Annotated in this window: 48 protein-coding genes (2 of these 48 only partly in view); 21 read left to right on the forward strand and 27 right to left on the reverse strand. The window is 72.1% G+C overall.

Annotated features, from left to right (window positions below; all coding sequences use genetic code 11):
• On the reverse strand, positions 1-222 hold the 5' end (the start) of the coding sequence (locus LNW73_RS18425) for a response regulator transcription factor (protein ID WP_250990655.1). The gene continues 486 nt to the left of window position 1, outside the view; the window shows 222 of its 708 coding nt (coding positions 1-222); it begins with the start codon at positions 220-222; its stop codon lies off the left edge, out of view.
• A gap of 100 nt (positions 223-322) precedes the next feature.
• On the reverse strand, positions 323-2,401 hold the full coding sequence (locus tag LNW73_RS18430) for a HelD family protein (RefSeq protein ID WP_250990656.1): 2,079 nt from the start codon (positions 2,399-2,401) through the stop codon (positions 323-325).
• Between the two features lie 288 nt (positions 2,402-2,689).
• On the opposite strand from LNW73_RS18430, the gene LNW73_RS18435 reads away from it, so the two are divergent.
• Together LNW73_RS18435 and LNW73_RS18440 are read left to right on the forward strand one after the other, a co-directional pair.
• Entirely contained in the window at positions 2,690-2,860 is a 171-nt protein-coding gene (locus LNW73_RS18435) for a hypothetical protein (protein WP_187144921.1), read from the forward strand.
• 49 nt (positions 2,861-2,909) lie between these two features.
• Positions 2,910-4,148, forward strand: a complete 1,239-nt coding sequence (locus tag LNW73_RS18440; RefSeq protein WP_250990657.1) for a glycosyltransferase 87 family protein — start codon at positions 2,910-2,912, stop codon at positions 4,146-4,148.
• Here LNW73_RS18440 and LNW73_RS18445 read toward each other — a convergent pair.
• Complete coding sequence (locus tag LNW73_RS18445; protein ID WP_250976426.1) at positions 4,120-5,760, reverse strand: DNA repair helicase XPB; 1,641 nt, start codon at positions 5,758-5,760, stop codon at positions 4,120-4,122. The two genes, LNW73_RS18440 and LNW73_RS18445, sit on opposite strands and share 29 nt — an antisense overlap.
• Before the next feature lie 131 nt (positions 5,761-5,891).
• On the opposite strand from LNW73_RS18445, the gene LNW73_RS18450 reads away from it, so the two are divergent.
• Positions 5,892-6,638 (forward strand): VanZ family protein, encoded by a 747-nt coding sequence (locus LNW73_RS18450; RefSeq protein WP_250990658.1) that lies wholly within the window; start codon positions 5,892-5,894, stop codon positions 6,636-6,638.
• A 53-nt stretch (positions 6,639-6,691) separates the two neighbouring features.
• Here LNW73_RS18450 and LNW73_RS18455 read toward each other — a convergent pair whose 3' ends face one another.
• Positions 6,692-9,220 carry a helicase-associated domain-containing protein gene (locus LNW73_RS18455; RefSeq protein ID WP_250990659.1) on the reverse strand — a complete coding sequence of 843 codons (2,529 nt, stop codon included), beginning with the start codon at positions 9,218-9,220 and terminating at the stop codon, positions 6,692-6,694.
• Between the two features lie 537 nt (positions 9,221-9,757).
• Positions 9,758-10,660, reverse strand: a complete 903-nt coding sequence (locus LNW73_RS18460) for a hypothetical protein (protein WP_308407685.1) — start codon at positions 10,658-10,660, stop codon at positions 9,758-9,760.
• A gap of 187 nt (positions 10,661-10,847) precedes the next feature.
• On the opposite strand from LNW73_RS18460, the gene LNW73_RS18465 reads away from it, so the two are divergent.
• Positions 10,848-11,489, forward strand: a complete 642-nt coding sequence (locus LNW73_RS18465) for an HAD family hydrolase (RefSeq protein ID WP_250990660.1) — start codon at positions 10,848-10,850, stop codon at positions 11,487-11,489.
• Here LNW73_RS18465 and LNW73_RS18470 read toward each other — a convergent pair.
• On the reverse strand, positions 11,468-11,764 hold the full coding sequence (locus LNW73_RS18470) for a hypothetical protein (protein WP_250990661.1): 297 nt from the start codon (positions 11,762-11,764) through the stop codon (positions 11,468-11,470). The genes LNW73_RS18465 and LNW73_RS18470 overlap by 22 nt on opposite strands.
• 167 nt (positions 11,765-11,931) lie before the next feature.
• On the opposite strand from LNW73_RS18470, the gene LNW73_RS36020 reads away from it, so the two are divergent.
• Entirely contained in the window at positions 11,932-12,315 is a 384-nt protein-coding gene (locus LNW73_RS36020) for a cold-shock protein (RefSeq protein WP_138358916.1), read from the forward strand.
• A gap of 29 nt (positions 12,316-12,344) precedes the next feature.
• Here the strand turns inward: LNW73_RS36020 and LNW73_RS18480 are convergent, their stop codons facing one another.
• The 4 genes from LNW73_RS18480 to LNW73_RS18495 form a co-directional block, all read right to left on the reverse strand.
• Positions 12,345-13,181, reverse strand: a complete 837-nt coding sequence (locus LNW73_RS18480; RefSeq protein WP_250976422.1) for a 1,4-dihydroxy-6-naphthoate synthase — start codon at positions 13,179-13,181, stop codon at positions 12,345-12,347.
• A gap of 1 nt (position 13,182) precedes the next feature.
• A complete protein-coding gene (locus LNW73_RS18485) occupies positions 13,183-13,845 on the reverse strand; it encodes a futalosine hydrolase (protein ID WP_250990662.1) in 663 nt (220 codons plus the stop codon).
• Between the two features lie 13 nt (positions 13,846-13,858).
• On the reverse strand, positions 13,859-14,350 hold the full coding sequence (locus LNW73_RS18490; protein WP_250976421.1) for a hypothetical protein: 492 nt from the start codon (positions 14,348-14,350) through the stop codon (positions 13,859-13,861).
• Between the two features lie 102 nt (positions 14,351-14,452).
• A complete protein-coding gene (locus LNW73_RS18495; protein WP_250976420.1) occupies positions 14,453-15,883 on the reverse strand; it encodes an MFS transporter in 1,431 nt (476 codons plus the stop codon).
• A gap of 227 nt (positions 15,884-16,110) precedes the next feature.
• Here LNW73_RS18495 and LNW73_RS18500 point away from each other — a divergent pair, with 227 nt between their 5' ends.
• Positions 16,111-17,004 (forward strand): DUF3027 domain-containing protein, encoded by an 894-nt coding sequence (locus tag LNW73_RS18500; RefSeq protein WP_250976419.1) that lies wholly within the window; start codon positions 16,111-16,113, stop codon positions 17,002-17,004.
• Between the two features lie 724 nt (positions 17,005-17,728).
• On the forward strand, positions 17,729-20,905 hold the full coding sequence (locus LNW73_RS18505; RefSeq protein WP_250990663.1) for a sacsin N-terminal ATP-binding-like domain-containing protein: 3,177 nt from the start codon (positions 17,729-17,731) through the stop codon (positions 20,903-20,905).
• A gap of 4 nt (positions 20,906-20,909) precedes the next feature.
• Here the strand turns inward: LNW73_RS18505 and LNW73_RS18510 are convergent, their stop codons facing one another.
• Complete coding sequence (locus LNW73_RS18510) at positions 20,910-21,374, reverse strand: MarR family winged helix-turn-helix transcriptional regulator (protein WP_250976417.1); 465 nt, start codon at positions 21,372-21,374, stop codon at positions 20,910-20,912.
• A gap of 120 nt (positions 21,375-21,494) precedes the next feature.
• Between LNW73_RS18510 and LNW73_RS18515 the strand changes: the two genes are divergently transcribed.
• Positions 21,495-22,925, forward strand: a complete 1,431-nt coding sequence (locus LNW73_RS18515) for an MFS transporter (protein WP_250990664.1) — start codon at positions 21,495-21,497, stop codon at positions 22,923-22,925.
• Positions 22,926-23,008: 83 nt separating this feature from the next.
• Positions 23,009-23,848: an NAD(P)H-binding protein gene (locus LNW73_RS18520; RefSeq protein WP_250990665.1), complete on the forward strand. Its 840-nt coding sequence runs from the start codon at positions 23,009-23,011 to the stop codon at positions 23,846-23,848.
• Between the two features lie 57 nt (positions 23,849-23,905).
• Here LNW73_RS18520 and LNW73_RS18525 read toward each other — a convergent pair whose 3' ends face one another.
• On the reverse strand, positions 23,906-26,299 hold the full coding sequence (locus LNW73_RS18525; RefSeq protein WP_250990666.1) for an HAD-IC family P-type ATPase: 2,394 nt from the start codon (positions 26,297-26,299) through the stop codon (positions 23,906-23,908).
• Between the two features lie 86 nt (positions 26,300-26,385).
• Positions 26,386-26,670: a DUF2530 domain-containing protein gene (locus tag LNW73_RS18530; RefSeq protein ID WP_250990667.1), complete on the reverse strand. Its 285-nt coding sequence runs from the start codon at positions 26,668-26,670 to the stop codon at positions 26,386-26,388.
• Between the two features lie 163 nt (positions 26,671-26,833).
• On the opposite strand from LNW73_RS18530, the gene LNW73_RS18535 reads away from it, so the two are divergent.
• Positions 26,834-28,288 (forward strand): NCS2 family permease, encoded by a 1,455-nt coding sequence (locus LNW73_RS18535; RefSeq protein WP_250990668.1) that lies wholly within the window; start codon positions 26,834-26,836, stop codon positions 28,286-28,288.
• Between the two features lie 94 nt (positions 28,289-28,382).
• Here the strand turns inward: LNW73_RS18535 and LNW73_RS18540 are convergent, their stop codons facing one another.
• Positions 28,383-28,571 (reverse strand): ribbon-helix-helix protein, CopG family, encoded by a 189-nt coding sequence (locus tag LNW73_RS18540; RefSeq protein WP_250990669.1) that lies wholly within the window; start codon positions 28,569-28,571, stop codon positions 28,383-28,385.
• A gap of 101 nt (positions 28,572-28,672) precedes the next feature.
• Between LNW73_RS18540 and LNW73_RS18545 the strand changes: the two genes are divergently transcribed.
• The 3 genes from LNW73_RS18545 (at position 28,673) to thpR (ending at position 31,123) form a co-directional block, all read left to right on the forward strand.
• Positions 28,673-29,113, forward strand: a complete 441-nt coding sequence (locus LNW73_RS18545; protein WP_138353501.1) for a MarR family winged helix-turn-helix transcriptional regulator — start codon at positions 28,673-28,675, stop codon at positions 29,111-29,113.
• A 104-nt stretch (positions 29,114-29,217) separates the two neighbouring features.
• Complete coding sequence (locus LNW73_RS18550) at positions 29,218-30,567, forward strand: MFS transporter (protein ID WP_250976411.1); 1,350 nt, start codon at positions 29,218-29,220, stop codon at positions 30,565-30,567.
• A gap of 10 nt (positions 30,568-30,577) precedes the next feature.
• Positions 30,578-31,123 carry an RNA 2',3'-cyclic phosphodiesterase gene (gene thpR / locus LNW73_RS18555; RefSeq protein ID WP_250990670.1) on the forward strand — a complete coding sequence of 182 codons (546 nt, stop codon included), beginning with the start codon at positions 30,578-30,580 and terminating at the stop codon, positions 31,121-31,123.
• 188 nt (positions 31,124-31,311) lie between these two features.
• Here thpR and LNW73_RS18560 read toward each other — a convergent pair whose 3' ends face one another.
• Both LNW73_RS18560 and LNW73_RS18565 read right to left on the reverse strand, forming a co-directional pair.
• Positions 31,312-32,307: an aldo/keto reductase gene (locus LNW73_RS18560; protein WP_250976409.1), complete on the reverse strand. Its 996-nt coding sequence runs from the start codon at positions 32,305-32,307 to the stop codon at positions 31,312-31,314.
• Positions 32,308-32,402: 95 nt separating this feature from the next.
• Complete coding sequence (locus LNW73_RS18565; RefSeq protein WP_308407686.1) at positions 32,403-33,074, reverse strand: GDSL-type esterase/lipase family protein; 672 nt, start codon at positions 33,072-33,074, stop codon at positions 32,403-32,405.
• Between the two features lie 94 nt (positions 33,075-33,168).
• On the opposite strand from LNW73_RS18565, the gene LNW73_RS18570 reads away from it, so the two are divergent.
• A complete protein-coding gene (locus tag LNW73_RS18570; protein ID WP_250990672.1) occupies positions 33,169-34,197 on the forward strand; it encodes a hypothetical protein in 1,029 nt (342 codons plus the stop codon).
• Positions 34,198-34,254: 57 nt separating this feature from the next.
• Here the strand turns inward: LNW73_RS18570 and serC are convergent, their stop codons facing one another.
• Positions 34,255-35,373, reverse strand: a complete 1,119-nt coding sequence (gene serC / locus LNW73_RS18575) for a phosphoserine transaminase (protein WP_250990673.1) — start codon at positions 35,371-35,373, stop codon at positions 34,255-34,257.
• Between the two features lie 67 nt (positions 35,374-35,440).
• Here serC and LNW73_RS18580 point away from each other — a divergent pair, with 67 nt between their 5' ends.
• Positions 35,441-38,359, forward strand: coding sequence for an FAD-binding and (Fe-S)-binding domain-containing protein (locus tag LNW73_RS18580; protein ID WP_250990674.1), 2,919 nt, complete (start codon positions 35,441-35,443; stop codon positions 38,357-38,359).
• A gap of 111 nt (positions 38,360-38,470) precedes the next feature.
• Here LNW73_RS18580 and LNW73_RS18585 read toward each other — a convergent pair whose 3' ends face one another.
• Positions 38,471-39,571, reverse strand: coding sequence for a citrate synthase 2 (locus LNW73_RS18585; RefSeq protein WP_250976406.1), 1,101 nt, complete (start codon positions 39,569-39,571; stop codon positions 38,471-38,473).
• A gap of 446 nt (positions 39,572-40,017) precedes the next feature.
• Between LNW73_RS18585 and pdxH the strand changes: the two genes are divergently transcribed.
• Together pdxH and LNW73_RS18595 are read left to right on the forward strand one after the other, a co-directional pair.
• Positions 40,018-40,659: a pyridoxamine 5'-phosphate oxidase gene (gene pdxH / locus LNW73_RS18590; protein WP_250980210.1), complete on the forward strand. Its 642-nt coding sequence runs from the start codon at positions 40,018-40,020 to the stop codon at positions 40,657-40,659.
• A 334-nt stretch (positions 40,660-40,993) separates the two neighbouring features.
• Positions 40,994-42,337, forward strand: a complete 1,344-nt coding sequence (locus tag LNW73_RS18595) for a PAS domain-containing protein (protein WP_269288361.1) — start codon at positions 40,994-40,996, stop codon at positions 42,335-42,337.
• A gap of 80 nt (positions 42,338-42,417) precedes the next feature.
• Here the strand turns inward: LNW73_RS18595 and LNW73_RS18600 are convergent, their stop codons facing one another.
• Positions 42,418-43,179 (reverse strand): SIS domain-containing protein, encoded by a 762-nt coding sequence (locus tag LNW73_RS18600; RefSeq protein WP_250976405.1) that lies wholly within the window; start codon positions 43,177-43,179, stop codon positions 42,418-42,420.
• Between the two features lie 117 nt (positions 43,180-43,296).
• On the opposite strand from LNW73_RS18600, the gene LNW73_RS18605 reads away from it, so the two are divergent.
• A complete protein-coding gene (locus LNW73_RS18605) occupies positions 43,297-43,989 on the forward strand; it encodes a metal-dependent transcriptional regulator (protein WP_250976404.1) in 693 nt (230 codons plus the stop codon).
• Between the two features lie 313 nt (positions 43,990-44,302).
• On the forward strand, positions 44,303-45,178 hold the full coding sequence (locus LNW73_RS18610; protein ID WP_250976403.1) for an alpha/beta fold hydrolase: 876 nt from the start codon (positions 44,303-44,305) through the stop codon (positions 45,176-45,178).
• A gap of 19 nt (positions 45,179-45,197) precedes the next feature.
• On the opposite strand, the gene LNW73_RS18615 is transcribed toward LNW73_RS18610, so the two are convergent.
• From LNW73_RS18615 to LNW73_RS18630, 4 genes are read right to left on the reverse strand one after another with little or no spacing between them, the layout of a single operon-like run.
• Positions 45,198-45,869, reverse strand: a complete 672-nt coding sequence (locus LNW73_RS18615) for a hypothetical protein (RefSeq protein ID WP_250976402.1) — start codon at positions 45,867-45,869, stop codon at positions 45,198-45,200.
• Positions 45,870-45,882: 13 nt separating this feature from the next.
• On the reverse strand, positions 45,883-46,875 hold the full coding sequence (locus LNW73_RS18620; protein ID WP_308407687.1) for a hypothetical protein: 993 nt from the start codon (positions 46,873-46,875) through the stop codon (positions 45,883-45,885).
• A gap of 26 nt (positions 46,876-46,901) precedes the next feature.
• The gene (locus tag LNW73_RS18625) at positions 46,902-48,245 is read right to left on the reverse strand and encodes a putative T7SS-secreted protein (RefSeq protein ID WP_250990675.1); all 1,344 of its coding nucleotides are present in this window, start codon (positions 48,243-48,245) and stop codon (positions 46,902-46,904) included.
• The gene (locus tag LNW73_RS18630; protein ID WP_250976400.1) at positions 48,242-48,541 is read right to left on the reverse strand and encodes a hypothetical protein; all 300 of its coding nucleotides are present in this window, start codon (positions 48,539-48,541) and stop codon (positions 48,242-48,244) included. The genes LNW73_RS18625 and LNW73_RS18630 overlap by 4 nt, the downstream gene beginning before the upstream one ends.
• Before the next feature lie 435 nt (positions 48,542-48,976).
• On the opposite strand from LNW73_RS18630, the gene LNW73_RS18635 reads away from it, so the two are divergent.
• Entirely contained in the window at positions 48,977-51,166 is a 2,190-nt protein-coding gene (locus tag LNW73_RS18635; protein ID WP_441349484.1) for a serine/threonine-protein kinase, read from the forward strand.
• A gap of 80 nt (positions 51,167-51,246) precedes the next feature.
• Here LNW73_RS18635 and LNW73_RS18640 read toward each other — a convergent pair whose 3' ends face one another.
• The 3 genes from LNW73_RS18640 to LNW73_RS18650 form a co-directional block, all read right to left on the reverse strand.
• A complete protein-coding gene (locus LNW73_RS18640; protein ID WP_250990677.1) occupies positions 51,247-55,797 on the reverse strand; it encodes an FtsK/SpoIIIE domain-containing protein in 4,551 nt (1,516 codons plus the stop codon).
• A 198-nt stretch (positions 55,798-55,995) separates the two neighbouring features.
• Positions 55,996-56,178, reverse strand: a complete 183-nt coding sequence (locus LNW73_RS18645) for a hypothetical protein (protein ID WP_250990678.1) — start codon at positions 56,176-56,178, stop codon at positions 55,996-55,998.
• Positions 56,179-56,372: 194 nt separating this feature from the next.
• Positions 56,373-56,528: a hypothetical protein gene (locus LNW73_RS18650; protein ID WP_250990679.1), complete on the reverse strand. Its 156-nt coding sequence runs from the start codon at positions 56,526-56,528 to the stop codon at positions 56,373-56,375.
• Between the two features lie 57 nt (positions 56,529-56,585).
• On the opposite strand from LNW73_RS18650, the gene LNW73_RS18655 reads away from it, so the two are divergent.
• Positions 56,586-57,239 (forward strand): hypothetical protein, encoded by a 654-nt coding sequence (locus tag LNW73_RS18655; RefSeq protein ID WP_250990680.1) that lies wholly within the window; start codon positions 56,586-56,588, stop codon positions 57,237-57,239.
• A 79-nt stretch (positions 57,240-57,318) separates the two neighbouring features.
• Here the strand turns inward: LNW73_RS18655 and LNW73_RS18660 are convergent, their stop codons facing one another.
• Positions 57,319-57,671, reverse strand: partial view of a hypothetical protein gene (locus LNW73_RS18660; protein WP_250990681.1) — the 3' end only. The gene runs 649 nt beyond the window's last position; the window shows 353 of its 1,002 coding nt (coding positions 650-1,002); its start codon lies beyond the right edge, outside the window; its stop codon occupies positions 57,319-57,321.

Here is a 57,671-nt window from a genome sequence, read left to right on the forward strand (position 1 = left end):
CAGGTCGGACTCGGCCCGCAGGACGCGGGCCACGTCCAGCCCGTCGACCCTCGGCATCTGGATGTCGAGCACGAGCAGGTCCGGCTCCCGGCGGCGCGCCTCCTCGATGGCGGCGCGCCCGTCATGGACGACGGTGACCGTGTGGCCCTCCCGCAGCAGATAGCGGCGGACCAGTTCGGCCTGTTTCTCGTCGTCCTCGGCGACCAGCACGTGTGCGCACATGAGGGCGAGCGTAAGCGCACGGAGCGGCCCGAACACGATCGCGACCGCGACCTGACAACTTCTTCATATCTGCTGGTCAGGGTGGAGACCGGCCGGATGCCTAGCTCTGCCCGGCGGCCAGCTCCTCCGGCAGCGGCTTCGCGTGGAGCACCGCGAGGCCGGAGACGGCCCGGGTGAGGGCGACGTAGAGGCGGCGCAGCCCGGTGCGCTCGTCCGGCTCGCCCGTGACGATGGCGGCGGGCTCGTCGAGCACCACGTAGTCGTACTCCAGGCCCTTCGCGAGCGTCGCCGGGACCAGGGTGAGCCGGGCCTGTGCCGAGGTCTCCTCGCCGGGGGCGAGGTACGGCAGGCCGGCCGATTCCAGGGCGGCGGCGAGCGGTGCGATGCGGTCGTCGGCGGCGATGAGGCCGACGGAGCCCTCGTGGCCGAGGGCGTCGTGGCAGGCCGCGAGAACGGCCGCGTCCAGCTCCTCCGCGCTGGTCCGGCGGATCACGAGGTCCCCGGGCGACTCACGGACCGAGGTGGCGGGGGCCAGCCCCGGGGCGATGGTGGGCAGCAGCAGGGACGCGTAGGCGATCACGCCGCGCGGCACACGGAAGCCGCGGGTCAGCTCCTCGACCGGGGCGCCGGGCTTGCCCAGGTGCGTGAGGGCCTCCTCCCAGCTGGCGGTCGCCCACGGCGTGGTGCCCTGCGCGATGTCGCCGAGCACCGTCGCGGAACCGGTGGAGCAGCGCCGGCCGACCGCCCGGTACTGCATGGGGGACAGGTCCTGGGCCTCGTCGAGCACCACATGGCCCAGCGAGTGGGTGCGCTGGACGAGGTCGAGCGTCTCGTCGATCAGCACGGTGTCGGCGGGCGACCACTGTGCCGAGGCCAGGCTGCGCGGCGGCTTCTCCCAGAGCAGCGTCGCCTGTTCCTCCGGCGTCAGGATCCCCTCCGCGCACTCCGCGAGGAACTCGGCGTCGGACAGCAGCCGCAGCACCGTCTTCGCCGGGTCGGCCTTCGGCCAGACCCCCTTCACCGCGGCCTTGACGGCGGGATTGCGGGCCACCGCGTCCTGGACGCGGTCGTCCGGCGCCTCCCCGGACTCCTCCATGCGGACGAGGATGTTGTGCGCGATCCGCTGCGGCAGCGCCTCGTGGGCGGCGCCGTACCGGATGTCACGCTCCATCAGCTCCCGGACCAGCTCTTCGAGTTCGTACGCGGGGACCCGCCAGCGCCGCGATCCGCGCACCACGACGATCGGCTCCTTCGGCATCCGGATGCCGCTGCGCACCGCGCGCCGCAGCACCTCCGCCATCCGGGCGTCGCCCTTGATCCGGGCGCGCTCCGCCGGATCCGTGCCGCGCACCGTGACATGCGCGACCAGGTCGTCGACCGTCGCCTGCTTGACCTGCAGCTCTCCCAGGGCCGGCAGCACCTGCTCGATGTACTGCAGGAAGGACTTGTTCGGCCCGATGACGAGGGTGCCGGTGCGGGCGAGCCGCTCGCGGTGCGCGTACAGCAGATACGCGACACGGTGCAGACCCACGGCGGTCTTCCCGGTGCCGGGGGCGCCCTGCACACACACGGTGCCGCCGATGCCGGCGCGGACGATCTCGTCCTGCTCCGGCTGGATCGTGGCGACGATGTCCCGCATCGGGCCGACGCGCGGCCGCTCGATCTCGGTCTGCAGCAGCTTGCTGGAGGTGCCGGCCTCCGCCGGGTCGGTGAGGTGCTCGTCCTCGTACGCGGTCAGTTCGCCGCCGGTGTAGCCGAACCGCCGGCGCAGCCGGACGTCCATCGGCTCGGCGCGCGAGGCCCGGTAGAAGGGCTGCGAGACCGGCGCCCGCCAGTCGATGACCATCGGGTCGCCGTGGGCGTCGTGCACATGGCGGCGGCCGATGTAGAACTGCTCGCCCTCGGCGCCCTCGGCCTGCTCGGTACCCGGGGCGTGCAGATAGTCCAGCCGGCCGAAGAAGAGCGGGGTGTGCGAGAGGTCCGCGAGCGCCTTGATCCGGTTGTCGATCTCGGCGGCGAGGATCTTGGCGTTGACCCAGTTGCCGGTGACGTCGGAGATGTCCAGCGCCTCCACGTCGGCGCGCATCGCGGTCAGCGCGGAACGGGATTCGGCGAGGTGGGTCTGTTCGGCCCGGAGCGGGTTCGCGTCCTGGGCATGGTCGGGGTCGTGCAGGGGCACGGCGTTGCCTCCGGCTTGTGCGTACGCAGGGAAGAAGAGAGAAGCCGGCCGGTTTCCGTCCGGGCGGCGGCGCTCCCATCGGGAGGCGGCAAGACGGTGGATCTTACGCTCCCGCCCGCCGCACCGCGAATGCTTTTTCCCGCAACCGGGGCGGCACCTCGGGGGGCCTCAGGGTTCACCCCAGGTGCGCCCTAGGGGACGGACGTCAACCCAGAGGCGTACGTGACACGGGAGACTTCAGACTTCCGCCCGATGTACTGCAAACGGCGGATTTCCTACCGTAGGGATATGACCACAGAAACCTTCACCCCAGGCCCCTCCGCCGCCGGCAGCACCGCCCTCGGCACCCACCACGAGCACCCCCGCCACCTGCTGGGAAGCACCCTGCGCGCCGTCCGCGTCTTCGCGCAGACCGCCGTCGAGGTCGTCCTCCTCGGCAGCGAGGGCAAGCACCGCTGACCCAGGACGGAGCACGGCCCCCACCCGGCGGTCCACTAACGTCGCGGCGGTGACCGCTCTCAGCGAGGTGCACCCGGCGCCACCCTCCGTACGCGCTGCGTCCCGCCGCCTGCTGCTCGTCCTGGCAGCCCTGCTGGCCCTCGCGCTGGCCCTCGCCGGATACGCGCTCTTCTTCTCGAGGTATCCGGTCCCGATGGCGGACCTGCTCGTCTACCGGGCGGAAGGCGCCGCCGTCGCCGCAGGCCAGGACCTCTACGGCTTCCGCGTCACCCGGTGGAACCTCCCGGCGACCTACCCGCCCTTCGCGGCGCTGCTCTTCGTGCCCACCACCTGGCTGCCCCTCGGCGCTCTGCGCGGCGGCTTCGTGCTCGGCAACCTCGGGCTGCTCGCCGCCCTCACCCACCTGTCGCTGCGCTGCACGGGCCGCCCCCGCGCCGCCTGCCACCCGGCCGCCCTGATCGCGCTGCCCGCCGGCGCCCTGTGCCTGGAACCCGTCTTCCAGACGTTCGTCTACGGCCAGATCAATCTGGCGCTCGCCGTCCTCGTCCTGTGGGACCTGTCCCGGCCCGACGGCGCCCGCGGCAAGGGCTTCGCCGTCGGCATCGCCGCGGGCATCAAGCTCACCCCCGCGATCTTCGCCGTCTACCTCGCCCTGACCGGCCGCACCCGCGAGGCCATCACCGCGGCCTGCGCCTTCGCCGGCACCGTCCTGGTCGGCATCGCCGTCCTGCCCGGCGCCTCCGTCGACTTCTGGACCACGCGCCTCTACGAGACCGACCGCGTCGGCAAGGCCTGGATCGTCGACAACCAGTCCCTCCAGGGGCTGCTCGCCCGGCTCCTGCACACCGAGCACCCCGGTCTCGTCTGGGTGGCCGCGGCCGCGCTCACCGCCGCCGCGGGCCTCGCCGTCGCCACGTGCGCCGCCCGGCGCGGCCTCGAAGCGTGGGGGGTACTCTGCGCGGCCGTCACCGCGCTCCTGGTCTCCCCGATCAGCTGGTCGCACCACTGGGTCTGGTGCGTCCCGCTCCTGGCCCTCCTCGCCGCCCACACCCGTGGCGTCCCCTGGCGCCGCGCCGCGGTCCTCGCGACCGCCGTCGCCTTCGCCTGCCGCAGCATGTGGCTCACCCCCCACCAGGGCGACCTCGACCTCCACCTCCCCTGGTGGCAACAACCCCTCGCGTCCCCGTACCCGCTCCTGGGCCTGGCCTTCCTGGCCGGCACGGCGTTATGCCTGCGGCGGGCACGGGGGCGCGGCGGCGTTAGGTCAGCAGCTCGTCCGCGTCCATGATCCGGTAGGCGTACCCCTGCTCGGCCAGGAACCGCTGCCGGTGCGCCGCGAAGTCCTGGTCGATCGTGTCCCGCGCCACCACCGAGTAGAAGCGCGCCTCGTGCCCGTCCGCCTTCGGCCGCAGCACCCGGCCGAGCCGCTGTGCCTCCTCCTGGCGGGAGCCGAACGTGCCGGAGACCTGGATCGCGACCGTCGCCTCCGGCAGGTCGATCGAGAAGTTCGCCACCTTGGAGACCACGAGCACACTGATCTCGCCCTGCCGGAAGGCCTCGAAGAGCTTCTCGCGCTGGGCGTTCGACGTCTCGCCCTTGATCACCGGGGCGTCCAGATGCTCCCCCAGCTCGTCCAGCTGGTCGATGTACTGCCCGATCACCAGCGTCTGCTCGCCCGCGTGCTTCGCGACGAGCGCCTCCGTGACGCGCCGCTTCGACGCCGTCGTCGCGCAGTAGCGGTACTTCTCCTCGGGCTCGGCCGTCGCGTAGGCGAGCCGCTCCGTGTCGGTGAGGTTGACGCGGACCTCGACGCAGTCGGCCGGAGCGATGTAGCCCTGCGCCTCGATCTCCTTCCAGGGCGCGTCGAAGCGCTTCGGGCCGATGAGGGAGAAGACGTCGGACTCGCGGCCGTCCTCGCGGACGAGGGTGGCCGTCAGGCCCAGCCGGCGCCGCGCCTGGAGGTCGGCGGTGAACTTGAAGACCGGCGCGGGCAGCAGGTGCACCTCGTCGTAGACGATCAGGCCCCAGTCGCGCGAGTCGAAGAGCTCCAGGTGCGCGTAGACGCCCTTCCGCTTGGTCGTCAGCACCTGGTACGTGGCGATGGTGACCGGGCGGATCTCCTTGCGGGTACCGCTGTACTCGCCGATCTCCTCCTCGGTCAGCGTGGTCCGCTTGATCAGCTCGTGCTTCCACTGCCGGGCCGAGACGGTGTTGGTGACGAGGATCAGCGTCGTCGCCTTGGCGGTCGCCATGGCACCGGCCCCGACCAGCGTCTTTCCCGCTCCACAGGGCAGCACCACGACACCCGAGCCACCGTGCCAGAAGCCCTCGACGGCCTGCTGCTGGTACGGGCGCAGCGCCCAGCCGTCCTCCTTGAGCTCGATCGGGTGCGCCTCGCCGTCGACGTAGCCCGCGAGGTCCTCGGCGGGCCAGCCCAGCTTCAGCAGCGTCTGCTTGATCTGGCCGCGCTCCGACGGGTGCACCACGACGGTGTCCGGGTCGAGCCGGGCGCCGACCAGCGGCTGGACCTTCTTCGAGCGGAGGATCTCCTCCAGCACCGGCCGGTCGGTGCTGGTCAGGACCAGCCCGTGGACGGGGTGCTTGCTGAGGGTGAGACGGCCGTAACGGTCCATCGTCTCGGCGACGTCGACGAGCAGCGCGTGCGGGACGGGGTAACGGGAGAACGCGACGAGCGCGTCCACGACCTGCTCCGCGTCGTGCCCGGCGGCCCGGGCGTTCCACAGGCCGAGCGGGGTCAGCCGGTAGGTGTGGATGTGCTCGGGAGCACGCTCCAGCTCCGCGAACGGGGCGATGGCGCGGCGGCACGCGTCCGCGCGCTCGTGGTCGACCTCGAGGAGCAGCGTCTTGTCGCTCTGGACGATGAGAGGCCCGTTGTTCAAGTGCCACACCCTTCGGTTCGTGATGGAGGCAAGCCTCCAGTGTCGCGCATCCCGGTCATCGGCAGTGGCGGCCGCTGCGTACGACCGCGGGCAGGGGGTAGACGCCCCCTCGACCTGGATGGGGGGAACGCATGACCCGCACGGATCTGTTCCAGCCGGCCCGCGATCGTCTGAAGGCGAAACGCACGCCCAAGCCCCGGTCGAAGGCGGCCGGGGCCCGATGGAAGCCCACGTCGTGGAAGCCCGTGGGGAAGAGCACCCGGAAGCCGGCCGCGAAGCGGGTGCCGAAGCCGCGGACGAAGCCGGTGTCCCGGCCTGCCCGCGACCCCCGCGACGAGCCCCGCGAGCCCCGATCGTTCGCCGCCGGCCTGACGCGCGCGCTGGTGATGGTGCTGGCCTTCGTCTTCATGGTCGGTTTCGCCGTGGTGCTGGCGAAGCTGACGCTGCAGCCGTCGCCCGCGTCGGTCAAGCTCATCCACACGAATCTGCGGCCGGGCGACTCCATCCGCCAGTACATCGACCAGCCGGCGTTCCGCGACACGGTGAAGCAGATCGGCGGCAACCTGGTACTCGGCGTGCCGTTCGGGATCCTGCTGCCGGTGCTGTTCCCGAAGACCCGTGGTCTGCTGCGGGTGGTGCTGGTGACCGCGGTGGTGATGGTGCTGGTCGAGGCGGCGCAGGGGGCGATCGTGGAAGGCCGGGCCTTCGACATCGACGACGTCATCCTCAACACCACCGGCGCGCTGATCGGCTATCTGCTGCTCGGCCGGCGGCTGGGCCGGGCCCTGCATCCGCGGCGCCACCACTGGTGGCAGCGGCGGCAGCCGTCCGACGGTGAGGGTAGCGGGCGCCGCCTGAGCAGGCGGGAGACGACCTGACGCCGCATTGCCGGTCCGACACGCCATCGCCTGTCTGACACGGCATTGCTTCCTCAGGCCGGGTCGTCGGCCAGTTCGGAGACGCCGGTGATGCGGTGCAGGGCGAACGTGCGGACCTCGTCGGCGGTGTGGTCGTAGGCGGTGACGAAGCCGCCCTCGACACGCACCGGGCCGATGACGCGCTGGCTCGCCGCGCCGTCCGCGTTCACGTAGCCGATCCAGAGCGAGTCGCCGGTCAGTACGGCGGCCTGCATCGTGGCGAGGGTCTCCGCCGCGGCGGTACGCGGCAGCCCGCCGCTGGCCGCGGGTGCCGGGACACTCTCGCGGTGCACGGCCGTGGAGGCCCGGTCGCCGGCCCTGATCGCCTTGACCGCGGCGCCGAGCAGTGTGCCGTCGGGGACCGGCGGTCCGTCGGTGACGGGGGTGGGCGCGGCCCGTCGCGGGGTGCGGACGGCGTCGGCGCGGGTGATGACGACATCGCCTTCGGCGGATTCCGCGGCCGGCGCGAAGCCCATCGCGCGCAGCCGCTCCAGCAGTGTTTCCGGCGCGGACTGGGCGGCGAGCACGGTCGGCGCGAGGCGGCGCAGGCCGAGGCCGGAGGCCCTGCGGTCCGCGAGCAGCTCGCTGAGCAGCGCGTCGTCGTCGCACCGCAGGTACGCGGAGGCCGCGCCGACGCGCAGCCGGCCGTGCCGGCGGGCCACGTCGTCGATCAGATAGCTGAGCGGCTGCGGTACGGACGTCCGTGAGTGCTCGGCGAGGAAGGCGTGCAGGTCGGCGGCCGTACGCCCCGCGTCGAGCGCCCGTCGCACGGACTCCGGCGTGAACCGGTACACCGTCGCCCCGCCCTTGGACTCGATGTCGGCCAGCACGCCGATCATCTCCGCGAGCGGTGCCTCCAGCGGGCCGGGCGCCACGGCGGTGAGGTCCGCCTGCAGCAGCACGTGGTTGAGGGGTTCGGGGAGGAGCGGCGCGAGGCGGCTCGCGGCGGCAGCGGCCGCCGCCGCGGTTTCGGCGGGGGTGGTGGCCGCGTTCGTGGCTGCGTTCAGGGCCGCGTTCACGTTCACGATTGCGTTGACGTTCGCGTTCGCGGAGGTGCGGCGGCGCGGCACCGTCGGGGCCGGCTCGACCAGCGCGCGGGCGTGTCCGGCCAGCGCGCCGCGGCCGGTCAGACCGAGGAGCTCGGCCTCGGAGACGGTCCAGCGCAGCAGCTCAGCGCGCAGCGCGTCCGTCCCCGATCCGCCGCGCAGCGGCCGGTCCCAGCGCAGCCGGTCGAGCAGTTCCGCCGGGGCGGCGGAGGCTCCCTCGGGGAGTGCGGTGAGCAGTTCCAGAACGCGCCGCCGGACCTCGGGCGCGAGGGAGCGGTCCAGTTCGGGGCCGAGCGCGGACAGCGCGCGCCCCTTGGAGTCACGGCTGCCGACCAGGCCCGCGGTGCGGGTGGCGGACAGCCAGGCCGCGGCGAGCGCCGTCCAGCGCTCCTGCGCGGGCAGCCGGAGCCAGTCGTCCGACGCGGGCGTCGGCGCGTACGCCTCGTCCAGCTCGCCGTCCGAGGCCAGCAGGCCCGCCGCGTACGCCAGTTCCAGCCAGAACGCGGCCATCGTCTCGGACACGTCCAGCGTCGTCGCCACCCGCTTCAGGTCGCGGACGCTGACGCCGCCGGCCCGCATCACGGGCGGGCCGCCGGTCTCCCACGCCTTGAGCAGTTCCTCGACGGTGCGGACGGCGTTGAACGCCTGGCCGGCGGCGGTGCCGTCCACAGCCTGTGGAGAGTGTTCGACGGGCGTGACGGCCGGCGGCGCCGGCTCGACGGTGCGGTGCGCGCGGCCCGCCCGCAGGTGCAGGGCCGCTTCGCGGGGGAGCACGACGTTGTGCTGCCCGGCGGGCAGCAGCAGACCGCGGGCCAGCAGCCACTGCACGGGCGTGGTCGCGGTGGCGGCCCGCACCGGCGCGATGGCGTCGCCGACCTCGCCGTACGGCGGGCCCCACGCCAGCTTGCCGAGCGCGCCGGTGGCGCCGTCCGGCGCCGTGGCCAGCAGTTTCTTCATCCGCTTGCGGTCGCTGAACAGGTCGGCCAGGGCCGCCACCGCGCTCATCGGGTCGTGGGTCGCGGGCAGCCCCGCGTCGGCGAGGATCTCCTGCAGCCGGGCCGGCGACATGCCGGACGTCGCTTCCGCGACGGACGGGCCCAGGCCGGTGGGCGACGGCACGGACGCCGACGGCGCGAGCAGGTCTCGGGCGGTACGCACCAGCCGCAGCCGGTCCTCGCCGCCCCACACCAGCCCCTGGGCGCGCAGGCTCTCCACGGCGTGCGGGAGGGCCGCGGCGGTCGCCTTGTCGGCGGCGTCGCCCGTCATCAGGGCGCGGAGTACGGAGTAGGCGCCGCCGTCGGGCATGACGGCGAGGGCTTCGGCGGTCTGCAGCGTGAAGCGGTCGAGCCGCTCCAGGGCGCGGACGACGGAGGCGCGGGTGGCCGCGCGTGTCGCGAGCTGCGTCAGGTCGTTCGGAACCGGACTGAGCAGGTCCGGGCGGGCGCGGAGGAGCGTGGCCAGCGCTTCGTCGCCGCGGGCCCGCAGATCTTCTGCCAACGTGCGGGGTGCGCCGCCGGTCACGGTCGGCTGCCGGGCTTGCCGGGCTGCTGCTCAGTGGTCATCCGTCCCACATTACCGGTCCCCTGGGGCGGGTGGTTGGGGGTGCGGGGGACGGGTCCTCCGGGGCGGGGCTTCGAAATCGACTATTTACGGGCGTGGCCGCCCACAAATAGCTCGGCAGCATTTCGAAACCCCACCCCTGCGGCCCCGTCCCCCTCACGTCACAGCCCACCTGTTGGCGCGGCCCGGTGTCTGTGAGGTGCATTCGCGACGGCAGTGGTGGGGGCACCCCCGGCCGAAGGTTGGGGGAGGGTGGGGAAAAGCCCGCCGCAGGCGGGACGGGGGTGCGGGCACCGACGTACCGCACCCCCGCCGGACGCGACGGCCCGCGCGGGCCGTCGCACGACGTACCCCCTGCCGGAAGGCACAAGGGCGGGTGGGCGGGCAAAAGCCCGCCGCAGGCGGGAGGGGGTGCGGGAGCTGACGTACCTGTCGCTCGCCGCAGGCGGGGTCGTGGAGGGAGCCGGCCGCAGGTCAGATGCGGCGGCTGCGCCAGAAAACGTAGAGCGCCGAACCGACGGCCGCCACCCTGACCACCACCGGAAGCCCGTCCTGGAGCGCCTGGCCCATCGTGCCCTGGGGCACGGGCTCGCCCCACTTGCCCGCGGTCCGGCCCCACAGCCAGACGAGCAGGCCGGCCGCCGCCATGCCGGGGATGCCGAACACCGCGAACTTCGCCTGATTGCGCGACAGGCGGCGTGAGAAGTACGCGACGAGCCAGCCCAGACCCAGCGGGATCCACGAGCCGAGCACCGCGCCCGCCACCAGCAGGGCGCCGGCGAGCAGCAGCATCGGGTTGGCTCGGCCCAGCGGTTCCCGTACCTCCCGGATCCGGCGGCGCCGCAGCAACCGCCGGCGTGGCGCGGCCTCCTCGGTCTCCTCCTCCAGCACTTCCTCTTCGAGCGCCTCGGCTTCCTCCTCCTCTTCGTCCTCCTCGTCGAGGTCGAAGTCGAAGTGCGCCCCGCCCGTCATGCCGGGCAGTCCCGTCAGCTCGTCCCCCGGCCGGCCGGCCGGTGCTCCGACGCTCCACCAGTCGGGCTCGCCCGGCGCGTCGTCCCGCTGCTGGGGGACCTTCCGGAAGGACGCAGGCCGCTCCGACGGTCCCTGCGGCCGGCCGGCCGCGGCCTCCACCACCTCGTCCGGTGAACCCAGCCGCCCCAGGATCCGCCGCACCGCCGCCGGAGTGTCCGCGGCGCCGGGACCCGAGGTGCTGACCCGTTCCCGGTCGATGTCACGGCGCAACTGCGCCACGAGCCGCATCCGTTGGGCAGCGGGCAGCGTCGTCTGTGCCAGGTCACCGACCCGGCTCAAGTAGTCGAACACGAGCTGGTCGCTCTCGACACCCATCCGCCCCACCGCCCCGACCGCTTGCTCCACCGCTCGGTCGAAGGTACCGCGACGCCTCCCGTCGGCGGGAGACGATCGCCTCCGGCGGGGGCGCGGGTACGACGGTTCGCGCGGGCCGCTCGCGCCACGCGCCGGTTCTCCGAGCAGGTCGTTGTGCGGTACATCGATAGGCGGGGGTTCGCTCAGTGTGCGGGGGGTGCCGGGTGAGAATGGCGGTATGACTTCCGTTGCGCATGTTCCCGGTGCTCCCACGATCACGGTCGGCTTCGATCTCGACATGACCCTCATCGACTCCCGGCCCGGCATCAAGGCCGCGTTCGACCGGTTGTCCGCGGAGACCGGAGTCTTCATCGACTCGGAGCTGGTCGTCACCCGGCTCGGGCCGCCGCTCGACCAGGAGCTCGCCCACTGGTTCCCGGCCGACGCCATCGCGGAGACCGCCGACCGCTTCCGCGCGTTGTACCCGGACTACGCCATCGCGCCGACGCCCGCGCTGCCCGGAGCCCGTGCCTCCGTCGACGCCGTGCGCGCGGCCGGCGGCCGCGCGGTCGTCGTCACGGCCAAGTACGAGCCCAACGCCAAGCTGCACCTGGACCACCTGGGCATCGAGGCCGAGGTGCGCGGCTGGCTGTGGGCCGAGGCCAAGGCGGAGGCGCTGCTCGAATACGGCGCCTCGATCTACGTGGGCGACCACACGGGCGATGTGCGCGGCGCCCGTGTCGCGGGCGCGCTCTCCGTCGCCGTGACCACCGGGCCGTGCGACGCGGCGGAGCTGCGGGCCGCAGGCGCGGATGTGGTGCTGGACAGCCTGACCGAATTCCCCGCCTGGTTCGCCGGCTACGCGCCCGCGGCCGCCTGACCCTCGCGGGCTTCCTGAACCCGGCGCTTCTGCGCGAGAGCGGAGCGCAGCAGCCCGCCGAGCGCCAGCGCCAGACCGGCGCCCATCAGCATCGACACGAAGTACGCGGGCGTCGGCAGCGGGTCGGAGCCGAGGAACAGCGGAACCATGGTGGCCAGCGTGCTCACGGCGCCCACGAAGAAGACGATCGCGCCGACGCGCACCAGGACGTCGCCCGCCCCGCGGGTTTCGGACGTTGCGGGGGTCGTCCCCCGGGAGTGAGGTGTGTTGGTCACCCGACCAGGGTAGATCGGGTCCAGAGAGATGGGGGACCACGGCGTCTTGTCACGGGCCATCGGGCCAATAGGCTGGTAGCACGAGCAGGTCCGGTCAGGACGGGCCTGCCGCACTGCTATCCAGGGCCCTTTCGGGGGCTTTACGAGCGATGAGGACGAGGTCGGACGTGCCTACCGGCAAGGTCAAGTGGTTCAACAGCGAGAAGGGCTTCGGCTTCCTCTCCCGCGATGACGGCGGCGACGTCTTCGTGCACTCGTCGGTGCTGCCCGACGGGGTGGCCGCGCTCAAGCCCGGCCAGCGTGTGGAGTTCGGAGTCGTGAACGGCCAGCGCGGCGAACAGGCGCTCTCCGTCACCCTCCTCGAACCCGCACCGTCCGTCGCGGCCGCCCAGCGCCGCAAGCCGGACGAACTGCTGCCCATCGTCCAGGACCTCACCACGCTCCTGGAGGAGGTGGCGCGCTCGCTGCAGCGCGGCCGCTACCCGGAGAAGACCCACGGCCACAAGATCGCGGGCGTGCTGCGCGCGGTGGCGGACCAGTTGGACGTCTAGGGATCGGTCGCAGCGGGGGTTCCGCAGCTTCAGAACGTCAGCGCGTCGGGGCCGAGGGGCGGTACCAGTCCCTCGGCAGCCGCGCGGGTGAGCAGCCCGCGGACGGCCGCGTAGCCGTCCTCACCGAGGTCGGCCGTGAACTCGTTCACATAGAGCCCGATGTGCTGGTCGGCGACCGCCGGATCCATCTCCTGCGAGTGCGCCAGCACGTAGTCGCGCGAGGGCGCCGGATCGTCCCACGCCATCCGCACCGACGTCCGGATCGCGTCCGCCAGGGCGTTCAGCTTCTCGGCCCCCAGCGACCGCTTGGCGATGATCGCGCCGAGCGGGATCGGCAGGCCGGTGGTGTCCTCCCAGTGCTCGCCCATGTCGGCGAGCTTGTGCAGCCCGTACTGCTGGTAGGTGAAGCGCGCCTCGTGGATGACCAGGCCCGCGTCGACCCGGCCGTCCCGCACCGCGGGCATGATCTCGTGGAACGGCATGACGACGACCTTGCCGATACCCTCCGGCACTTCGGCCGCCGCCCACAGCCGGAACAGCAGATACGCCGTCGAGCGCTCGCTCGGCACCGCGACGGTCTTCCCGGCCAGGCTCATGGGCTCGCGGGTCAGCACCAGCGGGCCGCAGCCGCGGCCCAGGGCGCCGCCGCACGGCAGCAGCGCGAACTCGTCCAGCACCCACGGCAGCACGGCGTACGACACCTTCAGCACGTCGTACGCGCACTCCGCGCCCTGTTCGGCCAGGGTGTTGGTGATGTCGATGTCCGCGAACGTCACGTCCAGGGCGGGCGCGCCCGGCACCAGGCCGTGCGCCCACGCGTGGAACACGAAGGTGTCGTTCGGGCAGGGCGAATACGCGATCTTCATGTCAGGTCCCCAGGTCCTCACCGTCGAGCGCCGCCGGGAGTTTCCCGAAAGCCCCGGTCAGCGCGGCGAGCGCCGCCCCGATCCGCCAGGCGGCGCGGTCCCGCGGGCCCACCGGGTTCGACACCGTACGGATCTCCAGCACGGGTACGCGGTGCGCCGCCGCGGCCTCCGCGACGCCGAACCCCTCCATCGCCTCGACGACGGCACCGGGATGGCGGTCCGCCAACTCGGCGGCCCGCTCGGCGCTTCCGGTCACCGTGGACACCGTCAGGACCGGTCCGTGGACCGCGCCCAGCGCCCGTGCCACGGCCGCGCTCAGCACGGCGGGCGGGCGGTGCTCGCTCACTCCGAAGCCCAGTTCCGCGACGGGCAGGAAACCGTCGGACGTCTGCGCGCCCAGGTCCGCCGCCACGATGGTCTCCGCGACGGCCACCGCCCCCAGGGGGGCGGCGGGCTGGAAGCCGCCGCCGATCCCGGCGGAGACCACCAGGTCGTACGGGGACTCCGCCCGGGCCAGCGCCGTGGCCGTGCCGGCCGCCGCGGCGGCCGGGCCGACCCCGGCGGCGATCACGTCGCAGTGCACCGCGGGGTGCGCGGCCGCGCGCAGTCCCGCGGTCACGGCATCCCGTTCCGCCGCCACCGCGGTCACCACCAGCAGACGCATCTCCGCGGACCCGCTATGCGGCCTTCTCCAGCTTGAACTGCCAGACACCGAAGACGTTGTCTGCGGTGGCGTCGGAGCTGCCGACGATGTTCAGCGTGGCGTTCTTCAGCGGCATCGAGCTGCCGGTCTGCGGGTCGCTGACCGTGAAGATCCCGGCGGACTCGGTGAGCGTCCAGTACGTCTCGTCCTTCAGGACGTCCGTCTTCTGGTTCACGCCCGAGGCGATCAGCCAGCCCTTCTCACCGATCGACGGGTCGACGCCGACCCGGATCTTCTCACCCGGCTTGACCTTGATCGTGTGCTTGGGGGCGGCGCTCAGGCACGCGATGAAGATCGCGCTCGGCAGTTTCTTGCCCTTGGCGTAGCACTTGGCAGTGGCCTCGGTGGTCACGGTCTTGGTGCCCACGGTCACGGTTGCCAGCGGGGTCGGCTTCTCACAAGCGGTGAGGAGGACCAGCCCGAGGGACACGGCACCGAGGGCGGCGGCAGCGCGGCGAATGCTCATGGAGGTGAGGCTACCGGGCGGTCGGCTTCCCGCCGCGCGGGGGTACGGCGTGGCGTCACGCCGCGGGAGGTCACGGGGCGGGGACGTCCGGCGGTCGGTGCGTCACGCCACGCGCGGGCGGGCCGTTCCGCGCCGGGCCGCGCCCATCAGGCCGCGGACCGACAGGACGAAGCCCACCAGCACCAGGCCGGCCGCCACCGCCATCCCCAGCGGACCGATCAGCGGCAGCAGTATCCCGAGCCCGCCGCCGACCACCCACGACAGCTGCAGGGCGGTCTCCGAACGGGCGAACGCCGACGTCCTGACCTCTTCCGGGACGTCGCGCTGGATGAGCGCGTCCAGCGACAGCTTGCTCAGCGCCTGGGCGATACCGGCCACCGCCGCGACCGCCGCGACCGTCACCGTGCCGTACATCAGCGCCGCGACCGTCGTCGCCGCGAGCGCGCCGATCAGCGCCATCGCGATGATGACCTCCGGGCCGCGGGACTTCAGCCACGCCCCGAGCGCGGTCCCCAGCGCGTTGCCCGCACCCGCCGCGACCGCCACCATGCCCAGCGAGAACGCCGGGGTCAGACCGCTGAACGGGTGCTCGCGCAGCAGGAACGCCAGGAACATCGTCAGGAAGCCGGACAGCGCGCGCAGCCCGGAATTGGCCTGCAGCGCGTGCAGCACGGACGATCCGACGCCCAGCAGCCCCGGCTTGCGTCCCGGCCCGCGCAGCCCGTCGCCCGGCAGTCCGGCGCCGGGCGTGTCGATGCCGTCGCCCGCACCGCCCGCGTCGGCGGCCCGCAGTTCGGCGAACCGCGCCTTCGCCTCGCCCTTCGCGGAGTCCACCTTGTGCGGCAGCGACATCGACAGCAGCGCCCCGCCCGCGAACACCACGAACGCCCCGTACAGCGGCCACTGCGGCCCGATCATGTGCAGGCCGGCACCGATCGGCGCCGCGATCGCCGTCGCCAGCAGTCCGGCCAGCGTGACCCGCGAATTCGCCTTCACCAGCGTGGTCTGTCCTGGCAGAAGTCTCGGCACGACGGCGCTGCGCACCACGCCGTACGCCTTCGACGCCACGAGCACGCCCAGCGCCGCCGGATACAGGCCGAGGCCCGCCGTCGTCACCACCGACGCCATCGTCCAGGCGAGCACCGCCCGCGCCAGCATCGCCATCGCCATGGCGGCCCGGCGGCCGTGCGTCATCCGGTCCAGCAGCGGGCCGATCACCGGCGCGAGCAACGCGAATGGCGCCATCGTGACCAGAAGATAGAGCGCCACCCGGCCGCGCGCCTCGCCGGTCGGTACCGAAAAGAACACAGTGCTGGCGAGAGCGATCGTGATCAACATGTCGCCCGCAGAATTCACCGCGTGCAGTTCGATCAGTTTCGCGAGTCCGGACTCGCCCGCCCCGTGGGCGTGCGTGGACCGCCGAATGCGGCGGCGCACGGCCCCACCGGACCGTTGCGCCGCGTTCACCAGGGCGCGTCCCGCCCTGCGAAGGGGCCCCGGGCCGGACTTCACTGCGCTTGCCACGAAGGCCATCCTGCCCCAAATGAGCTGCCTGTCACCCCCTCCTTTGCGCACGCGGTGCGCACGGGTAGCGTGCGATCGCGCAGAATGGGTGCCAACAGGTGCGCCCGAGGTCGTTCGGGTAGGGAAAGAAGCGTCGACGCGGTCCGCAGGTCCGCTCCGTTTTGGCCCCCGCCCGCCTCCGGCGGCGCACACGTGAGACGGCGTAACGGAGAGAATCGATTCTTGTGAGTGCTGCGATGCGAAGCCGTACCCCAGACCGCCTGTGCGCCGAGGCGGTCGATGTCGCGCTGGCTGTGACCGAGGAGGCCGCCGGGCCGCAATCGGTCGGCGAGCATCTTGGCGTCGTCGCCGAGGGCGACCGCGTCGTCACTCACTATTTCGCCTGCAAGGAACCCGCGTACCGCGGGTGGCGCTGGGCCACCACGCTCACCCGGGCCTCGCGCGCCAAGAACATCACGATCGACGAGACCGTGCTGCTGCCCGGCGACGACTCGATCCTGGCCCCCGAGTGGGTGCCGTGGAGCGAGCGGCTCCGCCCGGGTGACATGGGGCCCGGCGACCTGCTGCCGACCGAGTCCGACGATCTCCGGCTCGAACCCGGCTGGAGCGGCGAGGACGCGCCGCTGCCGAACTCCGTCGTCTCGGAGGAGCTCGCCGACGTCGTCGAGGCCGAGGACGCCGAGCTGTCCGGCCCTGCGGCCGCGCTTCCCGCGATCGGCAGCATCGGCGCGATCGCCGGGGAAATCGGGATGGGCCGGCGGCGTGTCCTCTCGCGGTACGGCCTGCACGGTGCGGCCGACCGCTGGGAGGAAGAGTTCGGCCCCAAGACGCCGATGGCCCAGGCGGCCCCGGCCAACTGCCTCAGCTGCGGCTTCTTCGTCCCGATCGCGGGCTCGCTGCGGCAGGCGTTCGGCATCTGCGCGAACGAGTTCTCGCCGGCGGACGGGCGTGTCGTGTCGCTGGGGTACGGGTGCGGGGGTCACTCGGAGGCGGCGGTGATGCCGAAGCCGCCGGTGCCGGCGCCGATGACTCTTGATGAGATCAACGAGGTGGATCCGCTGGTGCTGCATCCGGATCGGCAGGGGTCGGTGGAGGAGTCGACGCCGGCGGAGGAGCTGGGTCACTCGTAGGCCGTTGAGGGCTCCGGCGCCCGGGTCCTCTGGGCCGGTTGGTGGTTCCGGCGCCCTGGTCCTCTGGGCCGGTTGGTGGTTCCGGCGCCCGGGTCCTCCGGGGGAGGGGTCCGAAATCGACTATTTACGGGCCCTGGGGGCCCACAAATAGCTCGGCAGCATTTCGGACCCCTCCCCCTGCGGCCCCGGTCACCTGGCGTCACAGCCGGCCGGCGGGAGCACGGGTCGGCGGGGATCGACCGGCCGGGGTCGAGCCGGGTGCCGACGCACGTGCATCCGTGCCGGCAAAGGGCGGGCGGGTGGGGAAAGCCCGCTGCAGGCGTGACGGCGTCGCGGGGCCCGCGTACCCGCACCCCACGCTGCCGCAGGCGCAGGGGGCCGCGGGCACTCGCTGCCCGTCTGGACCCGGCCGGCAGGCCAAAGGGCGGGGGGGTGGGGAACAGCCCGCCGCAGGCGTGATGGCGCTGCGGGTGTCCGTGTACTCGCACCCCCCCGCCGCCCGTCTGGACCCGGCCGGCAGGCCAAAGGGCGGGTGGGTGGGGGAGAGCCCGCCGCAGGCGCAACGGTGCTGCGGGCGCCCGCGTACCCGCACTACCTGCCGGCAGGCGCTGATGCCCCGTACCCCCCATCGGCTGGCGCTGACGTACCCGCCCGGCCCGCCGGAGGCGCATGTAGCGATACCTTCCCCAGGCAGGGGATTACGCGAGGCGAGGGAGACACCGACGTGAGCGGCGCAGCGGCGGTACGGGAATCCGGTGGGGCAGCGGCGGCGGATGGTTTCGGGACGGGGCGGCTGCGCCGCGGTGTGCTGGACGCGTGGGCGGCGTCGGCGGCGCGGTTCAGGGAGGACGCCAACGCCGAGGAGGACCTGGCGCTCGGCGGCTACCGGGACCGGCTCGTCGTCGAGCTGGCGCAGAACGCGGCGGACGCCGCGGTGCGGGCCGGGGTGCGGGGCTGCCTGCGGCTGACGCTGCACGCGGCGGAGGGCGACAGCCCCGCCGTGCTGGCGGCGGCGAACACCGGGGCGCCGCTGGACGCCGCGGGTGTGGAGTCGTTGTCGACGCTGCGGGCGTCGGCGAAGCGGGAGGACGCGGAGGCCACCGTCGGCCGGTTCGGCGTGGGGTTCGCGTCGGTGCTGGCGGTGAGTGACGAGCCGGCGGTGGTCGGGCGCTCCGGGGGTGTGCGGTGGTCGCTGGCGGAGGCCAGGGCGCTGGCGGCGGAGACGCCGGGGCTCGCGGACGAGCTGCGGCGCCGGGACGGGCATGTGCCGCTGCTGCGGCTGCCGTTCCCGGCGGAGGGTTCGGCGCCGGACGGGTACGACACGGTCGTGGTGCTGCCGCTGCGGGACGGTGCCGCGGAGGATCTGGCGGAGCGGCTGCTGGCCGGGATCGACGACGCGCTGCTGCTGACGCTGCCCGGACTGTCCGAGGTCGTGGTCGACACGCCGGACGGCGTAAGGACTTTGACGCAGCGTCAGGATGATGGAACGGTCCTCGTGGAGGACAGCGCGGCGGGTGCCGCGACCCGGTGGCGGGTGGCGTCGGCGGCGGGTCCGCTGGCGGCCGGGCTGCTTGCGGACCGGCCGGTGGAGGAGCGGTTGCGGCCGGTGTGGTCGGTGACCTGGGCGGTGCCGGTGGACGGGGACGGTTCGCCGGGCCGGCCGCGTACGGCGGGCGTGGTGCACGCCCCGACGCCGACGGACGAGCCGCTGGGGCTGCCGGCGCTGCTGATCGCGTCGTTCCCGATGGATCCGAGCCGGCGGCACGCCGCGCCGGGTCCGCTGACGGACTTCCTGGTCGCGCGGGCGGCCGAGACGTATGTGGGGCTGCTGCGCGACTGGCAGCCGGTCGGTGTCGGCATCGTGGACCTGGTGCCGGGGCCGCTCGGCAAGGGGGAGCTGGACGCGGAGCTGCGCCGGCAGGTGCTGGCCGGCCTGCCCCGTACGGCGTTCCTGCCGCGGGCGGTGGCGGTGCCGAAGAGCGGCGACGCGCCCGAGGTGGCGGAGGGCCGGTGGGACGGCGGGGTCGGCGGTCCGGTGGTCGAGGGCGAGGCGCTGCGGCCGGTGGACGCCGAGGTCGTGGAGGGTGCGCAGGCGGAGGCCGTCAGTGTGCTCGCCGAGGTGTTCCCGACGCTGCTGCCGGCGAGTCTCGAGCGCCGCCCGGAGCTGCGCGCGCTGGGTGTGGCGCGGTTGTCGCTGGCCGACGCGATCGACCGGCTGGCGGGCGCCGAGCGCCCGGCGGTCTGGTGGCGCCGGCTGTACGACGCGCTGGCCGGCACGGATCCGGACCGGCTGACGGGCCTGCCGGTGCCGCTGGCGGACGGCCGGACGGTCGTCGGTCCGCGCCAGGTGCTGCTGCCGCTGCCCGACGGCGAGGTGGACCTCGCGCCGCTGGCCCGGCTGGGGCTGAAGGTGGCCGACCCCGAGGCGGTGCATCCGCTGCTGGAGAAGCTGGGCGCGCTGTCCGCGACGCCGAACGCCGTGCTGACGACCCCGCAGGTGCGGGCGGCCGTCGCCGGTTCGCTGGATTCGGGGGAGATCTGGGACGAGGACGGCCTGGACGCCGATGAGCTGGCGGAGGTCGTGCTCGGGCTGGTGAAGGCGGCGGGTCTCGCGCCGGGTGATGAGCCGTGGCTCGGGGCGCTGGCGCTGCCCGACGACGAGGGTGAGCTGGCCCCGGCGGGCGAGCTGGTGCTGCCGGGCAGCGCGCTGGAGCAGGTGCTGCGGGAGGGCGAACTGGCCCCCGTGGACCAGGAGCTGGCGGACCGCTGGGGCGAGCAGCCGCTGACGGCCGTGGGGGTGCTGGCGACGTTCGCGCTGGTGCGGGCGGCTGACGTGGTGCTGGATCCGGACGAGCTGGAGCCGCGCGAGAGCGACTGGGCCGAGCCGGACGACGTCGGTCTGCTGGACGCCGTCGACGTGTGGTGCGAGGACGTGCTGGACCGGCTGCCGGAGACGGATGTCCCGCCGGTCGCCACGGAGATCGTCGCGGTCCGGGATCTGGATCTGGTGGACGACGACGCGTGGCCGCAGGCGCTGGCCATGCTGTCCAGGCCGCCGCTGCGCGACGCGATCACCGCGCCCGTGCGGGTGCTGCTGCCGGACGGTACGACCGAGTCGGTGCGTGCGTACTCGGCGTGGTGGCTGCGCGACCACCCGGTGCTGGACGGCCGCCGCCCGGTCGGTCTGCGGGCCGCCGGGGGCGATCCGCTGCTGGCGGGGCTGTACGACGAGGCCGATGTCGACGTGGACGAGCAGGTGCTGCGCGCGCTGGGCGTCCGGACGACGGTGTCGGCGCTGCTCGACGAGCCGGGCGGCGGGGCCGAGCTGCTGGCGCGGCTGGCCGACCCGGACCGGCCGGTGACCTCCGCCCAGCTGCTGCGGCTGTACGCGGCGCTGGCCGCGCTCGACCCGGAGCAGGTGACGCTCCCGGACGAGCTGCGGGCCGTCGTCGACGGTGAGGTGCGGGTCGTGGACGCGGCTGACTCGCTGGTCGCGGACGCCCCTGACCTGCTGCCGCTGGCCGCCGGGCAGCCGCTGCTGCCGGTGCCGCCGTACCGGGCGGGGGATCTGGCGGAGCTGTTCCAGGTCCGCCGGCTGAGCGAGGCGTACGACGCGCCGGTGGTCTCCGAGGGGGAGACCCACGACGTTCCGGCGGCCGTGCACGAGCTGCTGCCGACGGCTCCCCGGTCGTACGTCGAGCACGAGGAGCTCGTGGTGGCGGGCGGCACGGAGCTGGACTGGCGCTACGTCGGCGGCGTCCTGCACGCCGCGACCGTCGAGGGTGTCGCGGCCGGGCTGGCGTGGGCCGCGGGGCAGTGGCAGCGCCGCTTCGAGCTCGCGGCGCTGCTGGAGGACTCGTCCCGCACGGAGGAACTGGCCCGCGCCCGCTGGTTCGATTAGATCTCTAGTGGCCTGAGCTGAGTCTGGCCGCCTGGGTCCGCCCCACTTCGGTGGCGCGGCCCAGGAAGTCGGCGATGACGTCGAGCTCGCGGTCGCTGTACCCGTCGAGGATCTCGGTGAAGGCCTCGCCGGGCTCGTCCCAGGCTTCCCCGACCCTGGTGAGCGCCTCGGGCGCGAGGGCGACGAGCGCGCGCCTGCGGTCGCCGGGGTCGGCGGTCCTGACGACCAGGCCGGCCTTCTCCAGGCGATCGACGAGCCGGGTCGCGGAGCCGGCCGTCAGGCCGGTCAGTTGGGCGATCCGCCCGGTGCTCAGCGGCTCCGGCTCCATGCCGAGCAGACCCAGGCACTGAAGGTCGGTGGGGTGCAGGCCGAGGTGGTCGGCCATGGCCTGGTTGAAGACCGTCCAGGCGGCGTAGTGGCGCTGGCTCTCGTCGGCGATCCGGGCGAGCAATTCTTTTCGGCTTGACATCGGGTCCTTCTTGCTCCAAATTTATGTGTGTGACGCAACATCTGCGCGGCGCAATCTGATCGCCGCGGTTGCATCCTACGCGGCTCAGGCCGCGCCCTTCTCTCCGAAAGACCAGCTCTCATGTCCACACTCACGCTTTCCCCTGCCACGGCCGCCGAGGCCGTCTCCCCCAACCGGCGGTGGGCCATCCTCGCCGTCATCCTCATCGCCGACGTCCTGGACCTCCTGGACGCGACGATCACCAACATCGCCGCACCCACCATCAGCAAGGACCTGAACGGGGGCGCCGCCCTCATCCAGTGGCTCGGCGCCGCCTACGCCCTCGCGCTCGGTGTGCTCCTCGTCGTCGGCGGACGCCTCGGCGACAAGTTCGGCCGCCGCCGCGTCTTCCTCGTCGGCCTCACCGGCTTCACCGTCGCCTCCATGGCCTGCGGACTGTCCTTCAGCCCCGCCTCGATCATCGTCGCCCGCCTCGTCCAGGGTGCCTTCGGCGCCCTGCTGATCCCGCAGGGCTTCGGCATCCTCGGTGCCGTCTTCCCGCGCGACCAGATCGGCAAGGCGTTCAGCGCCTTCGGCCCGACCCTCGGCATCTCCGCCGTCGGCGGCCCGATCCTCGCCGGCTTCCTCATCGACGCCGACCTGTTCGGCGCCGGCTGGCGCTCCATGTTCCTCATCAACATCCTCCTCGGCGGCTTCGCGATCGTCGCCGCCGTCAAGCTCCTCCCGAAGGACACCGGCGACTCCACCACCGCCGTCGACGGCATCGGCTCCGGCCTGCTCGCCGGCACCATGCTCGGGCTGCTCTACGGCCTGATCGAGGGCTCCTCCAACGGCTGGACCCTCGTCCCGTTCGCCTCGCTCGCCGCCGGCCTCGTCTTCTTCGGCCTGTTCTGCCACCGCCAGCGCACCGCCGCCAGCCCGCTCATCCAGCCGTCGCTGCTCAAGAACCGCGGCTTCACCTCCGGCCTCATCCTCGGCATCGTGTTCTTCGCCGCCAACGCCGGCCTGCTGTTCGTCCTCTCGCTCTTCCTGCAGAACGGTCTGGGCTACTCCCCGATGCGCGCCGCGCTCGGCCTCGCCCCCGTCGCCGCCGGCATCGTCGTCGCCTCCATCGCCTGCTACCAGCTCGTCGGCAAGCTCGGACGCAACCTCGTCCTCATCGGCCTGCTGATCACCCTGATCGGCACCGGCTGGCTGCTCGCCCTCGTCCACGCCTACGGCACCGACCTCGGCACCTGGTCGCTGCTCACCCCGATCCTGATCATCGGTCTCGGCATGGGCACCTGCTTCGGCACCATCTACGACGTCACCATCGGTGACATCGACCCCAAGGAAGCCGGCAGCGCCAGCGGCTCCCTCAGCGCCGTCCAGCAGCTCGCCAACGCCATCGGCGCCGCCGTCGTCACCACGGTCTACTTCAAGACCCTCGCCTCCGACGACGAGGCCCACGCCATGACCTACAGCCTGATCGTCGTCGCCTGCGTCGCGCTCCTCAGCACCGGCCTCGTGTGGCTCATGCCGCGCAACGCCCAGCCCGACGACCACCACTGACGCCACATCACCGCAGCAACGCACCAACCGACATCCCCCAAGGGGCGCCCGCACCGGGCGCCCGGACCCGGAAGGACCACGACATGACCATCCTCGTCACCGGAAGCCGCGGCCGCATCGGCACCACGCTCATCGGCCTGCTGCACGAACAGGGCTTCAAGGTCCGGGCCGCGTCCAGTGATCCCGACGAGCTCGTCCTGCCGGACGGCGTACCCGACGTGAAGCTGAGCCTCGCGGAACCACATACGTTCCCCGACGCCCTGGCCGGCGTCGACTCCCTCTTCCTGTACGCCAACTCCTCGCACATCGAGGAGTTCATCAAGATCGCGAACGACGCCGGGGTGCAGCACGTGGTGCTGCTCTCCTCGTCCTCCGTGCTCGGTCCCGACGCGAGGAACGACGCCATCGCCCGGCAGCACCTGGAGGTCGAGGAGGCCCTCGCGTCCTCCGCCCTGCCGTACACGTTCCTGCGGCCCGGCGCCTTCGCGACCAACACGCTCTACTGGTCCTGGCCGCTCAGGACCACCGGCGCCGTCAGCCTGCCGTACCCCGGCGCGCACAACGACGCCGTCCACGAGTCGGACATCGCCGAAGCCGCGGTCGCCGTCCTGAAGGACCCGGCGCTGCGCGGCGGGGCGTACACCCTGACCGGCGCCGCGTCCGTCACCTTCGGCGAGCAGATCGACCAGCTCGCCCGCGCCACCGGCCGGCCCTTCACGTTCGACGCCGTCACCCCCGAGGCCTGGAAGGCGGAGATGGCGGAGTACGTGCCCGCCGCCTACGCCGACGGGCTGCTCGCGTACTGGCGCTCCACCGACGGCAAGCCCGTCGACCTCACCACCGCCGTCGAGGAGCTCACCGGTCACCCGGCGCGCAGCTTCGCGGTGTGGGCCGCGGAGAACGCCGCCGAGTTCGTGAAGTAACCGCCGTATCCAGGGTGTCCCCGATATCCCCGGTGTCCCCGGTATCCCGGTGGGTCGTCAGTCGCTGTCGCGGACGCGGAGCGTTCGCCAGACCAGTTCCAGAACGAGCCCGGCCGCGACAGCGACCCCCACCGCCACCCACGGACCCTCCGTACCCACCAGCTTGAGCGCGAAGATCGTCTGCAGCCAGGGCGTGACCAGCACGATCAGGAAGCCCGCGCCCATCGCCAGCACCAGGCAGACCCGCCACAGCGTGTAGGGGCGGGCGACGATGGCCAGCACCCACATGGAGATCAGGAACAGGGTGAGGGTCGCGTTGCTGGTCTCGGCGTCCAGCGCCCCGTCACCGGTGTAGTGGTGGCGGGCCAGCAGGTACTCGCCGAACGTCGCCACCCCGCAGATGACGCCCGCGGGCGCCGAGTAACGCATCACCCGCCGGACGAAGTGCGGCTTGGCCCGCTCCTTGTTGGGGGCGAGCGCGAGGAAGAACGCCGGGACACCGATGGTCAGCGTGGACAGCAGCGTCAGATGGCGGGGCAGGAACGGATACGGCACCTGCCAGAAGACCACCAGCAGCGCCAGCAGCACCGAATAGACGGTCTTGGTGAGGAACAGCGTCGCCACCCGCGTGATGTTCCCGATGACGCGGCGGCCCTCCGCGACCACCGACGGCAGCGTGGCGAAGCTGTTGTTGAGCAGCACGATCTGCGCGACGGCCCGGGTCGCCTCGGATCCCGAGCCCATGGAGACGCCGATGTCGGCGTCCTTCAGGGCGAGTACGTCATTGACGCCGTCGCCGGTCATCGCGACGTTGTGGCCCCGGGACTGGAGCGCGGCGACCATGTCGCGCTTCTGCTGCGGGGTGACCCGGCCGAAGACCGCGCCGTTCTCCAGCACGTCCGCCATCGCGTCCCGGTCGGTGGGCAGTTGACGGGCGTCGACCGGGTGCTCCGCGCCGGGCAGCCCGAGCTTGCCGGCGACCGCGCCGACCGAGATCGCGTTGTCACCGGAGATGACCTTGGCGTGCACGCCCTGCTCCTCGAAGTACCGCAGGGTGTCGGCGGCGTCGGGGCGCAGCCGCTGTTCCAGGATGACCAGCGCCTGCGGGACGACGTCCGAGGCGACGCCCGGATCGTCGAGCCGGCGCTCGGTGCGCGCGAGCAGCAGCACCCGCAGGCCCTGGTTGTTGAGTTCGTCGATATCGGCGAGGGCGGTGTGGCCGGTGGGCAGCAGGACGTCGGGTGCGCCGAGCAGCCAGCTGCTGCTGTCGCCGTCGGGCTCGTTGAAGGCGGCGCCGCTGTACTTGCGCGCGGAGGAAAAAGGCAGGGCTTCGTTGCAGCGCCAGCCGTCGGCGCCGGCCCCGTCCGTCACCGTCGCGGGGTACGCGGCGACGATCGCCTGGAGGCTGGCGTTGGGCCGCGGATCGGAGCCGCCGAGGGCGCCGAGCACCTGCTGGATGTACGGCTCCGTGGCGCCGTCGAGCAGCCGCAGTCCGGTGACGTCCATCCCGCCCTCGGTGAGGGTGCCGGTCTTGTCGAGGCAGACGACGTCGACCCGCGCCAGGCCCTCGATGGCGGGGAGTTCCTGCACCAGGCACTGCTTGCGGCCGAGCCGGATGACGCCGATCGCGAAGGCGACGGAGGTGAGCAGCACCAGACCCTCGGGGACCATGGGGACGATGCCGGCGACCGTACGGCGCACCGCCTCGCGCCAGTCGTGGTCCTGGAGCACGAGCTGGCTGATGATCAGGCCGATCGCGGTCGGCACCATCATCCACGTCACGTACTTGAGGATCTGGCTGATGCCGTTGCGCAGTTCGGAGTTGACGAGGGTGAAGCGGGACGCCTCCTCGGCGAGCTGCGCGGCGTAGGCCCCGCGGCCGACCTTGGTGGCGGTGAACGCGCCGCCGCCCGCGACGACGAAGCTGCCGGACATGACGGGGTCGCCGGGCTTCTTCAGCACCGGGTCGGCCTCACCGGTGAGCAGCGATTCGTCGATCTCCAGCCCTTCGGCCTCGACGACCTCGCCGTCGACGACGGCCTTGTCGCCCGGGCCCAGCTCGATGAGGTCGCCCAGCACGATCGCGGAGGTGTGGATCTCGACGGCCGTGCCGTCGCGGCGCACGGCGGGCTTGGCCTCGCCGATGACGGCCAGGCTGTCGAGGGTCTTCTTGGCGCGCATCTCCTGGATGATGCCGATCGCCGTGTTGGCGACGATGACGAAGCCGAAGAGGCCGTCCTGGATCGGGCCGACGACGAGGATGACGAGGAAGAGCACACCGATGATGGCGTTGAACCGGGTGAAGACGTTGGCCTTGACGATCTCGGTGGTGGAGCGCGACGACCGCACCGGAACGTCGTTCACCTCGCCCCGGGCCACCCGCTCGGCGACCTCACTACTGGTCAGTCCGGCGTTGCGGGCAACGACCTGGGTGTCCGTGCGATCCGTCATGGCACCGACGCTACGTGCGGATCGTCCGGTTCACCCGCCGGACGGAGCGTTCCGGGTGACCGTTCGGACGGGTATGGGGTGATGTTCTACGGGGTGACGTTCCGGCCGTCCTGCGGGGCTTCCCGCTGCGCGGCTTCGCGCTGCAGGGCCGCGTTGCGCCCCCGGACGTACCAGAGGCCGAAGAGGCCGAGCAGGGTGCCGGCGAGGCAGGTCCAGATCCACCAGGCGTGGCCGCGGTCGGCGTACCAGCCGTAGAAGGGGAGCTGCCCGATGAAGAGCACGAACCAGACGACCGTGCCGACCAGGACGGTCGCGATGTCGTTCGCTTCCAGCGGCTCGGGTGTCTCGTGCGTGGCTTTCCACTTGCTCATGCGGTCAGGGTACGTGGTGCCGACAGGTGCCAATTATGGGGTGCGGCCGGTCGCCGCAAGGGTCTACGCGCGGAGATAGCGCTCGATCATTCGTTTGTTCATACTGAAACCGTCCCCCCGGTGACTGGTTTCAGTCGTACGAACGCACAAATAGAGGACCCACATGTCCCCCTCGGCCACCGCTTCGGTCGACGCCAAGAACCCGTCACCCGTACCGCCCAAGAACGGCCTCGACCGCTTCTTCCGGATCTCCGAGCGGGGATCGTCGGTCTCCCGCGAGGTCCGGGGCGGGCTCGCCACCTTCTTCGCGATGGCCTACATCATCGTGCTGAACCCGATCATCCTCAGCTCCGGCGTGGACAAGTACGGCCACCACCTGGACGGCGGCCAGCTGGTCACCGCCACCGTGCTGACCGCCGCGCTCACCACCCTCCTGATGGGTGTCATCGGCAATGTGCCGATCGCGCTCGCGGCCGGCCTCGGTGTGAACACCGTCGTCGCCCTGCAGCTCGCACCCAGGATGAGCTGGCCGGACGCGATGGGCATGGTCGTGCTGGCCGGTTTCGCGATCATGCTGCTGGTCGCCACCGGGCTGCGCGAGCGTGTGATGAGCGCGGTGCCGCTGGGGCTGCGCAAGGGCATCGCGATCGGCATCGGCCTGTTCATCATGCTGATCGGCCTGGTCGACTCGGGCTTCGTCACCCGCATCCCGGACGCCGCCCACACCACCGTCCCGCTGCAGCTGGGCTCGGACGGCCACCTCAACGGCTGGCCGGTGCTGGTCTTCATCCTGGGTGTGCTGCTCACGCTGGCCCTGATCATCCGCAGGGTGCCGGGCGCGATCCTGATCAGCATCGTCGCGATGACGGTGCTGGCCCTGATCATCGACGCGGTCGCGGACATCCCCGGCATGGCCTGGGGGCTGACCGTCCCCCAGTGGCCCGGCAACCCGGTGGCCAGCCCGGACTTCGGACTCATCGGCAACGTCAGCCTCTTCGGCGGCTTCGGCAAGGTCGGGATACTGACCGGGGTGCTGTTCGTCTTCACCGTGCTGCTGTCCTGCTTCTTCGACGCGATGGGCACGATCCTCGGCGTCAGCGACGAGGCGCACCTGCTGGACGAGAAGGGCGACCTGCCCGGCATGAACAAGGTGCTGATGGTCGACGGCATCGCCACCGCCCTCGGCGGCGCCACCTCCAGCTCCGCCAACACCTGCTTCGTGGAGTCGACGGCCGGTGTCGGCGAGGGTGCCAGGACCGGCCTCGCCAGCATCGTCACCGGGCTGATGTTCGTGCTGGCGCTGTTCTTCACCCCGCTCGCCACGATGGTCCCGGCCCAGGCCGCCACGCCCGCGCTGATCGCGGTCGGTTTCCTGATCCTGGCGAACAGCGTCCGGGACATCGACTGGGACGACTTCACGATCGCCGTCCCGGCCTTCCTGACGATGGTGATGATGCCGTTCACGTACTCCATCACCAACGGCATCGGCGTCGGCTTCGTCACCTTCTGCCTGCTGCGGCTGGCCGCGGGGCGCGGCCGTGAGGTGCCGGTGGCCATGTACGTGGTCGCGGCGGTCTTCGGCTTCTACTACCTGATGCCGGCCCTCGGCCTGACCTGAGGCCCGCCCCGGGTCCCGGCCTGGGGCCCGGCCTCGGGCCCGGCCCGACCTTCCCGGGGTCGTCCCGGGGTTGTGCCGGGGTTGTGCCGGGGTGTCACCCCGGCGGAGCGGCGTAGAACCGCTCCGTCTCGTTGACGGCGGTCTTGAACCGCTCGTCGAAGTCGTCGCGAACGAGCGTCCGGACCACGTAGTCCTGGACGCTCGTTCCGCATTTGGCGGCGTGGTCACGGAGCCGATCCAGCAGGTCGGCGTCTATACGCAGGCTGAGCACTCTCGATGCCATATGCCAAAGGTCCCCGGCGAGGGTGGTTCCAGGTGTCGTTTTCGGGCGCTAACTCACTCATATGGGTGAGGTTTACTTAGCCTAGGTAATGAGCTACCCTAATGAATGTGACCGAACTGTCCGAGGACGACCGCGCCGCAGTGAACTCTCTGCGCTCCGCGGTGATGCGACTGTCGCGGCGACTGCGCCACCAGCGGGTGGACGAGTCGCTCAGCCCGACCGAGATGTCCGTGCTGGGTACCCTCGCCCGCTGCGGCTCCGCCACACCCGGGGAGCTGGCCCGCAAGGAGCACGTCCAACCGCCCTCCATGACGCGCATCGTCGCGATGCTGGAGGCCAAGGACCTCGTCCGCCGGGACCCGCACCCCGACGACCGCCGCCAGGTGGTCGTCAGCCAGACGGAGCAGGCCGAGGCAATGCTCGAGGAGAGCCGCCGCAAGCGCAACGTGTGGCTGGCGCAGCTCACGGAGGGGCTGAGCGACGACGAGCGCGCCGTGCTGCGCGCCGCCGCACCGGTCCTGGAGAAGCTCGCACAGCTGTAGCGACACCCGAGATGTAGTGACACCCGACCGGCGGACGGCGGGTGCGGAAGAACGTGGAACACCAGAAGTGAAGCGCAACGCCACACAGGGGAGGCGAACCTAGATTGAGTTCGGCAGCCGGATCGGACACCGCACCCGGACAAGAACCCGATACGACCACGAAGCGCGGCATGTTCAGCTCGCTCAAGGTTCGTAACTACCGGCTCTTCGCGACCGGCGCGGTGGTGTCCAACACCGGCACCTGGATGTCGCGGATCGCCCAGGACTGGCTGGTGCTCAGCATCACCGGTTCTTCTTTCGCGGTGGGTATCACCACCGCCCTGCAGTTCCTGCCGATGCTGCTCTTCGGCCTGTTCGGCGGTGTGATCGCCGACCGTTACCCCAAGCGGCAGATCCTGCTGTGCACCCAGGCCGCGCTCGGCGGGCTCGGCCTGCTGCTCGCCGCACTGACGCTCAGCGGGCACGTCCAGGTCTGGCACGTGTACGTCATCGCCTTCGCCCTCGGCATGGTGACCGTCGTCGACAACCCGGCCCGGCAGACGTTCGTGGTCGAGATGGTCGGCCCCGGCGAGATACGCAACGCGGTCTCGCTGAACTCCGCGAACTTCCAGGCCGCCCGGCTGATCGGCCCCGCCGTCGCCGGTGTCCTGATCACCGCGGTCGGCAGCGGCTGGGCGTTCCTGCTCAACGGACTGTCGTTCCTCGCCCCGCTCGCCGGCCTGCTGATGATGCGTACCGCCGAGCTGCACAAGGTCGAGCGGGTGCCGCGCGGCAAGGGCCAGCTGCGGGAAGGCCTGCACTACGTCGCCGGGCGCCCCGAGCTCATCTGGCCGATCGTGCTGGTCGGGTTCATCGGGACCTTCGGCTTCAACTTCCCGATCATCCTCACCGGCTTCGTCAACCACGTCTACCACTCCGGTGCGAGCACCTACGGGCTGCTGAACACCATCATCGCGCTGGGCTCGCTGGGCGGCGCGCTGCTCGCCGCCCGCCGCGGACGCACCCGGCTGCGGCTGCTGGTGGCCGCCGCGTTCGCCTTCGGCATGCTGGAGGTGGTGGCCGCGGTGGCGCCGTCCTTCTGGATGTTCGCGCTCCTGCTGCTGCCGATCGGCGTCTTCGGTATGACGTTCAACACCTCGGCCAACGCCTCGGTGCAGCTCGCCTCCGACCCCGCCATGCGGGGCCGCGTCATGAGCCTGTACATGATGGTCTTCGTCGGTGGCACCCCCATCGGCGGCCCGGTCGTCGGCTGGGTGACGGACACCTACGGGGCCCGCGTCGGATTCCTCTCCGGCGGCCTCGTCGCGGCCCTCGCGGCGGTCGGGGTCGGCCTCGTGCTGGCCCGGGTCGGCGGGCTGCGGCTCAAGGTGGACCTGCACCGGGGAAAAGACCACCGGCTGATCGAGTTCGTGCCCCGTGAGGGCGCGGCCGCCCCACTGGTGACGGCCGCGTGAGGCCGTCGGCATGAGGCTGTTCGCGGCGGTACTGCCGCCCTCCGGGGTGGCGGACGAACTCGATCCGGCTGTCTCCCCGCTCCACCGGCTCCCCGGAGCCGGCCGGCTGCGCTGGACCGAACGCGCCGGGTGGCACTTCACGCTCGCCTTCCTCGGCGAGGTCGCCGACGCGACGCTCCCCGCGCTGCGGGACGGCCTCGCGGCCGCCGCCCGCCGGCACGCGCCCTGCGAACTGCGGCTGTCCGGCGGCGGCCGGTTCGGCGAGCGGGCGCTGTGGGCGGGCGCCGCGGGGGACACCGGCCGGCTCGCGGAACTGGCGGACTCCGTCCAGAGCGCCGCCCGGCAGGCCGGCGTCGATCCGGCGCAGGAGCACCCGTACACCCCGCACCTCACGCTGGCCCGCAGCCGCGGCGGCGTGGCCCTCGGCCAGTACGCCGCCGCGCTCGACGGATTCCTGGGCACGCCCTGGTCCGCAGACACCCTCGCGCTGGTGCGCAGCCACCCGGCGCCGGACGCCCACTACGAGACGGTGGCGACCTGGCCGCTGGGTCCGTGACCCCGGCCGGTTAACCTCGACACGTGGACCCCAAGACCCGAACCCGTGTAGTGACCGCCGCCCTCGTCCTGATGCTCGTCGTGGTGGTCGCGGGCGCACTGCTGCGCTGAGAGGCCGCCGCGCCCGCCCGCGGCCACCGGCCTGCCCGCCGGGCCCCGATGCTCACCGGGACCCGGCCAGGCCGGGTACTACCAGGCGAAGGCTTCCGGGGACGGCCCCGGGCCGGGGAAGACCTCGTCCAGTGCGGCCAGGAACTCCTCCGACAGCTTCAGCTCGACCGCGTTGAGCGCCGAGTCCAGCTGCGCCTGCGTCCGCGGGCCGACGATCGGGCCGGTCACACCGGGCCGGGTCAGCAGCCACGCCAGACCGACATCACCGGGCGCCAGCTCGTGCTTGTCGCACAGGTCCTCGTACGCCTGGATCTGGTCGCGCTGCGCCGCGCTCTTGAGCGCGTCCGCGCTGCGGCCGGACGTCGAGCGCGCGCCGCCGCCCTCGCGCTCCTTGCGGAGCGCCCCGCCGAGCAGCCCGCCGTGCAGCGGCGACCACGGGATGACCCCGAGGCCGTACGCCTGCGCCGCCGGGATGACCTCCATCTCGGCACGCCGCTCGGCCAGGTTGTACAGGCACTGCTCGCTGGTCAGGCCCAGCGAACCGCGGCGGGCGGCCGCCTCGTTGGCCTGCGCGATGTTCCAGCCGGCGAAATTCGACGAGCCGGCGTACAGGATCTTGCCCTGCTGGACGAGGACGTCGACGGCCTGCCAGATCTCGTCCCAGGGCGTGTTCCGGTCGATGTGGTGGAACTGGTAGAGGTCGATGTAGTCCGTACCGAGCCGCTTCAGGCTCGCGTCGGCGGCACGGCGGATGTTGAGGGCGGAGAGCCGGTCGGCGTTCGGCCAGGCGTCACCCTCGGCGGCCATGTTGCCGTAGACCTTCGTCGCGAGAACGGTCTTCTCGCGGCGCCCGCCTCCCTTGGCGAACCAGGACCCGACGATCTCCTCGGTGCGGCCCTTGTTCTCGCCCCACCCGTACACATTGGCGGTGTCGAAGAAGTTGACGCCCGCGCCGAGCGCGGAGTCCATGATCGCGTGACTGTCGTTCTCATCGGTCTGGGGACCGAAGTTCATGGTGCCGAGCACCAGGCGGCTGACTTTGAGACCCGTGCGTCCGAGCTGCGTGTACTCCATGACCCCTAAGCCAAGCTCTTCGAGTGCGCTCGAAGCAAGGGGGTGGCCGCCCGCTGGGACGGGCGTGTCAGCGGGCGCCGCGACCAGCCCACGGCCTAGCTCCGCGCATACGGTCCGCCGACCCCCCAGGCCTGGTGCATCGCGTCGGCGAACGCGGCCGCGAGGCGGTGTTCGCCGGAGGGACCGGGGTGCGTGCCGTCATACGTGTCGGACGGCAGCTCGTAGCCGTCCGGCCGGGAGGCGAGCAGCAGAGGCGAGGCGCCGGTGTCCAGATCGGCGACGGCCTTGGCCATCCGGACGTTGAGATCCCGGCACTGCTCGGCGAAGGGGAGATCGTGGTCGGCCCGGACGTTGGGTATCACCGGCAGCAGCACCATACGGATCCGCGGATTGCCGGCCCGTGCCTCGCCGACGAAGCTCCGCAGGTTCTCCGCGGTCTGCTCGGCGGTCGTGTAGAAGCCGAGGTCGATCAGACCGAGCGAGATCAGCAGGAGATCGGGACGGTGCGCGCGCACCGCGTCCCCGATCAGCGGCGCCATGTGCAGCCAGCCCTCGCCCCAGCCGGCCAGGTGCCGCCGGGCGTCCGGCGGGAAGGCCGGGTCGGCGTACGCGTGCGAGACGGGCTCGCCGCTCTCCTTGTCGTGCAGCGCGATGCGCGGGCCGACCACCGTGAACGGCTCGCCGAGCGAGCACAGGTGCTGCCACATGCGGTAACGCCAGGTGAAGTCGCCCGCGCTGCCGATGGTCATGGAATCGCCGACGAACATATAACGCACGCTGAGATCATCGCGGATACCCGGCCCCGGCCGCGATGCCCGGCGGCGTGAAGCCCGACACATGACGGGATGGCAGGCTGGGGGCATGCCGCGCTCCCGCATCGCCCTCGCCGCCTCCGCCGCCGCCGCGGCGTTCGCCGTTCTCGGACCGGTGCCGGGGGCCGTCGCCGACGGCGGGCCAGCCGTCGCGTTCACCATCAGCGACCCGCGGATCACCGAGTCCAGCGGGCTGGCCGCCAGCCACCTCCACAAGGGCGTGTACTGGACCCACAACGACAGCGACGACGGCCCGTACGTCTACGCGGTGGACTCCGCGACCGGCAAGACCGTCGCCAGGGTCACGATGCGCGGCATCGACCCCCGTGACGTGGAGGCGATCTCCATCGGCCCGGACGGCGACATCTACGTCGGCGACATCGGCGACAACCTCGGCGGGACCTGGCCGCATGTGTGGATCTACCGGTTCGCCGAGCCCAAGCAGCTGGGGAACACGACGGTGGACGTCGTCCGCTACACGGTCCAGTACGAGGGCGGCCCGCGGAACGCGGAGGCGCTGATGGTGCACCCCAAGACCGGCCGGGTCTACATCGCCAGCAAGAACGAGGACGGCGGCGCCCTGTACGCGGGCCCGAAGAAGCTCAGCCCGAAGGGCGTGAACGTCTTCCGGAAGATCGCCGAGGTGCCCTGGGTGACCGACGGTTCGTTCTCGCCCGACGGCACCCGGCTGGTGCTGCGCGGCTACTTCTGGGCGACCGCCTGGCGGTGGTCGGGAGACGCCCCGACGAAGATCGGCAGCCTCGATGTGCCGATGCAGCGGCAGGGCGAGTCGGTGGCCTTCACCCCGGACGGCCGAGCGCTGATGTACGGCAGCGAGGGGAAGAACAGCGAGGTCTGGCGGGCGCCGCTCAACGGTGAGGACCTGCCGGACTCCGTGGCCCCGGACGCCGCCGGATCCACCGGAACGGGCCGGCCGGGTGGCAAGGGACCGGGCGCGGACGCCGCCAAGGACGGCTCGTCCGGCCACGGTGCGACCGTCGTCGGTTTCGCGGTGCTCGCCGCGATCTTCGTCGCGGCGACCGGCCTGCGCCGGATCCTGCGCCGCCGCCCCGAGTGACGAGGGGCCCGGCCGTCACCGGCCGGACCCCTCGTCAGTCGTACGTCGCGTGGGCTGTTACAGCTTGTCGATGACGTAGTCGATGCAGACCGTCAGCGCCTCGACGTCGGCCGGGTCGACCGCCGGGAACATCGCGACACGCAGCTGGTTGCGGCCCAGCTTGCGGTACGGCTCGGTGTCCACGATGCCGTTGGCGCGCAGCGCCTTCGAGATCTGCGTGGCGTCGATCGCGTCGTCGAAGTCGATGGTGCCGATGACCTGCGAGCGCTGCTCCGGGTCGGCCACGAACGGCGACGCGTACGAGGACTTCTCGGCCCAGCCGTACAGCCGCGACGAGGAGTCCGCGGTGCGGGCGACCGCCCAGTCCAGCCCGCCCTGGCCGTTGATCCAGGCGAGCTGGTTGGCGAGCAGGAAGAGCGTGGACAGCGCCGGGGTGTTGTACGTCTGGTTCTTCGTCGAGTTGTCGATCGCGGTCGGCAGGTCGAAGAACGCGGGGATGTGCCGGCCGGACCCGGCGATCTCGGCGGCGCGCTCCAGCGCGGCCGGGGAGAACGCGGCCAGCCACAGGCCGCCGTCCGCCGCGAAGGACTTCTGCGGGGCGAAGTAGTAGACGTCCGTCTCGGTGATGTCGACCGGCAGGCCGCCCGCACCGGAGGTGGCGTCCACCAGGACGAGTGAACCGGCGTCGGCGCCCGGTACGCGCTTGATGGGCGCGGCGACACCCGTCGAGGTCTCGTTGTGCGTGAACGCGTACACGTCCACACCCGCCTCGGCGACCGGCACCGGGTGCGTACCCGGGTCGGACTTGACGACCGACGGGTCGTCCAGCCACGGCGCGAGCTTGGCCGCGGTCGCGAACTTGGAGGAGAACTCGCCGAACGACAGGTGCTGGGACTTCTGCCGGATCAGACCATGGGTGGCGATGTCCCAGAACGCGGTGGACCCGCCGTTGCCGAGCACTACCTCATAGCCCTCGGGCAGGGAGAACAGCTGCCGGACACCTTCACGGACCTGGCCCACCAGGTTCTTCACCGGGGCCTGCCGGTGAGAGGTGCCGAGCAGGGACGTGCCGGTCGCGGCCAGCGCTTCGACCGCCTCCGTCCGTACCTTGGAGGGGCCCGCGCCGAAACGGCCGTCGGCGGGCTTGATGTCAGCGGGAATCTGGATATCAGCCACGGGCGAAGCGTAATCCGTCCTGAACCCGCTCTCGCTACTGGTCCACCCGGTGAGACAAGGTTGGCGTATGGATCTTGAGCAGGCGATGCGGGCGGCGGTACGGGGCACGGTCGCGTTCGACGCGGGGGCGCGGGCACTGGTGACGATGGACGCGTCGAACTACCGGCGGGTCCCGCTGGGAGTGGTGGCGCCCCGCGACGCGGACGACGTGGCGGCGGCGCTGGCGGTGTGCCGGGAGTACGGCGTACCGGTGGTGCCGCGCGGCGGCGGCACCTCGATCGCCGGGCAGGCGACGGGGGTCGGAGTGGTGCTGGACTTCACCCGCCATATGCGGGCGATCGAGCACATCGACCCCGAGGCGCGCACCGCGATCGTACAGCCGGGTGTGGTCCTCGACGATCTGCGGGCGGCGGCCGCCGTACACGGGCTGACCTTCGGCCCGGATCCGTCCACCCACAGCCGCTGCACCCTCGGCGGCATGATCGGCAACAACGCGTGCGGCTCGCACTCGGTCGCCTGGGGGACGACCGCGGACAACGTGCACGAGCTGGAGGTGCTGACCTACGGCGGGGAGCGGGCCACCCTCGGCCGCGGCCTGCCGGGGCCGCTGCACGACCGGACCGCCGCCTTCGCCGACGAGCGGCTGTCCGTGCTCCGCACCGGCTTCCCCGACCTGCCGCGCCGGATCTCCGGCTACGCCCTGGACCGGCTGCTCCCCGAGCACGGCCGGGATCTGGCGCGCGCCTTCACCGGCAGCGAGGGCACCCTCGGCGTGCTGACCCGCGCGACCGTACGGCTGGTGGAGCCGCCGGCCGCCCGCGCGCTGGCCCTGCTCGGCTACGAGGACGAGAGCGCCGCCGCCGAAGCCGCGCACCTGCTGCTGCCCCACCACCCGCTGACCGTCGAGGGCATGGCGGCCGACCTGGTGAGCGCCGCCGCCCGGGAGTCGCTGCCGCGCGGTGCCGCCTGGCTGTTCGTGGAGATGGGCGGCAGCACCGCGGCCGAGGCGCGGGCCCGTGCCTCGGAGCTGTGCCGCCACGCCGCCGCCGACGGCGCCAAGGACCACACCGTCGTCTCGGAGCCGGCCGAGCAGCGCGCCCTGTGGCGGATCCGCGAGGACGCCGCAGGCACCGCGACCCGGATGCCCGACGGCAGCGAGGCATGGCCCGGCTGGGAGGACTGCGCGGTGCCGCCGGCCCGGCTGGGCGCGTATCTGCGGGAGTTCAGGGCCCTGCTGGGCGAGCACGGCCTGCGCGGCTCCCCGTACGGACACTTCGGCGACGGCTGCGTACATGTCCGTATCGACTTCGATCTGCTGACACCGGTGGGCATCGCCCGCTTCCGGCGTTTCTCCGAGGAGACCGCCGACCTGGTCGTCGCCCACGGTGGCTCGCTGTCGGGCGAGCATGGCGACGGCCAGGCGCGGGCGGAACTCCTGCCGAAGATGTACGGCCCCGAACTCGTGGCTCTCTTTGGAGTTTTCAAGGATCTCTGGGACCCGGCGGGCGGAATGAACCCCGGCATGCTCGTCCGCCCCGCTCCTATGGATAGCAACCTCCGCTTCGACGTGCTGCCGTCGCGTGCGTCGCATCCCGTCGACGTCGAGTTCACCTATCCGGGTGACGGCGGCGATTTCACGGCGGCCGTCCGGCGCTGCGTCGGCGTCGGCAAATGCCGTACGTCCGCGACCACCTCGACCGGCGGGGACAGCGTGATGTGCCCGTCCTACCGCGTGACGGGGGAGGAGCAGCACTCCACGCGCGGACGCGCCCGGCTGCTGCACGAGATGCTCGCCGGCGAGATCATCGAGGACGGCTGGCGGTCGGAGGAGGTCCGCGACGCGCTCGACCTGTGCCTTTCCTGCAAGGGGTGCCGCAGCGACTGCCCGGTCGAGGTGGACATGGCGACGTACAAGGCCGAGTTCCTGCACCACCACTACGAAGGACGGCTGCGCCCCCGCTCGCACTACTCGATGGGATGGCTCCCGGTCTGGCTGAGAGCCGCCGCACCGTATGCGCGCGTCCTGAACGCCCTGGCACGGGGGCCGCTGGCGGGGCCGGCCAAGCGGGCCGGCGGCATCGCGCCGGAACGCGACATCCCCGCGCTGGCCCACGAGTCCTTCCGCGCCTGGTGGAACCACCGCGCCCTCCGCCAGCAGGCCGCCCGCCCGGCCGGCCCCGGCAAGGCCGCGCCCGGAACGACGGTGCCCGGAACGACCGCATCTGGGACGACCGCACCTGGGGCGACGGCGCCCGGCACGACCGCGCCCGGCACGACCGTCGTGCTGTGGCCCGACACCTTCACGAACCATCTGGCGCCACAGGTCGGACAGGCCGCGGTGAAGGTGCTGGAAGCCGCGGGCCTGCGGGTCGTCCTGCCGCCGAAGGCCGTCTGCTGCGGTCTGACGTGGGTGTCCACCGGGCAGCTGGACCGGGCCCGTACGGTCATGCGCCGCACGGTCGACGCCCTCGCACCCGCGCTCGACGCCGGGCTGCCGATCGTCGTCCTCGAACCCAGCTGCGGGGCGGCGCTCCGCGCCGACCTGCCGGAACTGCTCGGCTCCGGCGATCCCCGCGCGGCCCGGCTGGCCGCCTCCGTCCGGACCTTCGCCCAGGCGCTGGAGGAGCTGGCCCCCGGCTGGGTGCCGCCCCGCCTCGACCGTGCCGTCGTCGGACAGACGCACTGCCACCAGCACGCCGTGCTCGGCGACGCCGCCGAGCGGCGGCTCCGCGAGCGCGCCGGCCTCACCGGCACCCTCACCGGCGGCTGCTGCGGGCTGGCCGGCAACTTCGGTTTCGAGCAGGGCCACTACGACGTGTCGGTGGCCTGCGCCGAGGAACAGCTGCTCCCGGCGGTCCGGGAGGCACCCGCGGGGGCCGCCGTCCTGGCGGACGGGTTCTCCTGCCGCACCCAGCTCGCGGAACTGGCCGGCACACCGGGCCGGCACCTGGCAGAACTCCTGGCGGAGGCGCTGCCGGACGCCTGAGGCCGGGGCAGCGGGACGGCGAGGCCACCAATGCCTGTGGCCTGCTCCCACCCCGGTACGAGGGTGGGAGCAGGCCACAGCATCAACGATTCAGCAGCGCCTGACGCGGACTCAGTGCCCGATGCCCGCGAAGCCGTCGACCTCGCGCGGGTTGCGCGGGCCGGGGCCCATGTAGCGGGCGGAGGGGCGGACGAGCCGGCCGGTGCGCTTCTGCTCCAGGATGTGGGCCGACCAGCCCGCCGTCCGGGCACAGGTGAACATCGACGTGAACATGTGCGCGGGAACCTCGGCGAAGTCCAGGACGATCGCCGCCCAGAACTCCACGTTGGTGGCGAGCACCCGGTCGGGACGCCGCGCGTGCAGCTCCGCGAGAGCCGCCTTCTCCAGCGCCTCCGCGACCTCGAAGCGGGGGGCACCCAGCTCCTTCGCCGTACGCCGCAGCACTCGCGCACGCGGGTCCTCGGCGCGGTACACGCGGTGGCCGAAGCCCATCAGGCGCTCGCCCTTGTCCAGGGCGCGCTTGACGTAGGCGCTCGCGTCGCCGGTCCGCTCGATCTCCTCGATCATGCCGAGGACGCGCGAGGGGGCGCCGCCGTGCAGCGGGCCCGACATGGCGCCGACGGCGCCGGACAGGGCCGCGGCCACGTCGGCACCCGTGGAGGCGATGACGCGGGCGGTGAACGTGGAGGCGTTCATGCCGTGCTCCGCGGCGGACGTCCAGTACGCGTCGACGGCGGCCACGTGCTTCGGGTCGGGCTCACCGCGCCAGCGGATCATGAAGCGCTCGACGATCGTCTGCGCCTTGTCGATCTCCTTCTGCGGCACCATGGCGTGGCCCTGGCCGCGCGCCGACTGGGCGACGTAGGAGAGCGCCATGACGGCGGCGCGCGCGAGGTCGTCACGGGCCTCGTCGACGTCGATGTCCAGCAGCGGTTTCAGACCCCACACGGGGGCGAGCATGGCGAGCGCCGACTGGACGTCGACACGGATGTCGCCGGAGTGCACCGGGATCGGGAACGGCTCGGCAGGCGGCAGGCCCGGATTGAACTTGCCGTCGACCAGCAGGCCCCACACGTTTCCGAATGAGACATGGCTGACGAGATCTTCGATGTCGACGCCTCGGTAACGGAGAGAGCCGCCTTCCTTGTCAGGTTCGGCGATCTCCGTCTCGAACGCGACTACTCCTTCGAGTCCGGGTACGAAGTCGGACATCAGGCGGCTCCTCGTGATGTGGTCGACAGGTGCTTGGCCGGCCGACTGCTTGGACGGCCATTCCGGTAATGCCCCGCTCAGGTGATGGTCACCCTGCTCCATCGGAGACCCGAGGCCGGAGTCAGAAACGGTATCTCTTGATGTCAAGAGGCCACAGCCGCCCGACCCGCAATTCTGTCGGTTCTGGCACATGACGGGAAGCGTGAGGTGCGGCACACTCTTCGGCTCGGCCGGCCCGTTTGCGCCCGGAAACCCCCTACTGGCCCGGCGCCTGACCCCGCAGGACTCCGTCAGGACGACACGGAACCCCCGTCACGACGACAGCAGGACCCCCGTCAGGACGACACAGGACCCCGGCAGAACGGCCCGCGTGGCGCACCCCCGGGACGTACGGGGCCCAGGGGAGGCAAGATGTCCGGGTGCAGCATCATGTCGATCCCGCCGTCATGCGCGAGCAGTACCGCGCCCAGGGTCTCACCGAGGCCGAGCTGGCCGCCGACCCGTACTCGCAGTTCACCCGCTGGTTCGCGGACACCGTGACCGCGGGCCTCACCGAGCCGAACGCGATGATCGTCTCGACCGCCGACGCCGAGGGCCGCCCCAGCTCACGGACCGTGCTCCTCAAGGGCTTCGACCCGCGCGGCTTCGTCTTCTACACGAACTACGGCTCCCGCAAGGGCCGCGATCTGGTGGAGAACCCGCAGATCTCGCTGCTCTTCCCCTGGCATCCGATCGCCCGCCAGGTCATCGTCTCCGGCACCGTCGAACGCGTCTCGACGGACGAGACCGCCCGGTACTTCCGCAGCCGCCCGCACGGCTCGCGGCTGGGCGCGTGGGCCAGTGCGCAGTCCTCGGTGGTGGAGTCCCGGGAAGAGCTCGAACGGCGCTACGCGGAGCTGGAGGCGCGCTACCCGGAGGGCAGCGACGTCCCGGTGCCGACCTACTGGGGAGGCATCCGGGTGCGCGCCCGGAGCGTGGAATTCTGGCAGGGGCGCGAAAACCGGCTGCACGACCGGCTGCGCTACGAGCGCGCCGACGGGGAGAGCAGCGAAACGGGCGCCTGGAACGTCGTACGGCTGGCGCCGTAGAACCCCGCTGCGACCGCGGCCTTTCGACAACGCAAACGACCCGCGGGCTGCCCCCTGGAGTTTCCTCCAGGCACCGGCCGGACAAGTCCGACGAGCCCGCGGGTCGGGTGACTGCGTGGGATTGGCCCGCCCCTCGACCCCGTGCACGGAGTCTGCGCGACGAGCTTGGTGCGCGGGACTAGCCCGCAGTCACCTCACGTGTCCGACTGCACATCATGCTGCGAACCACCTCCCTTCATGTGTGACCGCAACATTAGGAACCGGCCCCGGGACGCACAACCGATTTATCGAAATGCCGTGTGGGCTGGGTCACACCGGGGTTGAATGATTCGACGTGCAGCCATTCGATGCGAAGCCGCTCAGTGATGGCGACGAGCAGCTACTCGCCGCTCTGCTCGACGGTATGGAGGCGGGCCTGTGCGCCTTCGACCGCGACGGTGTCATCACCCATTGGAATTCCGAAGCCGTACGGATCCTCGGCTGGTCGGCGGACGATGCCGTCGGCCGCCGCGGCTTCTCGGGCTGGGCCGCCCGTAGTGCCGACGCGCACGACGTGCAGACGAGGCTGCTCGGCGCCATGGACGCGCCCGGCCGCCAGGTGCACGAATTCGCGCTGCTGACCAAGGACGGCCACCGGGTGCTCGTCCGCACCCAGTCCGCGGCCGTGCAAGGGCAGGACGGCCGCCCGGCCGGGGTCTACTGCGCCTTCTCCGAGGTGCACGCCCAGATCGACCTGGAGCGCTCCATCGCGCTCAGCGAGGCGCTCTTCGACGACGCCTCGTGGGGGGTCGTCCTGATCGACGCGGACCTGCGGCCCGCCGTCGTGAACGCGCACGCCGCCCGCCTGCTGCGCACCGGCCGGGACACCCTGCTCGGCCGGCCGCTCGGCGATCTGCTGGAGCAGGGCCTGGAGGAGCTGGAGACGGCGCTGCAGCACGTGCTCGCGGAGGGCAGCCCGCCGGTCCCGTCCGAGCTGTGGCTGAGCCTGCGCGGCGACGAGAGCGCCAAACGGCACTGCTGGCGCAGCGGGTTCGTCCGCCTCGGGTCGCCGCTCGGCGAGGAGCCGGTGCCGCTGGGTGTGGGCTGGCTGTTCCTGGACGTGACGGAGGCCAAACTCGCCGAGCAAGAAGGATCGTTGCTGCGCTTCCGGCACAACCAGCTGCACCGGGCCGGGCGTACCGCGTCCGAGTGCGAGGACCCGGTGGAGGCCGCGACCACCTATCTGGACTTCGCGCTGGCCGGGTTCGCCGACCACGCGCTCGTCGACCTCGCCGGGGACGACGGCCGGCTGGTGCGCGCCGCCTCGACCCCGGAGGGGTCCTCGGGGCCGTGTCTGCCGGTCCCGGTCGGCACGATCCCGGTGGCGTACGGGGCGGCGCACCCCGTGCTGCAGGCCGTGGAGCGGATCGGCACCGTACGCGCCAGCTTCGGCGCCCTCGCCGCGGCCGAGCCCGCCTCGCGGGCCAGGATCGACGAGTGGGCGGCGGCCCGCCGTTGGCCCGAGGGGACCGTCCACGGCCTCTCCACGGTCCTGCGGAGCCGCGGACGCACTCTGGGCGCCGTCACGTTCCTGCGGGGCGCCGGGCGCCGTCTCTTCGACCGTTCGGACGCGGCGTACGCGGAGGACGTGGCCGTGCGGGTGGCCGCGGCGCTGGATCTGGCGCAACAGCTGGGCTGAGGGCTGGGCCGAGAGCCGTGCCGGGGCGGCGCCGCCGCCCCGGACCGCCGAACGGCCCGGTGTGCCGGCTCAGTGGCGGCTCAGTGGCGGAAGAAGATCCGCGAGCCGTACTCCTCGAAGATGCGGCCGTTCCAGTCGTGGCCGCCGTCCACGTTCCCCGAGCGCAGCAGCGGCGGCGTGATGCCGCGGGCGGCGAGCTCCGCGACCGCGGTGGCGACGACGGCCTGCATGAGGGCGCTGGTCACCACGGTCGAGGCGGGGGCGAACGGCGCCGGGACGTCGTCGCGGACGAGCTCCGCGTCGCCGACGGCGATCTTCGAGTCGAGCACGATGTCGCAGTGGTCCTTGAGGAACGTGCCGGACACGTGCCGGGGCTTGGTCTCCTTGGCGTAGGCCACGGAGGTGACGCCGATGACCGTCAGGCCGAGGGCGCGGGCGTTCTGCGCCATTTCGACCGGCAGGGCGTTGCGCCCGGACAGCGAGATGACGACGAGGACGTCACCGGGCTTGGCCGGGCTGGTGTCGAGCACGGCGCCCGCGAGGCCGTCGACCCGCTCCAGGGCGCTGCCCAGGGTCGCGGGCATGACGTCGATACCGACGACGCCGGGCACCGCGAGCAGGTTGACCAGGGCGAGGCCGCCCGCGCGGTAGACGACGTCCTGGGCGGCGAGCGAGGAGTGCCCGGCGCCGAAGGCGAAGATCCGGTTGCCCGCGGCGACGGCGTCGGCGATGGCCTTGCCCGCCGCTGTGATACCTGCGGACTCCTCGTCCCGTACCCTCCGGAGAAGGGCGATGGCCGCATCGAAGTATTCGCCGGCCAGATCGTCGCGGGGCTCACTCATGCGGATCACCGTGCGGCCACGCTGCCGTCGCTGTCAAGAATCCCGCGCCGGGGCCGGTTGTCGGTGGGATGCGTCAGAATTGGTGCAGGGCCACGCACTAGCTATTGAGGGGCGCGCATGTCCGGACTCATCGACACGACGGAGATGTATCTCCGCACCATCCTGGAGCTGGAAGAGGAGGGTGTGGTCCCCATGCGCGCCCGAATCGCCGAGCGGCTCGATCAGAGCGGTCCGACGGTCAGCCAGACGGTGGCGCGCATGGAACGTGACGGCCTGGTGCATGTCGCCGGCGACCGTCACCTGGAACTGACGGACGAAGGCCGGCGGACGGCGACGCGCGTGATGCGCAAGCACCGGATCGCCGAATGCCTGCTCGTCGACGTGATCGGCCTGGAGTGGGAGCAGGTGCACGCCGAGGCCTGCCGCTGGGAGCACGTCATGAGCGAGGCGGTGGAGCGCAAGGTGCTGGAGCTGTTGCGGCACCCGACCGAGTCGCCGTACGGGAACCCGATCCCGGGTCTCGAGGAGCTGGGCGAGAAGGCCGAGGCGGATCCCTTCCTGGAGGAGGGCATGGTCAGCCTGGCGGAGCTGTCGCCGGGCCCGGCCGGCGCCAGCGTCGTGGTGAAGCGGATCGGCGAGCCGATCCAGACCGACGCCCAGCTGATGTACACGCTGCGGCGGGCCGGTGTGCAGCCGGGCGCGGTGGTGAGCGTGACGAGTTCCGCGGGCGGGGTGCTCGTGGGCAGTGGCGGCGAGGCCGCCGAGCTGGGTGCCGAGGTCGCGTCGCACGTCTTCGTGGCCAAGCGGTAGGACCCGCGGTTTGTCCTGGTGGGAAAGGGCGGGGGCCCCGGCGCCTGATGGCGCCGGGGCCCTCCTCCCCTTGTCCCTCCCCTGGTGGTGCTCCCCTCGGAGGACCCGGAACCCCGAGCTTCCCGAGTACTCCGCGCGACCGCTTCCCCTTCGTGTCGCGCCCCGCAGGAGATCTCCCCTCGGCTACGGCGGTCAATCCTTGAGTGATGTCACTCGAAAGAGCGATGTTGTGCGCGTGACCCGTCTTATCGAATAGAAGTTCGATAACGTAGGCGCCGGAACGACCCGACCAGTTCGTCAGGGGGTGCGGCACATGATCCGACGTATCGAGGTGACCGGAGCGGGCTCCGTCCGGCTCGCCGCCTGGGATTATGCGGCCGAGTCCAAGGAGGGCGGCTCCGACCGGCCCGGGGTCCTGCTGCTGCACGGACTCATGGGCCGGGCCTCGCACTGGGCCGGCACCGCCCGCCGGCTCGCCCCCCGCTACCGCGCCATCGCCCTGGACCAGCGCGGCCACGGGCGCAGCGACAAGCCCGAGGGCCCGTACAGCCGCGAGGCGTACCTCGCCGACGCCGAGGCGGCCGTCGAGCAGCTCGGCCTCGCTCCCGTCACTCTCGTCGGGCACTCGATGGGCGGTCTCACCGCCTGGCAGCTCGCCGCCCGCCGACCGGACCTGGTGCGGGCCGTGGTCGTCTGCGACATGCGCGCCGCCGCCCTCGGGGAGGCCAGCCAGCGCGAGTGGGAGTCCTGGTTCGCGTCCTGGCCGCTGCCCTTCGCCAGCCTCGCGGACGTGCGCAAGTGGTTCGGCGAGGACGACCCCTGGGTCGATCCTCCGCGCCCCACCAGGGGTGATTTCTACACCGAGATCATGGAAGAGCGCGGTGACGGCTGGCGACCCGTCTTCGCCCGCCGCCACATGCTCCGCTCCCGGGCCCCGTGGATCCTGGACGCCCACTGGGAGGAGCTCACCCAGGTCCGCTGCCCCACCCTCGTCGTCCGCGGTCTGGAGGGCGAACTGGGGCGTGCCGAGGCCCAGGAGATGGTCCGCGTCCTGCCCCGCGGCAGCTACGCCGAGATCCCGGACGCCGGCCACCTCGTCCACTGGGAACAGCCCACCGCCTGGTACGAGACGGTCGAGCGGTTCCTCGAGGACTCCGCGATACCGCGGCAGCGAACCGAGACGAGCTGACAGGCACAGGCGGCAGGCGTCAGGAGCCCTCCGCCGCCTGCTCCTCCGGCGGCGTGAAGCTCACCGTGCGCAGGATCGCGACCGTCATGTCGCTGATCTCGCCCCAGTAGTCCACGGCGGCCGTGTCGAGGGTGAAGACGGCGGTGAACGGACCGGTGGGGAACGGCACGTAGACCTGGATCTGGCCGGTGAGCAGCGCGGCGTCCTCGCCGGTCGCGGTCATCTCGCCGCCGATGGTGATCTCCCGCATGGAGACGGCGGAGACGGCGGGACCGCACGGCAGGTCCAGCCAGCGCGCGTCGTTGAGCGGGTCGCGGGTCATGATCTCGCGCAGTCCCAGCGCGGCGACCTCGACCGACGGGTGGTCGGACTCGACGGCGGAGACGGTGAACGAGCAGTGCGCGATGCCGCCGTCGTCGATGCCGAACAGGCCCATCGCCGAGAAGGCCAGGCCGCCTTCGGTCATCAGCTCGGCGAGTCCCGCGTAGAAGAGCGCGGCCGGCGTCCACAGGTCGTCGTCGCCGTTGGGGAACAGCTCCCGTACGAAGTCGGCCGCGCCCGCGGCGCGTTCCTCCGGGGTGGCGGCGATCGGGAGGGGGTGGAAGCCGTCGGGGACGACGAACCACATGGGAGGTATGTCCGGTCCGCCGAGGGCGGTCGGGACGGAAGGGGTGAGATCGGAAATGGTCATGGAGTCGTGTCGCTCACAAGTCGCCGGGTCGGGGTGCCGCGGGCGCGCCCGCGTCGTCCATCAGGATCGTGTGGGTTTCGAACAGGCCCTTGCCGAGCTTCGCCGGGACGCGTGCCTCGACCCGGACGATGCCGCTCGGGAGCACCGTGAAGGCCGGGGCCTCGGCGTTCGGCGGGAGTTCGGTCAGGAAACGGGCGACGCGCTCGCGCTGTCCGTCGGTCAGCTGCTCGTCGGTCAGGGTGCTGACCGTGCCGTTCAGGTGCTGGACGACCTTGGCGGCGTTGTCGGCCGCGCCGGCGGACATCCGGGCCCAGGATCCGTCCGCGAAGGTGATCAGCAGGTCGGCCTTGGTCTCGGCGTACTCCCGGCGTTCCGCCCGCGCGATGCGCTCACGCGGCGCCTCCCAGAGCACGTCCGCGGGGGCCGTGACGGACGGGATGCCGAGGACGACCAGCCGCCGGTCGGTCACCACCGCGTCGGTGCGGTAGCCCTTGGGCTGCCGGGACGGGTCGAGCTGCCACGGCAGCGTACGGGCCACCGTGCCGGGCGCCGCCCACAGGACGGGGAAGTCCTCGACCTCGTTCGCGGGGTCCTGCGGGTCACCGCGCAGGGCGGCGTCGCCGAACGGCGAGCCCGGCGCGCCGCCCGCGTTGGAGATGAGGTTGAGCAGCAGCGGGATGCCCAGCCAGGCGGCGCGGCCGGCGCGCTGCGTCGTCTGGTCGCTCTTCGACCGCACGGTGAACTCCGGTCCCGGTGGCCAGCCGGCGGCCACGAGGTCCGGCTGGATGTCGTGGCGGCCGGTGTCCCGGTACCAGCGCGAGCCGGAGACGGGCGGGGCCATCCCGGTCGCGAAGCGCAGTGTGGTGCGGAACAGCGAGGCCTCGCCCGCGTCCGGATACCAGTCCATCGTCTCGCCGTCCTCAGTGCTCGGGTGCCCGCCGACCAGGGTGAGGTGGATCGGCGAGCGGTGGATCAGGGTGCGGTGGTTCCGTGGGCGCCGGTTCATCGGGCGCCGGTTCAGTGGGCGGTGCCTCAGTGGGCGGTGGCCGCCTGGTTGAACCGGTCGCCCGGGTGCAGGGCCTCACCGATGTGCTGCGGAACCGACCATAGCTTCGGTGCGATCTTGATCCCGGCGTCGATACCGCGGCCGAGGCCGGACATCGGATTGATCGCCCACTTGCCCTTGCTGATGAGGTCCAGGCCGCGGGTGCCGAGCCACTGGCCCTTGGCGTAGTTCTGCTCGGCGACCAGGCCGAGCCGGCCCATCGTGCCCTCGGCCTTGATCAGACCGCCGCTCTTGAGGCCCCACAGGCCGATCGTCTTGCCCTTGACGGTGAAGCTGACGGCGCCGGCCACCCGGTCGCCGACCCCGACGATGTTGCGGCCGATGGTCGTCACCCCGCGGAAGCCTTCGCCGAGTTCGGCCGCGCGGCCGGCCGCCACGGCGCCGTCGGCGACCTTGACGCCCTTGGAGAACGCCCCGAGGCCGGGGACCGCGCCGAGCGCGTCCAGCCCGATGGACATCCAGCTGACATCCGCGCCGGCCGCCTTGGCGACGAGGTGCGCCACCAGGGCGAGGGCGCTGGTGGCCACCGCCGCGCCCGCGAAGATCGCGCCGAGCGGCTCGAACGGGGCGGTGATGATGGCGAGCATGCCGAGGATGCCGCTGAGGTCGCCGAGCAGGTCACCGATCATCTTGATCATGTCGGCGTGGTCCTGGACCCACTTGACCGTGTCGTTCCAGGCGCCCTCGACGCCGCTGACCATGCGGTGGAAGAGGCCCGGCTTGTCGGGCGCCATGTCGCCGGCCTTGTCGAGGTCGTGACTGACGGACTGGGCGGCCCGGGTGAAGCGGTTGTGGAGTTCCTCGGCCCGGTGCCGGACGCCCTGCATGGCCGTGTCGGCGTCGGTGACGTCCTTGTGCTTCTTCTTGTTCTCGTCGGCGGCCGTGGGACTGGGGGAGGCGCCGGGCTGGGGGTGCGGGGTCTCGGTGCCGCTCGGGGTGGCGGTGGGGCCGGAGCCCAGCGCCCGCTTGGCGTCGTCGAGGGTGTCCTGCTTGGTCGCGGCCTCGCGCTCCAGCGCGGCGGCCTCGTCCTGGAAACCGCGCAGTTGCTCGGCCCAGCCGCCGATCGCGGTGGCGGCGCGGCCGAAGGAGTCGTGCGCCTTCTTGATCAACGGGGTGACGTCATGGGATATGTGCTGGCTGAAGGCCTTGGCCGCCTCGCCCTTCCAGTAACCGCACTCGATCTGCTGGAGCTCGCTGACGGTCGTCGTCAACTCGGTCGTCAGATCGCCCAGTTGCCGGGACAGCGCCCGGGTCTGCTCGACGTCGCCGGGCGTCGGATCGAACCCGAGGTGGGGGAAACTGCGGGTCACGAGCACTTGCCTTCCGGCTTGAGGGAGTTGGCGAGCTGGAGATCGGCGTCGTCGAAGGTCTTGCCGATCTGGTCGATCATCTGGACCGCGGTGTCGGCGTGCTCGCCGATCTGCTTGACGCCGTACTTCCACTCGTCCGCGAAGTCGTGCACGTCGTCGATGAGCTTGGGCGCCCCGACGCCCTCACCGTTGGCGTTGCCCATGGTCCGGCTGACGTTCTCCATGCGATGCGCGATGGTGGAGAACGTTCTGCGCAGGTCCCCCATCACGGTTCCGTTGATCTGCAGATCACCCATGGTTCATCCCGTTGAATTCGTTGAACGATTTGTCGGTCCGGACCTTTCGGACGGTCACATCCGTGGTCCTGAAGAACGTGCCGGCCGGGGGGTCCTCATCGATTGTCCGTCCGGGCCGCCCCAGCTGATCTTCCAAATGATGGAGATCCTGCGTGGATACGGTGTCCCGTTCGTCATCCGCCCGTCAGACGACGTCACACGGCTGTGACGTCACTTGTGCGGCTGATGGTTCCCCACCCTACGCACGGGCCGAAAGGTGAGGGGGACCGCATCCGGGGGGCGAAACCCGGCGCAATAGGCTGCCACGTCGGGGCGACCCGACCATACGTATGCGTACACAGGAGACGGGGGTGGCTGTTGATGCAGCCATTGGAGCCGGAAGACCCGCAGAGCCTAGGGGCGTACCGCCTGTTGGGACGGCTTGGCGCCGGCGGCATGGGACGGGTCTATCTCGCCCGGTCGCCGGGCGGCCGGACCGTCGCCGTGAAGGTGGTCCGTCCCGAACTGGCCGAGGACGTGCAGTTCCGTGCGCGGTTCCGGCACGAGGTCGAGATCGCGCGCGCGGTCTCCGGGGCCTATACGGCGCCTGTCGTCGACGCCGACACCGAGGGACGGCTGCCGTGGCTGGCGACCGCGTACGTACTCGGCCCGCCGCTCAACGAGGTGATCGAGCAGCACGGCCCGCTGCCCGAGGCGTCCGTGCGCGCGCTGGGTGCCGGGCTGGCCGAGGCGCTCGTGGTGATCCACGGCGCGGGACTCGTGCACCGGGACCTGAAGCCGTCCAACGTGCTGCTGGCCGCGGACGGGCCACGGGTGATCGACTTCGGTATCGCGCGGGCCGTCGACGGCGACCGGATGACCAGTACGGGCGTCGTCGTCGGCTCGCCCGGGTTCATACCGCCCGAGCAGGCGGTCGGCGAGGTGGCCGGGCCTGCGGGCGATGTCTTCTCGCTGGGCGTGGTGCTGGCGTACGCGGCCACCGGCCAGCAGCCGTTCGGGATCGGGACGGCGGCTTCGCTGCTCTACCAGGTGGTGCACGGCATCCCCAATCTGACCGAAGTGCCCTCCTCACTGAGGCCGTTGGTGCTGGCGTGTCTGCAGAAGGATCCGGCGCAGCGGCCGACGCCGCAGCAGATCAGCGAGGCGCTGGCGCCGGACGGTGCCGCCTCCGTACTGCACAACTGGCTGCCGGGCCCGGTCTCCTCGACCATCGCGCAGCACGCCTCGCGGATCCTCGACCTGGACACCCCCGCCCACGGGACGGGCGCGGCCACCGTGCCGGAGTCCCCGGCGCCCGGCGAGGCGCCCGCGCCCCGGACCCCGACCACCCTCGACCAGACGGCGCTGGAGCCCGCTTCACGTGCTTCCGGGTCGCGCTCCCGGCGCGGGTTCCTCGCCCTTGGCGCGGGTGTCGCGGTCGCGGCGGCGGGCGGCGGGGCCGTGTGGGCGTTCGGCGGGAAGGACGGGAAGGGCGGGAAGGACCCGGTGGTCGATCCGACCGGCCGAGTGACGAACAGCAGCGGTCCCACGCCGGATCCGGTGTTCACCACCCCGGCGAGCGGTATGAGCCCGAAGGCGCTGTGGCGCAAGCAGGCCCAATCGCTGAGCCTGCAATACGGCGTCCCGGCCATGGCGTACGGCAACCTGATGATCATCTGTGGCAACCCGCTGATCGCGCATGACATCGGCACCGGTGAACTGAAGTGGTCCACCCCGGAGGTCGCGGACCTTTCGCATGAACTGGTGAGCGGCCACGATCTGCTGTTCTTCATGAGCCCTGAGGCCAACGGTGACTTCGTCGGCATCAGCCCGGTGAACGGCAAGGAGGTCTGGCGCAGCAACCTGGGCGGACGGCTCACCGACCCGAAGCCGATCGCCGCCGACGACAAGCACGTGTATCTCATCGCCACCATCCAGGATCCCAACGCCACCGAGACCAGCAAGACGCGGACGGTGGTGGCCGCCGTCGACATCGGCACCCGCAAGATGCTGTGGCAGCAGGAACGTGACCCGGGCGCCGGTGACTGGGACGTCTCGGCGACGACCGACGGCAGCTATCTCGTCTACGCCGACAACAACTACAACGTGACGGTGCGCGAGGTGGCGCACGGCAACCAGGTGTGGACGAAGAAAGTGGGCGAGGACGCCGCCTATCGGCCGGTCCTGCACGGTGACAGGGTCGTCATCGGCGGCAAGTCCATGCGCGGCTACGACCTGAAGAGCGGCGCCGAGCGCTGGTCGGTACCCGCACAGCACAAGAACGGCTTCAGCTCCCCGCTCTCCTCCGCCGACGGTGTGGTGTACGGCGCCGTGGTGCTCAAGGGCGTCTGGGCGGTCGACGCGAAGAGCGGGAACGTGCTTTGGCAGCGCGAACTCACCGACGGGACCGGGCCGTTGCAGTTCGTACGGGCCGGGGACTCCGTCTACGGGGTGTCGTACTTCCAGGAGGGAGGCATCTTCGCCTTCAACGCCAAGAACGGTGCCCCGCGCTGGATCTACCGGAACAGCGCCAACGACGGCCTCTCCGAGGACAAGGGTGGCGCCGGCGTCTGGACCCTCACCGCCGCGGGCAAGCGCCTGCTGGTGGTCCACGGGGACCTGCTGTACGCGCTGCCCGCCGTCTGACGGGCTTGTCCCTTGGCGCACGGGCTCGTCCCACCACAGGCGTGATTCGCCTGTGGCGGGACGGCCTGGCCTCGAGGCCGTCAGGCCAGCGGCACCGTCACCGTGCGCGGTTCGCCGTCGCCCAGGTGCAGGAGCGCGCGGCCGGGGGTGACCTGGCCGCCGGCGCTGCTGCGGGCGAGGCGGACGCCGATCAGCTCGCCACTCATCGTCTGCTGCGGTGAGAGCAGCGCGCCTCGGCGGGCCTTCTTCGCGTCGACCTGCCAGCCGGAGAAGCCGGAGCAGATGTCCTCCTCGCTGCCGGCCAGCACGAGCGCCCGGCGCAGGTCCGTGCCGCGCGCGATGATGTCGCGCAGGACGTCCTTGGCGTCGATGTCGCGCAGCAGCTCGGCGTCGTCGAGGAGGACGACGGCCGGGCTCTCGCCCGCCGCTTCCAGCGCCTTGGTCAGATCCTCGGCGGACAGATCGCTCTCGGTGAAGACCCCCAGCACCCCTTCGGTGCCCGCGAGGTCGCGCAGCGGCGACGGCCGCGGTGCGACGACGACGATGCGGGAACCCTGCTTGAGAAAGCTGCGGGCGAGCGACAACAGGACCGTGCTGCGGCCGGACTTGCCGGGGCCGCCGATGACGAACGCCGGCAGGCCGTCGGACAGGTCGGGGCCGTAGCCCATGATCTCGTCGCCGCCGACGCCGACCAGTCCCCACAGCGGGGAGCGGGCGGCATCGGTGTCGCGCATCTCCCAGGCGTCGGCGAACGACAGGCGCGACGGCAGCACGTCGACCTTGAACGGCCGCCGCGAGCGCGGCACGTCGGCGTCCCGTTCCAGGACCGCCGCCCCGATGGCGGTGATCGCGGCGGCCTGGCCCTGCCCCGACGTGTCCGGGGCGAGCAGCGCGACCTGCGTCTCGATGCCGGACTCGGCGCGGTAGGCGCGGCCGGGGGCTATCTCGTCCGGGACCTTGCGGGGGTTGACGCTGATGAGGGAGAAGTCGGAGCGGTCCGAGAGCCGGAACGCCATCTTGTCCTCGGTGAGGGTGGCGATCCGGCCCGCCATCAGCGTCCGGTCACCGGTGATGATCACGTGGATTCCGACGCTCGCGCCCTCGCGGAGCATCGTGAACAGGTCGTCGGTCAGCGCCCCGTGGTCGAGTTCGCCGAGCGAGGGCAGCCAGCCCTCCCAGCGGTCGAGCAGCACGACGATGTGCGCGAGCTGGTCCTCCTCGGGGACACCGCCGCGCTGCTCGCCGATGTCCGCGTAGCCGTCGGCGGCCAGCACCTCCTGGCGGCGGGTCATCTCGGCCTTGAGGCGGCCGATCAGCCGGATCGCGCGCTCGGTCTGCGCACGGCCGACGACCGCGCCGCAGTGCGGCAGCCGGGACAGCGCGTTGAGTGCGCCGTTCCCGCAGTCGATGCCGTAGATGTGCACGTCCCGGACGCTGTGCGTACGGGCCAGCGAGCCGGCGATGGTGCGCAGCAGCTGGGAGCGTCCGGAGCGCGGGGCGCCGGCGACCAGCAGATGGCCGAAGGTGCTGAAGTCCACGGCGACCGGGCGCCTGGCCTGCAGCGCCGGAAGGTCCTCGATGCCGTACGGCGCGGGCGGAAGCGCGCCCGTCGCGGCGGGTACCGGCAGGTCGTCGAGGAGCAGGGTGTCGGGGAGCGCGGGCAGCCACGGGCTGTGCTGGGGCGGGATGCCGAGCCGTTCGTTGGCTTCGCAGACCGCCTCGACCAGCACCTTCAGGTCGGTGATCTCGTCCTCCTCGCCCTTGGCACCGGCGGGCCGCCGCGGTACGGGGCGGCCGAGCTGCGACCACTCGACGAGGCCCACCCAGGGGGAGGCGACCGTCGGATCCACGGCGCCGGGGCGTCGGCCGCCGACGCGTCCGGACTGGAACGGCACGAGCGACGTCGCCCCGAGCCGGACGTAGGCCCGGCCCGGGGTGGACTTGGAGATGGTGCCGGCGTCGGGGGCGTCGATGACGTCGGACGATTCGCTGGCGTCGGTGACGCGCAGGGCGATGCGGAGGTTGGTGTTGGCGCGGATCTCGGGGGAGACGACGCCGGAGGGGCGCTGGGTGGCGAGGATGAGGTGGATGCCGAGCGAACGGCCTCGCTGGGCGATGTTGACCAGGCCGGTGACGAAGTCGGGCAGCTCACGGACCATCGAGGCGAACTCGTCGATGACGATGAGGAGCCGCGGCATCGGCTTGAGGCCGGGCTGCCGCTTCATCAGGTCCGTGTAGTCCTCGATGTCCTTGGCCCCGGCCTCGGCCAGGATGTGCTCGCGGCGCTTGAGCTCGGCGCCGAGCGATTCCAGGGCGCGCTCGACGAGGTGCGCGTCGAGGTCGGTGACCATGCCGACGGTGTGCGGGAGTTGCACACAGTCCTTGAACGCCGAGCCGCCCTTGTAGTCGATGAGGACGAACGTCATCGCTTCCGGGGTGTTGGCGACGGCGAGCGACGCGACGATGGTCTGCAGCAGCTCCGACTTACCGGAACCGGTGGTGCCGGCGATGAGCCCGTGCGGCCCGTCCTTGCGGATGTCGATCGCGAACGGCCCGTCGTAGGACTCCCCGACCACCGCCTGCGTCGAGATGGGGCTGAGCCGCCAGCGCGCGGCGATCGCGTCGCCGGTCGGCGGTTCCAGCTCCAGTACGTCCAGCAGCCGGCTGGAGCCGGGGATCGCCGAGTCCTCCGCGTCGCCGCTGATGTCGCGGATGGGGGAGAGGCAGCGGGCGAGCCGCGCGCACCAGGCGGGTGACACCAGGTCGGGGCGGACCTTGCGGAGCCGCGCGGCTCCGCTCTGGTCCACGCGCAGCCGGAACGAGCCGGCGGCCGGCTCCACGGCGGTGGCCGTGGACGCCTGGCTGCCTTCGTACCAGGCGTTCAGCGACGGGAAACCACCCCGCTGGGCCGCCGGTTGCCCGACGGGCGCCTGTCCCTGGGCCGGGATCTGGTTCTGGTGCGGGGACGGGTTCTGGGCGGGCGTCTCGAACTCCGCGATCACCACGGCCTGGCATTCGCCCGGCAGGAAGCGCTCCTCCGAGTCCAGGCACAGCGCGTACATGCCGACCGCCGGACCCTCCCGGAGCAGTGCGACGACGCCGGGCAGCGACCGCAGGCGCCGCGAGCCGTCGAAGACCACCACGATGTCCGGGTCCTTGAAGAACGCGGCGTGGTTGGAGGCGCTGCCCGCCTTCTGCTTGGCCTTCTGGCGTCCGTCGAGTATCGACGTCAGTTCGGCGATCCTGGCCGCCACCGTTTCGGCGTCCGTGCCGAGCAGCGCGCTCGCGTCCTGCCCGTCGGTCGGCCGCGAATGCGGCAGCCAGCGCACCCAGTCCCAGCTCTCCTGTCCCGACGCGTCGGTCAGTACGTAGAACTGCACGTCCATCGGGCTGTGCAGGGCCGCGGCCTGCGCCACCGCCCAACGGCCCATCGCCCGCACGCTGTCGCCGGGCGCGGCGAAACCGACTACGCCGAGCCGGCGCAACTCCACCGAGACCGGTGCGTCATCGATCTCCCAGGCGACCTGCCTGCGGTGCTCGTCCTGCTCGGGATCGTCCAGCACGACCTCCGACGGGAGCTTCGCGGTGCCGACGCGCAGCAGCAGGTGATCGGTGTCGCTGCGGCGGCGCTCCCAGAGCCGGGTGCGCGGCCCGGTCGCGGTGTTGAGCACCGTCGCCGGGTCGGGGGACGCTGCGGCCCGGTCCTGCCGTTCGGCCTGGAGGGCTTCCTGCGCGTCCGTCTCGATGCGCTCCTTGTGGGCGCGGTACTCCGTGACGGTCTTCGTGTGCGACTTGCGGCCGTTCTTCTTGTCCATGAAGTAGTTGCCGATCATCACCATCGGACTGACGACCGCCATGAGCAGGTACATCATCCGGTGCATCATGAACGCCATCGTCACGGACATGACCAGCGGCATCAGCGCCATCAGCCACGGCAGCGGCCGGGCGTTGATGTCCCCGGGGGGCGACGGCAGCCGGAAGAGCGTGGTGCGCTCGGGCGGCAGCATGCGCGGCGGCCGGTTGTAGTCGAGTGTGCTGCCGTCGTCGCCCGGGTGCAGGGCGGCGTTCGGCGGGATGTACGGGCCCAGTTCCAGCAGCGAGTTGCCGAGCGCGATCTGCTCGCCGAGCGGCCAGTCGCGGGTGGCGCCGTCGATCGTGACCTGGCACGTGCCGCCCATCCCGACGGAGAGCACGGCCGCGCGCTCCGCCAGTTCCGAGTCCTCGATCCGGATCCGGACCGATGTGCCGCGCCCGATCTCCACCCGGCCGATGCCCAGCCGGTGCACCGCCCCCGCGTCCGGCCCGCCCGCCACCCGCAGTTCGACCACGCCGGCCGGCTCGCCCGGCAGACAGCCCGCCGGGTCGTAGAGGCTCACGACCGCGCCCTCGCGCAGCGGTGACTCCGCCACGGTCCGCGCCGGATCCACGGCGTATCCGTCCACGTACAACGCGGGCGATCCCGGCTGCCGGGCCGTTCCGCCGCTGATCGAGATGATCGCCGCGCCGTCCCCGCCGACCTGTCGGTCCAGCTCCCGCGCGATGTCGGCCACGGTCGACGCCGCGTCGGCGTCCAGCACGACATCCGCCCGGTTGCCGCCGAGCGGATCCACCACGGTCAGTGTCAGTCGCACGATCGTCCTCCGGGGGTCCGACTAGGTCATACGGACGATATCCGCCCCACGAGTCCCAGGAACAGCCGCGCCGGGGATGCGAGGGTGCTGCGCCGCTGGTAGGGCGGTCGCAGGGCCGGTTCGCAGAAAGTTATCCACAGGCGGATCGGGGGGAGGAAGGGGACGAGTCATCATCAGTACATGACCGCGAACCGAGTCTCACGGCGAACCCGTCCCGCTACCTCTCCCCGCGATGGCCACGCCCTCGCCCACCTCCGCCAGGACGGCGTCGCGACCGTCCGCCAACTGCGAGCCCTCGGTGTGGGAAGCGGGGTCCTCGCCCACCGATGCCGTCCCGGCGGCCCGTGGCAGCGGCTGCTGCCGCGCACCTACCTCTTCCACAACGGGCCCCCGACCGCACGACAACGGACCAGAGCGGCGCTCCTGTACGCGGGCGAGGGCGCGATGCTCACCGGGCCCGAGGCGTTACGGCTCTTCGGCCTGCGCTATGTCCCGCCCCTGCCGGGGACGCATGTGCTCGTCCCCTGCAACCGGTACACCGGCAGCCGGGACTTCGTCACCGTCCTGCGCTCCCGTCACGTACCGAGGCCCCGCAACGTCGCCGGCTTCCCCACCGCGCCGCTGCCGCGGGCGCTGGTGGACACCACCCGGCTCGGAGCCGACCTCCAGCAGGTCAGGGCCGCCTGCGCCGAGGCCGTCCAGCGCGGCCGCTGCTCCGTCGAAGCGCTCACCGAGGAGATCCTCGGCACCTCGGCCCGCGCTATGTCCCGCCCCTGCCGGGGACGCATGTGCTCGTCCCCTGCAACCGGTACACCGGCAGCCGGGACTTCGTCACCGTCCTGCGCTCCCGTCACGTACCGAGGCCCCGCAACGTCGCCGGCTTCCCCACCGCGCCGCTGCCGCGGGCGCTGGTGGACACCACCCGGCTCGGAGCCGACCTCCAGCAGGTCAGGGCCGCCTGCGCCGAGGCCGTCCAGCGCGGCCGCTGCTCCGTCGAAGCGCTCACCGAGGAGATCCTCGGCACCTCGGCCCGCGGCATCGCCCCGATCCGCGCCGTCATACAGGAGCTGCTCGCCGGAGTCCGCTCCGTCTCCGAGGCCCAGGCCCGCGAAGTGCTGCGCACCGGCGGCCTGCCGGAACCACTCTGGAACGCCACCCTGCTGCTCGCCGACGGCACGTTCCTCGCCACCCCCGACGGCTACTGGCCGGACACCGGCGTGGTCCTGGAGATCGACTCCCGCGAGTACCACCTCAGCCCGGCCGACTGGCACCGCACCATGAACCGCCGCAACCACCTGGCATCCCACGGCCTCCACCCCCTGGCCTTCACCCCAGCCCAACTCCGCCACACCCCGACCACCGTGATCCGCCACATCGCCCAGGCCCTGACCACGTACGGGGGCTGTGCGCCGGGGCATATCCGGGCGGTGCCGATCGGTTAGGCAGGGGTGTCATCCGCGTCACGCGTGCCGAGCGGGCGGCCTCACTACGGCCGGCACCGGGCCGCCCGCTCCGGGCTGACTACGAAGTCGGCCTGACGACGGCCTGGAGCTCCTTGACGGTGACTGGGGTTGTCCTGTCGAACGTTCCGCTGGGGAGCACATCGCCTGTGCCGCCGCTTCCGCGCCATTCGACCTTCCAGGTCACCGTGGCCTTGAGCGGGTAGGCACCGCCCGTAGAAGCGCGGCGGTAAACGACGCCGCATGGCGGTGTTACGCCGTTGTTCCCTGCCTTGTACGGGGTGCCGATGCTGCCGTCCGGGTTGATCCCGCAGTCGCCGGAGGCGGGGTAGAGGTCGGCATCGTTGGTCCCCGCCTCCAGGTGAAGGCCGATGGGAGTGGCCGTCGTCGTTGCCCACAGGCCGAGGGCCGGCA

Origin of the sequence: Streptomyces sp. RKAG337, assembly GCF_023701715.1 — a bacterium.
GTDB lineage: Bacteria > Actinomycetota > Actinomycetes > Streptomycetales > Streptomycetaceae > Actinacidiphila.

Bases quoted from the DNA above. Each gene is read 5' to 3' on its own strand.
- LNW73_RS18480 (WP_250976422.1), bottom strand. From the start codon at position 13,181: ATGAAGATCGCGTATTCGCCCTGCCCGAACGACACCTTCGTGTTCCAC.
- LNW73_RS18605 (WP_250976404.1), top strand. From the start codon at position 43,297: ATGTCCGGACTCATCGACACGACGGAGATGTATCTCCGCACCATCCTG.
- LNW73_RS18540 (WP_250990669.1), bottom strand. From the start codon at position 28,571: ATGGCATCGAGAGTGCTCAGCCTGCGTATAGACGCCGACCTGCTGGAT.
- thpR (WP_250990670.1), top strand. From the start codon at position 30,578: ATGAGGCTGTTCGCGGCGGTACTGCCGCCCTCCGGGGTGGCGGACGAA.
- LNW73_RS18485 (WP_250990662.1), bottom strand. From the start codon at position 13,845: ATGCGTCTGCTGGTGGTGACCGCGGTGGCGGCGGAACGGGATGCCGTG.
- LNW73_RS18500 (WP_250976419.1), top strand. From the start codon at position 16,111: ATGCGAAGCCGTACCCCAGACCGCCTGTGCGCCGAGGCGGTCGATGTC.
- LNW73_RS18490 (WP_250976421.1), bottom strand. From the start codon at position 14,350: ATGAGCATTCGCCGCGCTGCCGCCGCCCTCGGTGCCGTGTCCCTCGGG.
- LNW73_RS18580 (WP_250990674.1), top strand. From the start codon at position 35,441: ATGGATCTTGAGCAGGCGATGCGGGCGGCGGTACGGGGCACGGTCGCG.
- LNW73_RS18525 (WP_250990666.1), bottom strand. From the start codon at position 26,299: ATGACGGATCGCACGGACACCCAGGTCGTTGCCCGCAACGCCGGACTG.
- LNW73_RS18520 (WP_250990665.1), top strand. From the start codon at position 23,009: ATGACCATCCTCGTCACCGGAAGCCGCGGCCGCATCGGCACCACGCTC.
- LNW73_RS18585 (WP_250976406.1), bottom strand. From the start codon at position 39,571: ATGTCCGACTTCGTACCCGGACTCGAAGGAGTAGTCGCGTTCGAGACG.
- LNW73_RS18435 (WP_187144921.1), top strand. From the start codon at position 2,690: ATGACCACAGAAACCTTCACCCCAGGCCCCTCCGCCGCCGGCAGCACC.
- LNW73_RS18630 (WP_250976400.1), bottom strand. From the start codon at position 48,541: ATGGGTGATCTGCAGATCAACGGAACCGTGATGGGGGACCTGCGCAGA.
- LNW73_RS18545 (WP_138353501.1), top strand. From the start codon at position 28,673: ATGAATGTGACCGAACTGTCCGAGGACGACCGCGCCGCAGTGAACTCT.
- LNW73_RS18600 (WP_250976405.1), bottom strand. From the start codon at position 43,179: ATGAGTGAGCCCCGCGACGATCTGGCCGGCGAATACTTCGATGCGGCC.
- LNW73_RS18530 (WP_250990667.1), bottom strand. From the start codon at position 26,670: ATGAGCAAGTGGAAAGCCACGCACGAGACACCCGAGCCGCTGGAAGCG.
- LNW73_RS18635 (WP_441349484.1), top strand. From the start codon at position 48,977: ATGGGACGGGTCTATCTCGCCCGGTCGCCGGGCGGCCGGACCGTCGCC.
- LNW73_RS18495 (WP_250976420.1), bottom strand. From the start codon at position 15,883: ATGGCCTTCGTGGCAAGCGCAGTGAAGTCCGGCCCGGGGCCCCTTCGC.
- pdxH (WP_250980210.1), top strand. From the start codon at position 40,018: ATGCGCGAGCAGTACCGCGCCCAGGGTCTCACCGAGGCCGAGCTGGCC.
- LNW73_RS18620 (WP_308407687.1), bottom strand. From the start codon at position 46,875: ATGAACCGGCGCCCACGGAACCACCGCACCCTGATCCACCGCTCGCCG.
- LNW73_RS18615 (WP_250976402.1), bottom strand. From the start codon at position 45,869: ATGACCATTTCCGATCTCACCCCTTCCGTCCCGACCGCCCTCGGCGGA.
- LNW73_RS18450 (WP_250990658.1), top strand. From the start codon at position 5,892: ATGACCCGCACGGATCTGTTCCAGCCGGCCCGCGATCGTCTGAAGGCG.
- LNW73_RS18570 (WP_250990672.1), top strand. From the start codon at position 33,169: ATGCCGCGCTCCCGCATCGCCCTCGCCGCCTCCGCCGCCGCCGCGGCG.
- LNW73_RS18465 (WP_250990660.1), top strand. From the start codon at position 10,848: ATGACTTCCGTTGCGCATGTTCCCGGTGCTCCCACGATCACGGTCGGC.
- LNW73_RS18560 (WP_250976409.1), bottom strand. From the start codon at position 32,307: ATGGAGTACACGCAGCTCGGACGCACGGGTCTCAAAGTCAGCCGCCTG.
- LNW73_RS18565 (WP_308407686.1), bottom strand. From the start codon at position 33,074: ATGTTCGTCGGCGATTCCATGACCATCGGCAGCGCGGGCGACTTCACC.
- LNW73_RS18610 (WP_250976403.1), top strand. From the start codon at position 44,303: ATGATCCGACGTATCGAGGTGACCGGAGCGGGCTCCGTCCGGCTCGCC.
- LNW73_RS18515 (WP_250990664.1), top strand. From the start codon at position 21,495: ATGTCCACACTCACGCTTTCCCCTGCCACGGCCGCCGAGGCCGTCTCC.
- LNW73_RS18510 (WP_250976417.1), bottom strand. From the start codon at position 21,374: ATGTCAAGCCGAAAAGAATTGCTCGCCCGGATCGCCGACGAGAGCCAG.
- LNW73_RS18535 (WP_250990668.1), top strand. From the start codon at position 26,834: ATGTCCCCCTCGGCCACCGCTTCGGTCGACGCCAAGAACCCGTCACCC.